Annotated in this window: 52 protein-coding genes and 2 pseudogenes (2 of these 54 only partly in view); 30 read left to right on the forward strand and 24 right to left on the reverse strand. The window is 63.2% G+C overall.

Features of this window, described 5'->3' with window-relative positions; translation table 11 throughout:
• A protein-coding gene (locus PALO_RS10985; protein WP_015583605.1) for a carbohydrate kinase family protein crosses the window boundary here: on the reverse strand, positions 1 to 357 show its start. The gene continues 549 nt to the left of window position 1, outside the view; the window shows 357 of its 906 coding nt (coding positions 1–357); its start codon is at positions 355 to 357; its stop codon lies off the left edge, out of view.
• Between the two features lie 218 nt (positions 358 to 575).
• Between PALO_RS10985 and PALO_RS12955 the strand changes: the two genes are divergently transcribed.
• Genes PALO_RS12955 through PALO_RS11000 form a run of 3 tightly spaced genes read left to right on the forward strand, consistent with a single transcriptional unit; the run spans position 576 to position 2,241 of the window.
• A complete protein-coding gene (locus PALO_RS12955; protein WP_015583606.1) occupies positions 576 to 1,277 on the forward strand; it encodes a L,D-transpeptidase in 702 nt (233 codons plus the stop codon).
• Positions 1,274 to 1,849 carry a hypothetical protein gene (locus tag PALO_RS10995; protein WP_015583607.1) on the forward strand — a complete coding sequence of 192 codons (576 nt, stop codon included), beginning with the start codon at positions 1,274 to 1,276 and terminating at the stop codon, positions 1,847 to 1,849. Before PALO_RS12955 ends, PALO_RS10995 begins: the two co-directional genes overlap by 4 nt.
• Positions 1,846 to 2,241, forward strand: coding sequence for a hypothetical protein (locus PALO_RS11000; RefSeq protein ID WP_015583608.1), 396 nt, complete (start codon positions 1,846 to 1,848; stop codon positions 2,239 to 2,241). The genes PALO_RS10995 and PALO_RS11000 overlap by 4 nt, the downstream gene beginning before the upstream one ends.
• Before the next feature lie 12 nt (positions 2,242 to 2,253).
• On the opposite strand, the gene ybaK is transcribed toward PALO_RS11000, so the two are convergent.
• Both ybaK and PALO_RS11010 read right to left on the reverse strand, forming a co-directional pair.
• The gene (ybaK, locus tag PALO_RS11005) at positions 2,254 to 2,742 is read right to left on the reverse strand and encodes a Cys-tRNA(Pro) deacylase (RefSeq protein WP_004809850.1); all 489 of its coding nucleotides are present in this window, start codon (positions 2,740 to 2,742) and stop codon (positions 2,254 to 2,256) included.
• Positions 2,742 to 3,614, reverse strand: coding sequence for an aminodeoxychorismate lyase (locus PALO_RS11010; RefSeq protein WP_015583609.1), 873 nt, complete (start codon positions 3,612 to 3,614; stop codon positions 2,742 to 2,744). The genes ybaK and PALO_RS11010 overlap by 1 nt, the downstream gene beginning before the upstream one ends.
• Before the next feature lie 138 nt (positions 3,615 to 3,752).
• On the opposite strand from PALO_RS11010, the gene PALO_RS11015 reads away from it, so the two are divergent.
• Positions 3,753 to 4,400, forward strand: coding sequence for a TetR/AcrR family transcriptional regulator (locus tag PALO_RS11015; RefSeq protein WP_004809847.1), 648 nt, complete (start codon positions 3,753 to 3,755; stop codon positions 4,398 to 4,400).
• Positions 4,400 to 5,746, forward strand: coding sequence for an MATE family efflux transporter (locus PALO_RS11020; protein ID WP_004809845.1), 1,347 nt, complete (start codon positions 4,400 to 4,402; stop codon positions 5,744 to 5,746). The genes PALO_RS11015 and PALO_RS11020 overlap by 1 nt, the downstream gene beginning before the upstream one ends.
• A 71-nt stretch (positions 5,747 to 5,817) precedes the next feature.
• Here PALO_RS11020 and PALO_RS11025 read toward each other — a convergent pair whose 3' ends face one another.
• Complete coding sequence (locus PALO_RS11025; RefSeq protein ID WP_015583610.1) at positions 5,818 to 8,427, reverse strand: ATP-binding protein; 2,610 nt, start codon at positions 8,425 to 8,427, stop codon at positions 5,818 to 5,820.
• A complete protein-coding gene (locus PALO_RS11030; protein ID WP_015583611.1) occupies positions 8,424 to 9,596 on the reverse strand; it encodes a metallophosphoesterase family protein in 1,173 nt (390 codons plus the stop codon). The genes PALO_RS11025 and PALO_RS11030 overlap by 4 nt, the downstream gene beginning before the upstream one ends.
• 259 nt (positions 9,597 to 9,855) lie before the next feature.
• On the opposite strand from PALO_RS11030, the gene PALO_RS11035 reads away from it, so the two are divergent.
• Positions 9,856 to 10,347, forward strand: a complete 492-nt coding sequence (locus PALO_RS11035) for a MarR family winged helix-turn-helix transcriptional regulator (protein WP_015583612.1) — start codon at positions 9,856 to 9,858, stop codon at positions 10,345 to 10,347.
• Positions 10,348 to 10,462: 115 nt separating this feature from the next.
• The gene (locus PALO_RS11040; protein ID WP_015583613.1) at positions 10,463 to 11,869 is read left to right on the forward strand and encodes an amino acid permease; all 1,407 of its coding nucleotides are present in this window, start codon (positions 10,463 to 10,465) and stop codon (positions 11,867 to 11,869) included.
• A 29-nt stretch (positions 11,870 to 11,898) separates the two neighbouring features.
• Here PALO_RS11040 and PALO_RS11045 read toward each other — a convergent pair whose 3' ends face one another.
• Positions 11,899 to 13,437, reverse strand: a complete 1,539-nt coding sequence (locus PALO_RS11045) for a chloride channel protein (protein WP_015583614.1) — start codon at positions 13,435 to 13,437, stop codon at positions 11,899 to 11,901.
• The gene (locus PALO_RS11050; protein WP_004809830.1) at positions 13,434 to 13,952 is read right to left on the reverse strand and encodes a MarR family winged helix-turn-helix transcriptional regulator; all 519 of its coding nucleotides are present in this window, start codon (positions 13,950 to 13,952) and stop codon (positions 13,434 to 13,436) included. Before PALO_RS11050 ends, PALO_RS11045 begins: the two co-directional genes overlap by 4 nt.
• Before the next feature lie 75 nt (positions 13,953 to 14,027).
• Between PALO_RS11050 and PALO_RS11055 the strand changes: the two genes are divergently transcribed.
• The 4 genes from PALO_RS11055 to PALO_RS11070 all read left to right on the forward strand — a co-directional run bounded on the left by PALO_RS11055 (position 14,028) and on the right by PALO_RS11070 (position 19,649).
• On the forward strand, positions 14,028 to 14,993 hold the full coding sequence (locus PALO_RS11055) for a 2-hydroxyacid dehydrogenase (RefSeq protein ID WP_041710337.1): 966 nt from the start codon (positions 14,028 to 14,030) through the stop codon (positions 14,991 to 14,993).
• Positions 14,994 to 15,421: 428 nt separating this feature from the next.
• A complete protein-coding gene (gene glpA, locus PALO_RS11060; protein WP_004809824.1) occupies positions 15,422 to 17,056 on the forward strand; it encodes an anaerobic glycerol-3-phosphate dehydrogenase subunit GlpA in 1,635 nt (544 codons plus the stop codon).
• Positions 17,053 to 18,396 (forward strand): glycerol-3-phosphate dehydrogenase subunit GlpB, encoded by a 1,344-nt coding sequence (gene glpB, locus PALO_RS11065; RefSeq protein WP_015583618.1) that lies wholly within the window; start codon positions 17,053 to 17,055, stop codon positions 18,394 to 18,396. Before glpA ends, glpB begins: the two co-directional genes overlap by 4 nt.
• A gap of 2 nt (positions 18,397 to 18,398) precedes the next feature.
• Positions 18,399 to 19,649 (forward strand): anaerobic glycerol-3-phosphate dehydrogenase subunit C, encoded by a 1,251-nt coding sequence (locus tag PALO_RS11070; RefSeq protein WP_015583619.1) that lies wholly within the window; start codon positions 18,399 to 18,401, stop codon positions 19,647 to 19,649.
• A 351-nt stretch (positions 19,650 to 20,000) separates the two neighbouring features.
• On the opposite strand, the gene PALO_RS11075 is transcribed toward PALO_RS11070, so the two are convergent.
• Positions 20,001 to 20,576, reverse strand: coding sequence for a DNA-3-methyladenine glycosylase (locus tag PALO_RS11075; protein ID WP_004809819.1), 576 nt, complete (start codon positions 20,574 to 20,576; stop codon positions 20,001 to 20,003).
• The gene (locus tag PALO_RS11080; protein WP_015583620.1) at positions 20,573 to 20,890 is read right to left on the reverse strand and encodes a hypothetical protein; all 318 of its coding nucleotides are present in this window, start codon (positions 20,888 to 20,890) and stop codon (positions 20,573 to 20,575) included. Before PALO_RS11080 ends, PALO_RS11075 begins: the two co-directional genes overlap by 4 nt.
• 106 nt (positions 20,891 to 20,996) lie before the next feature.
• Here PALO_RS11080 and PALO_RS11085 point away from each other — a divergent pair, with 106 nt between their 5' ends.
• Positions 20,997 to 21,311, forward strand: a complete 315-nt coding sequence (locus PALO_RS11085) for an ArsR/SmtB family transcription factor (protein ID WP_036901520.1) — start codon at positions 20,997 to 20,999, stop codon at positions 21,309 to 21,311.
• A complete protein-coding gene (locus PALO_RS11090; RefSeq protein WP_015583622.1) occupies positions 21,295 to 21,618 on the forward strand; it encodes a hypothetical protein in 324 nt (107 codons plus the stop codon). The genes PALO_RS11085 and PALO_RS11090 overlap by 17 nt, the downstream gene beginning before the upstream one ends.
• Positions 21,619 to 21,721: 103 nt before the next feature.
• Here PALO_RS11090 and PALO_RS11095 read toward each other — a convergent pair whose 3' ends face one another.
• From PALO_RS11095 to PALO_RS12545, 3 genes are all read right to left on the reverse strand, one after another.
• Positions 21,722 to 22,732, reverse strand: coding sequence for a zinc-binding alcohol dehydrogenase family protein (locus PALO_RS11095; protein WP_041710168.1), 1,011 nt, complete (start codon positions 22,730 to 22,732; stop codon positions 21,722 to 21,724).
• 59 nt (positions 22,733 to 22,791) lie between these two features.
• The gene (dnaB, locus tag PALO_RS11100; protein WP_004809813.1) at positions 22,792 to 24,138 is read right to left on the reverse strand and encodes a replicative DNA helicase; all 1,347 of its coding nucleotides are present in this window, start codon (positions 24,136 to 24,138) and stop codon (positions 22,792 to 22,794) included.
• Positions 24,139 to 24,562: 424 nt separating this feature from the next.
• On the reverse strand, positions 24,563 to 24,748 hold the full coding sequence (locus PALO_RS12545; protein ID WP_015583624.1) for a hypothetical protein: 186 nt from the start codon (positions 24,746 to 24,748) through the stop codon (positions 24,563 to 24,565).
• Between the two features lie 321 nt (positions 24,749 to 25,069).
• Here PALO_RS12545 and PALO_RS13195 point away from each other — a divergent pair, with 321 nt between their 5' ends.
• The 4 genes from PALO_RS13195 (at position 25,070) to PALO_RS11125 (ending at position 29,826) form a co-directional block, all read left to right on the forward strand.
• Positions 25,070 to 25,465, forward strand: a complete 396-nt coding sequence (locus PALO_RS13195) for a metal-sensitive transcriptional regulator (RefSeq protein WP_015583625.1) — start codon at positions 25,070 to 25,072, stop codon at positions 25,463 to 25,465.
• Positions 25,466 to 25,487: 22 nt separating this feature from the next.
• Positions 25,488 to 25,880 (forward strand): heavy-metal-associated domain-containing protein, encoded by a 393-nt coding sequence (locus PALO_RS11115; protein ID WP_004809808.1) that lies wholly within the window; start codon positions 25,488 to 25,490, stop codon positions 25,878 to 25,880.
• 204 nt (positions 25,881 to 26,084) lie between these two features.
• Positions 26,085 to 28,343, forward strand: coding sequence for a heavy metal translocating P-type ATPase (locus tag PALO_RS11120; RefSeq protein ID WP_015583626.1), 2,259 nt, complete (start codon positions 26,085 to 26,087; stop codon positions 28,341 to 28,343).
• Positions 28,344 to 28,635: 292 nt separating this feature from the next.
• Complete coding sequence (locus tag PALO_RS11125) at positions 28,636 to 29,826, forward strand: septal ring lytic transglycosylase RlpA family protein (RefSeq protein WP_004809804.1); 1,191 nt, start codon at positions 28,636 to 28,638, stop codon at positions 29,824 to 29,826.
• 91 nt (positions 29,827 to 29,917) lie between these two features.
• Here the strand turns inward: PALO_RS11125 and PALO_RS11130 are convergent, their stop codons facing one another.
• From PALO_RS11130 to PALO_RS11140, 3 genes are read right to left on the reverse strand one after another with little or no spacing between them, the layout of a single operon-like run.
• A complete protein-coding gene (locus PALO_RS11130) occupies positions 29,918 to 30,400 on the reverse strand; it encodes a GyrI-like domain-containing protein (protein ID WP_015583627.1) in 483 nt (160 codons plus the stop codon).
• Positions 30,400 to 31,236 (reverse strand): lysophospholipid acyltransferase family protein, encoded by an 837-nt coding sequence (locus tag PALO_RS11135; protein ID WP_004809801.1) that lies wholly within the window; start codon positions 31,234 to 31,236, stop codon positions 30,400 to 30,402. The genes PALO_RS11130 and PALO_RS11135 overlap by 1 nt, the downstream gene beginning before the upstream one ends.
• A 1-nt stretch (position 31,237) precedes the next feature.
• Positions 31,238 to 32,047, reverse strand: coding sequence for an SDR family NAD(P)-dependent oxidoreductase (locus tag PALO_RS11140; RefSeq protein ID WP_004809800.1), 810 nt, complete (start codon positions 32,045 to 32,047; stop codon positions 31,238 to 31,240).
• Positions 32,048 to 32,168: 121 nt separating this feature from the next.
• Between PALO_RS11140 and PALO_RS11145 the strand changes: the two genes are divergently transcribed.
• From PALO_RS11145 to PALO_RS11175, 6 genes are all read left to right on the forward strand, one after another.
• Positions 32,169 to 32,966, forward strand: a complete 798-nt coding sequence (locus PALO_RS11145) for a deoxyribonuclease IV (protein WP_004809799.1) — start codon at positions 32,169 to 32,171, stop codon at positions 32,964 to 32,966.
• Positions 32,967 to 33,040: 74 nt separating this feature from the next.
• The gene (locus PALO_RS11150) at positions 33,041 to 34,975 is read left to right on the forward strand and encodes an AMP-dependent synthetase/ligase (RefSeq protein ID WP_015583630.1); all 1,935 of its coding nucleotides are present in this window, start codon (positions 33,041 to 33,043) and stop codon (positions 34,973 to 34,975) included.
• A gap of 91 nt (positions 34,976 to 35,066) precedes the next feature.
• The gene (locus tag PALO_RS11155) at positions 35,067 to 36,434 is read left to right on the forward strand and encodes an anaerobic sulfatase maturase (RefSeq protein WP_080634313.1); all 1,368 of its coding nucleotides are present in this window, start codon (positions 35,067 to 35,069) and stop codon (positions 36,432 to 36,434) included.
• Between the two features lie 895 nt (positions 36,435 to 37,329).
• Positions 37,330 to 38,823 carry a PTS fructose transporter subunit IIC gene (locus PALO_RS11165; RefSeq protein WP_004809789.1) on the forward strand — a complete coding sequence of 498 codons (1,494 nt, stop codon included), beginning with the start codon at positions 37,330 to 37,332 and terminating at the stop codon, positions 38,821 to 38,823.
• 36 nt (positions 38,824 to 38,859) lie between these two features.
• On the forward strand, positions 38,860 to 39,321 hold the full coding sequence (locus PALO_RS11170) for a PTS sugar transporter subunit IIA (protein WP_004809787.1): 462 nt from the start codon (positions 38,860 to 38,862) through the stop codon (positions 39,319 to 39,321).
• Between the two features lie 188 nt (positions 39,322 to 39,509).
• A complete protein-coding gene (locus PALO_RS11175; RefSeq protein ID WP_015583633.1) occupies positions 39,510 to 39,893 on the forward strand; it encodes a rhodanese-like domain-containing protein in 384 nt (127 codons plus the stop codon).
• 143 nt (positions 39,894 to 40,036) lie between these two features.
• On the opposite strand, the gene PALO_RS13180 is transcribed toward PALO_RS11175, so the two are convergent.
• Positions 40,037 to 40,246, reverse strand: coding sequence for a hypothetical protein (locus tag PALO_RS13180; RefSeq protein ID WP_373430822.1), 210 nt, complete (start codon positions 40,244 to 40,246; stop codon positions 40,037 to 40,039).
• A gap of 3,072 nt (positions 40,247 to 43,318) precedes the next feature.
• Positions 43,319 to 45,733, reverse strand: a pseudogene (locus PALO_RS13110) (S8 family serine peptidase); the annotation flags it as partial.
• A 200-nt stretch (positions 45,734 to 45,933) separates the two neighbouring features.
• Between PALO_RS13110 and rpsF the strand changes: the two are divergent.
• The 4 genes from rpsF to rplI all read left to right on the forward strand — a co-directional run bounded on the left by rpsF (position 45,934) and on the right by rplI (position 47,778).
• Positions 45,934 to 46,224 (forward strand): 30S ribosomal protein S6, encoded by a 291-nt coding sequence (gene rpsF / locus PALO_RS11185; protein ID WP_004809781.1) that lies wholly within the window; start codon positions 45,934 to 45,936, stop codon positions 46,222 to 46,224.
• A 114-nt stretch (positions 46,225 to 46,338) separates the two neighbouring features.
• A complete protein-coding gene (locus PALO_RS11190) occupies positions 46,339 to 46,929 on the forward strand; it encodes a single-stranded DNA-binding protein (protein ID WP_004809779.1) in 591 nt (196 codons plus the stop codon).
• Between the two features lie 145 nt (positions 46,930 to 47,074).
• Entirely contained in the window at positions 47,075 to 47,314 is a 240-nt protein-coding gene (rpsR, locus tag PALO_RS11195; protein ID WP_004809778.1) for a 30S ribosomal protein S18, read from the forward strand.
• Between the two features lie 14 nt (positions 47,315 to 47,328).
• Positions 47,329 to 47,778: a 50S ribosomal protein L9 gene (gene rplI, locus PALO_RS11200; protein WP_004809776.1), complete on the forward strand. Its 450-nt coding sequence runs from the start codon at positions 47,329 to 47,331 to the stop codon at positions 47,776 to 47,778.
• A 135-nt stretch (positions 47,779 to 47,913) separates the two neighbouring features.
• Here the strand turns inward: rplI and PALO_RS11205 are convergent, their stop codons facing one another.
• Positions 47,914 to 49,281: an MFS transporter gene (locus PALO_RS11205; RefSeq protein ID WP_015583635.1), complete on the reverse strand. Its 1,368-nt coding sequence runs from the start codon at positions 49,279 to 49,281 to the stop codon at positions 47,914 to 47,916.
• Positions 49,282 to 49,378: 97 nt separating this feature from the next.
• Between PALO_RS11205 and PALO_RS11210 the strand changes: the two genes are divergently transcribed.
• From PALO_RS11210 to PALO_RS11220, 3 genes are all read left to right on the forward strand, one after another.
• The gene (locus tag PALO_RS11210; RefSeq protein ID WP_041710171.1) at positions 49,379 to 50,086 is read left to right on the forward strand and encodes a hypothetical protein; all 708 of its coding nucleotides are present in this window, start codon (positions 49,379 to 49,381) and stop codon (positions 50,084 to 50,086) included.
• A 269-nt stretch (positions 50,087 to 50,355) separates the two neighbouring features.
• Positions 50,356 to 50,874, forward strand: a complete 519-nt coding sequence (locus tag PALO_RS11215) for a ferritin (protein WP_015583637.1) — start codon at positions 50,356 to 50,358, stop codon at positions 50,872 to 50,874.
• A 274-nt stretch (positions 50,875 to 51,148) separates the two neighbouring features.
• A complete protein-coding gene (locus PALO_RS11220; RefSeq protein ID WP_015583638.1) occupies positions 51,149 to 52,003 on the forward strand; it encodes an undecaprenyl-diphosphate phosphatase in 855 nt (284 codons plus the stop codon).
• A gap of 87 nt (positions 52,004 to 52,090) precedes the next feature.
• On the opposite strand, the gene PALO_RS12960 is transcribed toward PALO_RS11220, so the two are convergent.
• The 6 genes and pseudogenes from PALO_RS12960 to PALO_RS11245 all read right to left on the reverse strand — a co-directional run.
• On the reverse strand, positions 52,091 to 52,507 hold the full coding sequence (locus tag PALO_RS12960; protein ID WP_231097140.1) for a siderophore-interacting protein: 417 nt from the start codon (positions 52,505 to 52,507) through the stop codon (positions 52,091 to 52,093).
• 66 nt (positions 52,508 to 52,573) lie between these two features.
• Positions 52,574 to 52,780, reverse strand: a pseudogene (locus PALO_RS12965) (siderophore-interacting protein); the annotation flags it as partial.
• A gap of 578 nt (positions 52,781 to 53,358) precedes the next feature.
• Positions 53,359 to 54,309, reverse strand: a complete 951-nt coding sequence (locus tag PALO_RS11230) for a metal ABC transporter permease (protein ID WP_015583639.1) — start codon at positions 54,307 to 54,309, stop codon at positions 53,359 to 53,361.
• 1 nt (position 54,310) lies between these two features.
• Positions 54,311 to 55,252 carry a metal ABC transporter permease gene (locus tag PALO_RS11235; protein ID WP_004809755.1) on the reverse strand — a complete coding sequence of 314 codons (942 nt, stop codon included), beginning with the start codon at positions 55,250 to 55,252 and terminating at the stop codon, positions 54,311 to 54,313.
• The gene (locus PALO_RS11240) at positions 55,249 to 55,998 is read right to left on the reverse strand and encodes a metal ABC transporter ATP-binding protein (RefSeq protein WP_015583640.1); all 750 of its coding nucleotides are present in this window, start codon (positions 55,996 to 55,998) and stop codon (positions 55,249 to 55,251) included. The genes PALO_RS11235 and PALO_RS11240 overlap by 4 nt, the downstream gene beginning before the upstream one ends.
• Positions 55,999 to 56,054: 56 nt before the next feature.
• Positions 56,055 to 56,550 carry the 3' portion of a metal ABC transporter substrate-binding protein gene (locus PALO_RS11245; RefSeq protein WP_015583641.1) on the reverse strand. 455 nt of this gene lie beyond the right edge of the window, so only the last 496 of its 951 coding nucleotides appear in the window; its start codon lies off the right edge, out of view; it ends in the stop codon at positions 56,055 to 56,057.

The raw sequence follows: 56,550 nt of genomic DNA on the forward strand, positions 1-56,550 counted from the left end.
CGCCAAGGATCCGGTATGGACGACCACGCAGTCGTCGGGCATCTGAACCGACGGCAACGCCCACTCGAGGTCGAAGTCGTAGCTCGCCTGGCCTCCCGTCAGGGTGGCGGTGGCCGTCGACGTGCGATCGGCTCCGCGTGAGGACCTGCTGAGACGGACGTTGTCGGCCCCGACGTGGGCTTCGATGCTCTGACCGTGAGAGTCAGGACCGATCCAGGTCGCCAACTCGACCTCGCGTCCCAAGCGCGCCAGCCCAACCGCGACGTTCATGGGCGAGCCCCCGGGGTGTTCACTCACCCGCCCAGCATCATTGACGACGTCGATCAGCGACTCCCCGATGACAAGTGCGGTGGACATGGTCTCTCCTCCCGGTGCTGCGTCCAGTCTCTCGCACCTCCCTTCGCTGTACTTCGCAGGGCCCAACCAGTTTTCTGCTAGCAGCGTTGCATTCGAATAGCCGCAGTGCGGTCTCTAAACTGGCTTCGATGATCACCTCCGGACATACCCCGCACCCAGAACCGCGCGCCGGCTCTGGCCTCTGGCGTAGCGGTGGTTTTCTCGCTGCCCTGGTGGCAATGGTGTGCTTGGTCGCTGGCTGCGGATCATCCACGCCGACAGTGACGACGTGTATCGATTCCGTTCCGGGCGCGGGTGATCTTCGTGCTCGTCATCGCTATCCCGTGACGTGCCCGACCGCTTCTCCCGAGTTGACGGCCAAGGCGTCCCCGAGTGAGGAGGCCCCGGACGGACCGACTGACAAGGACGGTGCCGACGAGCCCGAGGACTCCGCCAGTCCCCAGACCGACGAATCGAGGCCCTCGATTCCCAGCCCAACTCCACGTCCCGCATCCCTGGCGGTGGGTGAGAAATCCTCGGCAGGCGCTGGAACCTATGTGCTGTGGATCAAGGCGGAGAATCACGTCTACCTCGTTGAGGACGGTGTGGTGAAGCGCGCGATGCTCACCACCGCGGAGCCGTGGAAAACCCCGGTCGGGGACTATGAGATCGAGTACAAGGTTCAACATGCCGCATCAACCGAGGATGGCATTCGCTGGTACATCCCCAATTTTCTGGCTTTCTATCAACGCCCGGGAGCGATCGGCCACATTGGCTTCCACCAGATTCCGTGGGACGAGAAGACTAAGAAACCTGCTCAGCCTGTCTACACCCTGGGCATGCCGGGGTACTCGAGTCACGGCTGCGCGAGGTTGGCTCCGAAGGACTCGGAGGCCCTCTACTCCTTCGCTCACGAGGGTACGAAGGTGAAGGTGCGGTGAGCCGTCGGCGCGACGAGGAGAACACCCTCGACCTGAGAGCGCGGCTGGGCCACGACGTCGATCAGGGCGATCCAGACACCCTGGGGTCGACGACCGAATCTGCCCGGGTCGGTAGGTCTGCCGGTGCTTTTGTCGCGGTAATGGCCATCACCGGACTGGTGTGGGGTCTCAGCCTGGCGATATGGGCCGTCACACCTGGGGCCAATGGCACCAGCGGAACGATGCCGGTACGCGGCTGGTTCGGCAGCCTCCTCGTCGGTCTGCTCTACGCGATGGGCGTGGCAGTGATCCTCATCATCCCAGTCGTCCTGCAGGCAGCTTTGCTGGGTGCACGGCTGGAGCAGCGGAGGAGCCAGCGTCTTGCAGGTGGAATCGTCGGGGGAGCGACGGTCCTCCTGGGGGCAGCCGGTCTTTTCGCCTTGATACCGATGCTCTCAGCGGTGGCCGAGGTGACGTGGCCTGCCCTCCTGGTAGCGATCGGGCTGGGGGTCTGGTGGGGGCCGTGGGTCATAGAAGGGCACCGTTCGCGACGAGGCCGTGACGGCAGCGGTGGCCTACAGTGTGAGTCATGACACAGAACACCCCTGTCGTTCCCGCCCCTCCCAAGGCCCTGACGATCTCTGCTTGGATCGCGGTCGCGTCCGTGATCATTCAGGCTGCGTTGGCCTGTTTCATGCTCTCCGGTGTTCACGGGCTCGGCGACGTGCACATGGGATTTGGAATTCTGACCTTGGTGGCCGCCATCGTGGCTGCGGTCCTCGCCGTCATGTGGAAGCGTCGCGGTGGGGCCTCGTCGATCGTTGGTCACGCGGTTGGTATGGCGGTGCTGATCCTTGTCCAGTACGGCCTCGGCGAGATGAGCAGCGGCGGTGCGGTCAAGTGGATCCACGTGATCCTGGGCGTCGTCATCGTCGTCGGGCTGCTCGCTCTGCCCCAGTCGATCGCCAAGTCTTCCCGGAAGTGACGCAGGCTGGCGTCAGCAGGTTATTCTCGCCGTCGAGGCCCCGGTGACAGCCATCAGGTCTGATGGTGACAATTCCACCGACAGCCCGCGACGCCCGCCTGACACCAGCACTCGCGGCTGCTCCATCACCGATTCATCGATGCACGTGGGCAGCCGCTTTTTCTGTCCAAGTGGCGAAATCCCCCCGACGATGTACCCCGTTGAGCGCTCGGCTGCCGCGGGGTCGGCCATGGCGGCTTTTTTCGCACCCATCGCGGATGCGAAGGCTTTGAGGTTGAGCTGGCCACTCACGGGGACGACGGCAACGGCGAGTTTTCCCGAGGGAGTGAGTTCGACGACCAAGGTCTTGAGCATGATGGCCGGGTCGAAGCCGAGCTTTGCTGCTCCCTCCTCGCCGAAGTGGTGGTTCGCAGGGTCGTGGTCATAGCTGTGCAGAACATGAGCCACCTTGGCCTTGACAAGGGCTTTGGTCGCGGGTGAGGCCGAGTCGGAGGCGGGCATCACTCCTCGAATCCGGCCCACACCCGCAACCGGTGGGTCATCTCGTCGTCCTGGGGAGCCGGGTGGCCGTCAATGCTCAGGATGGGGACGACGCCACGAATGGACGACAGCAGCCAGACTCCTTGGGAGCGCAGCACCTCGTCGCGCTTCATGAGACGGGTGGAAGTCTCGACCCCGTCGTCGTCAGCGGCTTCGAAGACGGTATTGACGGTGATGGAGCTGAGGATCCCAGTTGCGCCGGTGGGGGTTGTCCACAGTCCGTCGGCAGCCTCGACGACCAACCCAGAGGTGGCCCCTTCAAGCAGATAGCCCTCGGTCGAGGTGAAGATGACGTCGTCAGCGCCCTGGGACTTGGCATGACGCAGTGCCGCGACGTTGACGGCATAGGACAGGGTCTTGACACCGCCGAGAAGCCACGGTGCATCGGCGAAGGATTCGCTGGTGACCCCACGCGAAAGGCACAGCACGTCGATCCCTTCCCGCTCTTCCTTGTGGGTTTCGGAGAGGGGAACGATGATGAGGAACCCTCGTGGAGGTCCCGGGACCACCTCGCGACCGGTGGTGTAGACGAGTTTGAGGGCGGCCTCTCCGGGGATGCGCCAGCTGCGCGCAGCGTCCTCGATGAGGTGATTCCACGAGTCCATGTCGGGCAAGGGTCCGTCCACGCCGGAAATTGATCGAGCGAAGCGGGAAAGGTGTTCTTCGAGATGATCAATTCGGGACGTTCCATCCTGGGCGGTCACGATACGAGTCGTGTCGAAAACTCCGTCCCCACGCAGCAGTCCGAGATCGTCTCCATGGCACACCATGGTCGAGGGCGGCACGACCCCTTCGCCGAGTATGGCTAGTAGATATGGAACACTTGAACTCATGCGTTCAGCCTAGTTGAGTGGAAGTTGGGTGGTCACAGAGGTTGCCCTTCGCGACCACAGGAATGTCACGTATGGTTGGGCGTCGATATTCAGCCAGTTTGGCTGATGTCATATTACTAACGGACTGGGAGATCATTAATGACGGAGTCGTATCGCTCGTCGCAGACACGTCAGACCTACCATCACGGCCATCTGCGTGAGGCCCTTGTGGAAGAGGGCTTGGAGATGGCTCGCAGTGGTGGCGCCGAGGCGGTCGTGCTCCGTGAAGCGACTCGCCGAGCTGGCGTGTCACCCAACGCGGCGTACCGTCACTTCACGAACCGCGAGGCCCTTCTCGATGAGGTGGGCTTGGCGGCTGCCGACCAGATCGGCCGTAGGATGCGTGAAGCTGTGGCTGAAGCTCAGCCTGAAGACGATGAAGCTGAAGCAGTTGCCCAGCTGGTGGCTGCGTGCCGCGCGTACCTTGATTTCGCCCTGGCAGAGCCGGGATTTTTCGACGTCGCATACCGCATTTCGGATGCCGGCCTCGACATGATCGAAACGGATCGGTCGAAGGCACCGAATTTGCCCGACTCGGTCATCAGAGATGTTCTCGCCGACCCCGACATCAAGCTCTCGGAGCGAGTCGATGTGCGCGACCTCGCCATCCTGCTGTGGTCGTTGCTTCACGGGTTTGCCTCGCTGTCGACCTCCGGTCCGTTGCGTGGTGAGAAGGCCTCCGAGCGAGCCGAGAACGTCCTCAACATCATTCGTGCCTCCCTACGTGGTGCGATTGCTCGAGCCTGATGGCTCGAGCGAGTCGCAATACGGATTTCCAGGCTGAGACCGGGTATCGCCAGATCCTGAATCTGGCGATACCCGCTTTCTTGTCCTTGGTGGCTGAGCCGCTATTTCTCGTCGCGGATTCTGCGGTCGTCGGGCACCTGGGCACTGCCCAGTTGGCCGGCCTCGGTGTTGCGTCGGCAGCCCTGACGACGTTCACGGGTCTTTTCGTTTTCCTCGCCTATGCGACAACGGCCACCTCCTCGCGCCGGATGGGAGCGGGGGACCGCCATGGTGCGGCTCAGACCGGTGTTGACGGACTCTGGCTGTCCCTCATCATCGGAATCCTCGTCGCGATCATGCTGGTGGTCATTCCGACGACGGTTGCCGGGTGGTTCGGTGCCAGCGGCGTGGTCGCTGAACAGGCCGGACGGTATCTGCGCATTACTGGTTTTGGTGTGCCCGCCATGCTCGCAACGATGGCCGTCACCGGGGTACTGCGAGGATTCCAGGACACCCGGACGCCCCTGGTCGTCACCGTCATCACCTTCAGCCTCAACCTGGTGCTCAACCTGTGGTTCGTGCTCGGAATGGGTTGGGGGATCGAGGGATCAGCAATTGGCACCCTGATCTGCCAGATTGCCATGGCGGTGGCCCTGGTGTGGGTGTTGTGGAGACGTACTCACGGTCTCGACCTGAGCCTCGTGCCTCATTGGGGCGGTATCGCCTCGAGCCTGCGCGATGGCATCCCGCTGCTCATTCGTACCCTCGCGCTGCGGGCTGCTCTCTACGTGACGACGTGGGTGGCGGCACGAGCGGGAGCTATCACCATGGCTGCCTACCAGGTGACGATGACGATCTGGAACCTGCTCCTCATGACGATGGACGCCCTCGGTATCGCTGGTCAGGCCCTGACGGGAGCGAGTTTGGGAGCTGGCGACATTCGCCGCACACGGTTGTTGACCGGCACCATGACTCGGTGGGGAGTGTGGGCCGGAGTTGTCATTGGGGCGCTTCTGGCGGCATCCCACCAGTTGGTTCCCGCCATCTACACGAATGATCCGGCAGTTCACCGGGCGGTGGCGGCTGGTCTTCTCGTCGTGGCCGTTGAACAGGTCATCGCCGGGCCGGCTTTCATTCTCGACGGAGTGCTCATCGGAGCAGGTGACGGCCGCTGGTTGTCGAGAGCCCAGGTGGTGATGTTCCTGGTGTATCTGCCGATGGCATGGGCGGTTCATCTTTGGGCGCCAGCTGACCCGGCTGCTGCGGTCGTCTGGTTGTGGATCGCCTTTGGTGGGTTCATGGCCGTGCGCTGCGGGATTCTGGCCTGGCGGGCTCACGGGGATGCCTGGATGCGGACCGGGGCCTGAGCGAGCCTCGATTGGCTCGTTGGTCCGAGGTCGACGGGCTTCGGACCAGCCTCCCCACGCGACGGAACGGCTCAATCGAACCGAACCTGCTGGGCCCCAGGAACCGAGTCGTACCTCTCAGGAGCACTGGTGAGCACCACGATCTGACTCGTTCGAGCCCCTTGGGCAACCTCGGTGAGGATGTGCCTGACCCTCACTGGGTCCGAGTAGACCAAGGCATCGTCAAGGATTACGGGAACTCCGTCATCGGGGTCAATGAGGCGGGCCGCGGCCAGTCGGACCACCAGTCCCAGCTGTTCCCGGGCTCCCGATGACAGCTGATCCCACTCCAGGCGTGCGCCCCTCAGTTGGCGAGCCACCACCGTCAGAGTGGAGTCGATCTCGACGTGGAGGTCTTGACCAAACACGGCCCTGCCGATCCGGTCGATCTCGCTGGTGAACGGGGCCACGTAGGACTGACGCACTTGGTCGAGGTGACGGCTGAGGGTTTCGTACAGCAGCCTCGTCGATCGTGCTCGGCTTTCCAGCCCGGCGACACGTCGGGAGAGCTGGTGTTTCTTGCTGGCCAAGGTGTCGACGTCGGCCTGGCGTTCCTGGCGGCCCAGGCCAAGCAGCTGGCCCTTGAGCTCCAACTGACGGTCGGTGTCCTCCTTGAGACGAGAGGTTGCCTTGCTGAGGGCCAGCTGGCTTCCCTCTGCCTCGGCATGGACCTGGTCGGGGTTGCGTTCGGCAAGGGCAGCTGCGGCGCGTTCGGCGTCGGCCTTTGCGACGCGATCCTCCTCCTCGGCGATCGTGAGAGCCTCGGCCAGGTCGCCGTCCGGGATGGCCTCCCGTGCGGTGGCAAGCTCCTCGACGAGTCGGGCGACGGCCTCGGCCGCGCTGTCGAGGTCGATATTGGCGCGGAATGCCTTCTCATGGGTCTCGCCGCGACGTTTGTCCACCGCTTTGAGGCGGGCCTGGGTCTGGCGTTCAGAGTTGCGCGCTCCGTTGGCCTTGGCGACGGCGTCGTCCTCCAGCTTCTGGGCCTCTGCGGCCGTGAGGGTAACTTCCTCGCTGGCTTGATCGGCGAGCGCCTCGAGCTCCTGGATGGTGTTCTCGCCCTGCTCGCGCTCCAGCTGCTCTTTCCAGGAAGCGAGGTTCGACTGGAGGACCTTGCGCTCGGCCATGCGGGCCTCGGCCTGTTCCAGGCTGGCCACGCCGAGCTCCGCGAAGAGGGACACGACCGCTTGGTGTGCCGTCTCCGCGTCGCGTGCCAGGTTCATGACCTCGGAGGTGGGGGAGATTCTCAGTCGCCACGCATCGCCCATCTCCATGACGAGCTCACCGTCGATGCTGCGCTGGCTCGTCTGGCCGACAGGCAGATCAAGTGTGGCGCCGTCGATCCGTAGGGGATCTCCCTCGTCCCGATGCTCGATGATGAGCTGGGTGCTGGCCAGCGCCGCTGCTTCCTTGGCGATGGCGTCGGTTTTGGCGGCTTCCTTGAGTTTGGTCAGCAGCTGGCTCGTCACCTTCTCGGACTCGAGACGTTGCTGTCCGTCGGAGAGGCGCTCCCTGAGCTCGATGACGCGGTCCAGTTGCTTGCGCGCCTTTGCGGCCTCCTCACCGGCTCGTACAGCGGCGAGGGTACGTCGTGCTCCCTCCTCCGCAGTCTCGGCCTCGGCGACCTTGGACGCGGCGTCGTCGAGGGCGCTCTGGGTCTCCGCGAGTTCAGCGGCTAGCGCTCGGTCCTTCTCGGCATTCTCGACGGCCACCTGCTTGCACTGTTCATGCCTCTCGCGAGCCTCGGTGAGGCTCTCAACGAGTTTGACTCGCACCCCGTGAGCGGATGTGGCCTCGGCGTGATGCTGCGCCGCCTCCTTGGCAACGCGACTGGTGGTCTCAACCTCCTTCTCCAGCTCGGTGAGACTGTCGAGAGCAGCTTTGGTCTGCTGACACTCGGCCATCTTCGATGCCACGACGTCGTGGTCGTGGCTGATCTGCTCATTGATCCGAGTGAGAGCCTCGACGACCTCGTCAACCTCCTTGAGACGTGTCGAAGCCTCGTCGAGTGCATGGCTGACGGCCTCCAGCTGCTCCCGTTCCTGGAAAGCTCCCTTCCGTTCCTTGCCGGTGGTGGGTTGGTAGTACACCTCGTACTCGGCACGCACTCGGTCCATGAGACCGCCGATCGAACCCTCGTCGGGCTTCTGACTGCCTGTCTGCTCGAGCGCTGCTGTCAGAGCCTTGGAGGAGTCCAACCGCAGTGGCGACAGACCGCTGGCCTGCATGAGACGCAGGGCATTCCACAGCGTCATGTCCGCTCCGGCCAGCAGGGTTTCCATCGTTTCGACGGCCTCGTCCCCGGTGACGATCTGTCCGGCCCGCGGGCCTGAGATGAACCTCAACCAGGATTCCTTGTCCCTGAGGAAGCTCTTGCGGTGGGCAAAACGATGCTCACCGATCGTCATCTCGGCCTCGACGACCACCGGAAGTGAGGTTCCGTAGCGCTGGGCCTGTCGAACCTCCTGTGCCCGGGAGGAAGCCTTGTACTTGGTGCCGAGGACGAGGTCCAACGCTTCAACCATTGAGGTCTTTCCGACCTCGTTGGGGCCAGTCGCGACGACGATTCCAGTATCGGGCAGTTCAAGGGTGCGGTTCTCGATGGCCTTGAAGTTCTCGACGTGGATGCGATGCAGCTTCATCGTGTCACCTCCGCAGCGCGTGTCGACGGGTTCTCCGCGTTCACGAGCCGGTGCAGGAGGGTCAGGGCTGAGACGGCGTCCTCATTGGTGGCACACATGGTCGACAATTCCTCAGCAGCATCCCTCACCCAGCTCGGTAGGTCGGCATCGGCCAGGCTGGCGTCGTCTTCGACGACCGTGAGATCGTGGCGGTTCTCACTGGGCTCCAAACTGGCGAAGACCGTCTCGTGGTCGGCGATGATCTCGTCGAGCTCGGCCTTCTGGGAGATGGTGAGCTGGCCGTGCAGGTCATAGCGGATGATGGTGCGGTCCCGGTGATCGAAGGAATTGAACCGGTCCCTCAGAGCTTCCAGATCTGCCTCGCCTGCGACCTCCTGACTGACTCGCGCGTGCAACCAGGTGCCAACCTTGATCGTCTTGCAGGTGAGCGGGTCGTCGAGGTCTACGACGACTGCGGTGCCGACGGTGTCCTCGTTGAAGCTCGTCGTCTCCTGGGTGCCGCTGTAGCGAATTGCAGCGTGGTCATCGCCGACCGGCCATGCGATGTGGCGGTCTCCCAGAGCGACGTAGGTCAATGCGCCACGGGCAGTGGCATCGTCCAGGGGAGCCCGCGAGATGAGAGCCTCCCGGGTGTCACCGGACAATCCCTCCAGCTGGCCGTGGCCAACCAGGATGCGAGGGGTCTGAGTAGGCTCCAGGCTGGTGGCGAGTTCTGCCAGCGGATCCGTCGATGGATGCCGAGTTGTCAGGGGAGCGGCGACGATCTTCGCGATGACGGAGCCATTGGCGTCAGTGACGTCGACTTCTGACCGGTCACGCAGGACGCAGACATTGTCAGGGCAGCGACGGGTGAATTCCGTTCCATCCCACAGACATCCGGGCTCAAGGCTGTCGTGGTTTCCCGGTAGTAGATAAACAGGCAAGCCAATGGAGGCCATCGCCTCACAGCTGCGGGCGATGATTTGAGCAGAAACGTTCTGGGTCTCGAAGACGTCGCCGGCTACGACGACGAAATCGCACTCTTCCTGCCGGGCGACCTCGCCCAGCCTGCGTACCGTCTCGATGCGATCGGCAGTGAATCGTGCCTGCGGGTCATCATCGCCCCGCTTGGACAGGTAGTGCCGAGTCATCCCCAGCTGCCAGTCCGAGGTATGGAGGAATCTCGTCATGGCAACATGATAGGAGACGACCCGGACACTTCTGTGCGACGAATGTTCTGGCTTGTCAGGTGAGGATTTAGTGGAGTTCTGGCAATCAGTTCTGCTTGACAGCGTTGATGTCAGTCATGTGATTCTCCTTGTCCTCCATATGCTCCGGTTGATATGGCAACTCTCATGACACGAGAAAGGTGATACGTCAACACGGGACAGTTTCGGTAGGCCCAAGGGCGCCTACCGGGCTCCTATACTCAGGAATGAAGGAGGCACAGTGACAGAGGATCGCACCGTTTGGCTGGATGACCACCAACAGCGGGTTTGGCGCCTGTGGTTGGAGGTGACGACCGCTCTGCCAGCCGTGCTCAATCGTCAACTGTCGCGCGACTCACAGCTGTCCGTGCAGGACTTTGAGGTCCTCGTCCGGCTGTCGGAGACCGACGACGAGGAGATGAGAGTCGTCGCACTGTCTGAGCACATGGGATGGGAACGGTCGAGGCTGTCCCATCACCTCACTCGTATGGAGAAGCGCGGTCTCATCGAGCGTCGCATCTGCTGCTCCGACGGCCGAGGAGCCATCATCCACCTCACCGATCAGGGGAGGACAGCGCTGCAGCAGGCCGCTCCAGGTCATGCGGCCTTGGTGCGTCGGGTTGTCTTCGGTGGTTTGGATCATGGTCATCTCAACGACCTGGAGACCATTCTCAGCCGCATCTGCGACGGCCTCATCGAGGAGGAGAGGAACCAGCTGGCCGACCCCGAATGACCGCAGCAGATGTGTCGAGTCAGTCGTGCCCCGTCCCACCTACGGAAACAGCAATCTCCAGACAGTCGACCCGGCCTTAACATCAGCCCCACCCACACGTAGGTGAGGAGCGACCATGGCCACACAGATGACGGGCGTCACGCGGACGCCCACGGGCCCCGCAGGAGGCAAGCCCCGGATGAAGGGCCGTCATCTCGTGATGATGAGCCTGGGATCGGCTATCGGGACCGGGCTCTTCGTCGGCTCTGGCAAGGGGGTTGCGGCGGCCGGTCCGGCCACCTTGATGGCGTACGTCGTCGCCGGTCTGCTCGTGATCGCCATCATGTACATGCTCGGCGAGATGGTTGCGGCCCATCCCGATTCCGGTGCCTTCTCGGTCTACACCGCGCGAGCCATGGGCCCGGCCGCCGGATTCGCAATGGGCTGGGTCTGGTGGATCGAGTTGGTCATCGTCGTCGCGGCCGAGGCGATCGCAGCGGCGTCAACCCTCGTCGCGATGTGGCCGGTAGCACCGGTGTGGCTACTCACACTCATCTTCCTGGTCGTCCTGACGGCCGTCAACCTGCTCGGGGTCGACCGATTCGGGGAGTTTGAGTTCTGGTTCGCCCTGTTCAAGGTGGCCGCAGTCCTTGTGTTCCTCGTCGTCGGCGTACTGCTCATCTGTGGTGTATTGGCAGCCCCCGCGGCCGGAGCGTCCAACCTCGTCGGACACGGTGGATTCATGCCCAATGGGTGGTCCGGTGTCGCGGCCGCCCTCCTCATGGTGACCTTCAGCTTCGGTGGCATCGAGATCATGGCCGTGGCCGCCGCGGAGACCGAGGACCCGGCGCGCAATGTTTCCCGCGCGGTGCGGACCATCGTCTGGCGAATCCTGCTCTTCTACATGGGATCGGTGGCCGTCATGGTCATCGCAGTTCCCTGGGACGACCCCAAACTCGGCACCTCCCCCTTCGTCGCCGTGCTTGATCGCGCCGGTATCCCAGCTGCTTCCGAGATCATGACCCTGGTCATCGTGCTCGCCCTGCTCAGCTCCCTCAACGCCAACCTCTACGGCGCAGCCCGAATGCTCGGCTCCCTGGCTGAGCGAGGCATGGCTCCCCGCGCCGCGATGCGAACGAGGGGACGTTCGGTGCCTGCAACGGCCGTACTCGCCAGTGTGCTCTTCGGATTCTGCTGCGTGCTGGCGACCTTCAAGTGGGGTGACACCGTGCTCGACACCCTGCTCAACATCGTCGGCTCAACGATTATCGTCACCTACTTCTTCACCATTTGTTCCCAGTACGTGCTGCGTCGTCGGGTCGAGCGCGAGGGCACTCCGTTGCCGATGCGAATCAAGGGATTCCCAGTGGTGTCCTGGGTCTCGATGATTCTGTTGGCGGGCATCGTCGTGCTGGGGATGTTCGCTCCCGAAGTGCGCGCCCAATTGCTGTCAACGGGGGCTCTCGTCGTCGTGCTGTACCTCGTCGGAATCGCCTGGTCGCGCCATGATGGACGCAGCCCGTTCCGCCCCACGACTGACTGAGATCAGACTGGCGTGCCGAGAACCGGCTTCTACGGCAGGGTGGTCGTCTTTCCGTCGGTTTTCTTGGTCGCCGGCTTCTTGATGGACGGCTTCGGGCTGGCCGCCTCGTCCTCGGACCTGGCTTCGGCCGGCTTCGTGACACGACCCATGGCGTGGACACGACGACCCTCCAGACGGTCCTTGAGCTGGGAGGTGTAGATCGAGGTGTCTCCGACGACCCGTCCAGCCACGGCGACGGCGATCATGCCGGGGGCCAGCATCGACAGGTTTCCGGTCATCTCGCCAACCATGAGAAGCATGCCGAGCGGGGCGTGGGCCACCGATCCGAAGCAGGCAATCATGCCGACGATGACGAAGCTCATCGGGGAGGAGGGAATGCCCGGAAGCCCCTCGAGAAGACGCCACAGCGCAGCTCCGGTAGCGCCGCCGATGACCATGCCGGGGCCGAAGACGCCACCCGAACCGCCTGAGCCGATCGACAGGGTCGTCGAGAGGACCTTGGCGAACGGGATGGCCAGCACCATGAGCAGGGGCATACGCATGAGGTTGTCGGCGAACATCTCCTGTTGTACCGATCCGTAACCGGTTCCCAGAGCAGCCGGAATGACCAGGCCGAGTAGGCCGACGCCGAGGCCACCGATGGCCGGGACGAGCCAGCCGGGAACCTTCTTGAGTCGGTCGAAGAACTTGGTGCCGCCGTAGAAGACGTTGACGTAGAACTTGCCCATGAGACCGGCAGCCAGACCGAGCAGGACGTACCAGATGAGCTGTAGGGGCTGGGAGAACTGCACCCCACTCAGCGATCCGAAGATTGGCTCGAATCCGTAGACCGATCCGAAGACGACGAAGGCGACGATCGAGGACACTAGGGACGGCATGATCGCGTCGGACTCCATGTCGTCGCGATAGAGCAGCTCAGCACCCAGCAGGGCGCCACCCAGAGGAGCGCGGAAGATCGCTCCGATACCCGAAGCGGTTGCTGCCGAGACGGCGATGCGGGCGTCCGGTGTGGCGATCTTGAGCTTCTTGCACAGCGAGGAGATGGCGGTCGCACTGATCTGGGCGGTGGGGCCCTCACGTCCACCAGAGCCTCCGGAACCGATCATGAGCGACGAGGCGATGATCTTGATGACCGCGACCTTGCCCCTGAGCGCCGTCGGGTCGTGATGGACAGCGTGAATGGCGTTGTCAGTGCCGTGGCCCTTGGCAGTGGGAGCGACGAAGTACACCAGGATGCTCGAGACCAGCGCGCCACCGGTGACGACCAGTGGGATGGCCCAGGGCCGGGTGAGGCCGGTTCCCGGATTACCGTCTCCCTCACCGAGGGTGCCCGGCGGGGTGTATCCGCCCAAGGTCTCCAGCAAGTAGTGGGTGCCGGTTTCCAGGCAGAAGAAGAAGATGATGGCGCCGATGCCCGAGACGATGCCGATGACCGTGCCCATGAGCAGCCATCGGTTGAGGGAGTCTCGGAAGGCCTTGGGCCGGTGCGGGACGAGGGCACGGCGCAGACGTCTCAGACGCTTGGCCAACGCGGCCCGTGCCTCGGGATGGACGGCGGTCTCGGTCATTGCTGGCTGGAGTCCTCTGCACAGGAGCGGTTGGAAGTGGGAGTGCCGTGGCCACTGGCCTCGGCGGCGCGGGTGAACAGGGTGAACCCGGTGACGACGGTCTCGATCTCTCCCGGCTCCAGCTGGCTGAGCAGGTCAATGAGCTGACGTCGACGATGTTCGTTGACGTCTTGCACCAGCTTCGAGCCACGTGGGGTGAGGGAGAGCACGTTGGCGCGACGGTCATCAGGGTCGGGGGAGCGGTCGATGAGGTTCTTGGCGACGAGGCGTTCGACCATCCGCGCGATGGTCGAGGAGTGGACCTCCAGGTCGCGAGCCAGGTCGACCCCGCGTGTCACCCCTGCGTCGATGAGAACGAGAAGTCGGTACTGGGGGGCACTGACATCCTCGGCAAGCTCGGCGAGGGACCGGGCCGCGACGTCGACGAGGGCCCATGACGCCTGCAGTGCCTTCTCGACATCGGCATGGTTGGGGTTCAGCCCCTCCGATTTCGTTGCACCCTGCGACATCTGCACAGCGGAATTGTTGCACACTGCATCAATTTGTGCGACGCCCTGTTTCGATGGGTCGTGTTCACCTACAGTGATGCCATGGCTCGCATCATCGTCACCGCACCGCAGCTCATGTCCGTTGTCAACGAGGAACTCCCCGGTCACGAGATCGTGGGCGGCGACCATTTCATGGATCGCCAGGAAATCGCCGACCAGATCGTCACCGCCGACGCACTCCTGACCAGCTTGTCCGACCCCCTCGACGCCGAGATGATCGGGAAGGGTGAGAAACTCAGGGTCATCGGACAGTGCGCCGCAGGGTTCAACAACATTGACCTTGACGCCGCCAGGCAAGCCGGAGTGGTCGTGACCTCGACCCCAGGTGTCCTCCATGAGGCCACTGCTGATCTTGCGTTCACCCTGCTGCTCGAGGTCACCCGCCGCACCGGCGAGGCGGAGCGTTGGGTGCGTGCCGGCAAGGCCTGGCGTTACGACCACACCTTCATGTTGGGTGCTGGTCTGCAGGGAGCCACCCTCGGCATCATCGGCCTGGGACAGATCGGCGAGGCGATGGCCCGACGCGCTGCTGCATTTGGCATGAACGTCATCTACAACGCCCGTCACGAGAAGGATGTCGCAGCGATCGACGCCGTCAATCCGAACACCCAGCCGACTCGTCGTGTCGAGCTCGACGAGCTCCTCGCCGCCTCTGACGCCGTCTCCCTGCACTGCCCGCTCACCGACCAGACCCGCCATGTCATCAATGCTGACGCCCTGGCCACCATGAAGGAGACCGCCTACCTCGTCAACACCGCACGTGGTGCCTGTGTCGACGAAGCTGCTCTCGTCCAGGCTCTCAAAGCTGGGTCGATCGCCGGTGCCGGCCTGGACGTGTTCGAGGACGAGCCGACGATCACTGGGGATCTGATGACGATGGAGAACGTTGTGTTGTTGCCGCACATCGGATCAGCTGCCCTGCCGACCCGTGAGGTCATGAGCCGGCTGGCTGCGCGCAACATCGCAAAGGTGCTGTCGGGGGAGTCGGCCGAGACTCCGGTGGAGTGACCCGTTCGCTCACAGCGTTGCGGCAGCAAGTCCGATTTTCGGCGGCAGGACCCTGCTGTCGGGAGACCTGGCCCAACTCTGTCCTGTGACAGCGAGGAGACCACGTGATGACGCGGTAGGAATTGTCCCAAGGTGAGGATGGGTGGTTATTCACACAATTGTCCTTCTTGTCTTTCTGCTATTTAAACAAGTTATTTTTTGCCTAAATTGCGACGCTGGAGGCGAGGTGTAATCGGGTGAAAACCGCGCCATGAAGCCGTTTGCACGTCCGTTCCCAAGAGTCTGCGTGAACATGCACAAAAGCCGGTTCTGGTGGTTGTGGCCCATTGTTTTCCCTAACCTTGAGAAGTACCTGGCAACGGTGGCGGGGCACCGAGAACCCCTTGCGCCACACCCCACATGCCGGATGGTTTCGAAGGGAGCATTCAATGAGGACCATGGACGCAGACGTCGTCGTCATCGGTGGCGGTGCCACCGGTGCGGGCGTCGTGCGGGACGTCGCGATGCGTGGATACCGCGCCGTTCTGTTGGACAAGGCCGACCTCGGCCAAGGGACGACCGGTCGGTACCACGGCCTGCTCCACTCCGGTGGCCGTTACGTCGTGTCTGATCCCGGGTCGGCGACGGAGTGCGCCGAGGAGAACGCAATTGTCACTCGCATCCACGCCGACGCCGTGGAGAAGACCGGTGGACTCTTCGTGGTCACCCCGGAGGACGACCTGGAGTTCTCCGATCAGTGGATCGAGGGTGCCAGGAAGTCGAAGGTTCCCTTCGAGGAGATCTCCACTGCTGAGGCGCTGCGCCGCGAGCCCCGCGTGAACCCCGGCATCAAGCGTGCCTTCGCCGTTCAGGACGGTTCGGTCGACGGCTGGCAGATGGTCTGGGGAGCTGCTCACTCTGCCATCGAGTACGGCGCCAAGGTGATGACCTACACCGCCGTCACCGAGATCATCCGTGAGGGAGACCAGATCACCGCGGTCGTCGCACACGACCTCAAGCACGACGAGCAGATCCGCATCGACTGCAAATTCGTCATCAACACCGCCGGCCCGTGGGCCGGACGTATTGCCGAGCTCGTCGGCTGTCACGACGTCGATGTCGTCCCCGGCCGCGGCATCATGATCGCCATGAATCACCGTCTGGTGAACACGGTTGTCAACCGCTGCATCTACCCGACTGACGGCGACATCCTCGTACCGGTGCACACCGTGTCGATCATCGGCACCACTGACGTCAAGGCTGACGATCCAGAGCGTCTGTCCATCCCGCGCAACGAGGTGCAGCAGATGCTCGACTCCGGCGAGGCTCTGGTCCCCGGATTCCGCGAGGCCCGTGCCGTGCACGCCTGGGCCGGTGCCCGCCCGCTGTTCAAGGACAAGCGAGTTGCCGCTACCGATACCCGTCACATGTCCCGCGGTATGAGCATCCTCGACCACGGTTCCCGCGACGGTGTCAATGGCATCGTGTCGATCATTGGTGGCAAGCTCACCACCTACCGTCTGATGGCCCAGAACGTCGTCGACGTCATGTGTGAGCAGCTTGGTGACGACCGCCCCTGCCGTACCGCCGAGGAGGCCGTACCCGGTTCGACCGTCGGCAAGAACTACCTCATCACCCATCGTCTGGGTGAGAACGAGGAGCGTCGCGCCAGCACTGGCCTGGTTCGCGGTGGCGACCCCGAAGCCGTCCCGATGTCCGAGAAGCTCGACGACCAGATCATCTGTGAGTGTGAGCTGATGAGCCGCAAGATGTTCACCGACTTGCTGGCCGAGCAGCCCGACGCCACCTTCGACGACCTGCGTCGTCAGCTGCGTCTGGGCATGGGCCCCTGCCAGGGCGGCTTCTGCTCGATGCGCGCCACCGGCGTTGCCGTCGAGGAGGGTAACATCGACGCCGAGCGCGCCACCGGCCTGCTGCGTCTGTTCCTCAAGAACCGTTGGATTGGCCTGTGGCCGATCCTCTACGGCGAGCAGGTTCGTCAGACTGTCCTCGACGACTGGATCTTCCAGGGCACCTTCGACGTCGAGCACCTTCCCACCCCGCAGCAGGAGGTCGAGCTGTGAGCACCGCAACCGTTACCACCTCATCGCCGACCTCCGACCGCTTCAAGGCGCCGCACGTCGTCGTTGTCGGATCGGGCCTGGCCGGCCTGATCACCGCCCTGCGTCTTCGCCGTGGTGGCGCCCGTGTGACCCTCGTCACCAAGGGTGTCGGCGGCCTGCAGCTGGGCCAGGGCACCATTGACGTCCTCGGTTACACCCCTGAGCGCGTCGAGAAGCCTTACGAGGCCGTCAAGAAGTACGCCTCCGAGCACCCCGAGCACCCCTACGCCAAGATCGGCGTGGAGGCTGTCAAGGAGGGCATCGACTTCCTGCGGGAGGTCGTCGGTGAGTCCTTCCTGGTCGGCGACGCCGAGTCGACGATCAATTTGCCGACCGCTGTTGGCGCGATCCGTCCCACCGCCCTGGTCCCGCCGTCGATGATCAACGGCAACCTCAAGGACGGCGACAAGGTCGTCGTCATCGGTCTGGCCCAGTACAAGGACTTCCACGCAGGCCTCATCGCCCAGAACATCGATCGCACCGAGCTGCCCGGCGGTGGCCACGCCTCCGCCCGCGCCGTCGTCGTCGACTTCGAGCCCCGCAAGGGTGAGTATGACGCCACCGGCCTGAACATGGCGCGCTCCCTCGACAACGCTCGTGCCCGTCGGATGCTGGCCGAGGGCCTCAAGGGATTCGTCAACCCCGGTGAGATCGTCGCCCTGCCGGCTGTCCTCGGCATCGACAACCACGCCGAGGTTCTTGCTGATTTCAGCAAGATCCTCGGAGCCAAGGTGTTCGAGATCGCGTCCCTGCCGCCCTGCGTGCCAGGCATGCGTCTCAACAACAAGCTCGTCGTGACCGCCAAGAACGAGCGCGTCGATTACGTGCTCGGCTCCAAGGTCACCGGTTGCAAGGTCGTCGACGGCAAGGTCGTTTCCGTGCATGTCGGCACTGCCGGCGCCGGCAAGGACATCAAGGCGGACGCCGTCGTCCTCGCTGGTGGTGGCTTCGAGTCCGGAGCCCTCAAGCTCGACTCCCACGGCAAGCTGCACGAGACCATCCTCGACCTCCCGGTCACCATGCCGGAGGGCGTCGAGGAGGAGGGCCTGGTCCACGGCGACTACTGGGGTTCCCCGCAGCCGCTCTTCTTGTGTGGCGTCGAGGTGGACGAGAACATGCTCGTCACCTACCAGGGCAAGCCCGTCCATTCCAATGTCTACGCTTCCGGTGGCGTGATCGCCGGCGCCACCAGGTGGCAGGAGAAGTCGGGTGAGGGCATCGCCCTCGGCTCGGCCATCAAGGCCGCCGATGCCATCCTGTCGTCGGTCGGGGCAGCTGCTGCGACCAAGGAAAGGAACTGATCATGGGTGTTATCGAGGAGACATTCGCCGGACACGAGGTCTCGCGCCAGTCGCTCGACGCCTGCGTCAAGTGCACGATCTGCGAGACGATGTGCCCGGTCGCCAAGGCCACCCCGCTCTACACCGGTCCGAAGTACAACGGCCCGCAGGGTGAGCGTTACCGTGACGGAGCGTCCGTTGACCACTCCCTGGAGTGGTGCAACTTCTGCGGCATCTGCACCCTGCACTGTCCGCAGGGCGTGAAGATCGCGGAGCTCAACGAGCAGGCCGCCATGAAGATGAAGCACCAGAATGGTGTTCCGCTGCGTGACCGCCTCATCCCGCTGACCACCCTTGAGGGACGCGTGCTGTCCCCGATCGCTCCGCTGGCCAACTGGGGCCTTAAGCAGAAGCCGATCCGTATCGCTGTCGAGAAGATCATCAAGGTCCATCGCGACGCCCCGATGCCGATCGCTCAGACCGAGACCCTCAGCAAGTGGATGCGCCACCACAAGCCGGCCAAGCCGGCCACCAAGGGTCCGATCGTCTTCTTCCAGGGCTGTGCCGGTGGCTACTTCGAGACCGAGACCTCCAAGAAGTCCATCGAGGTGCTCGAGCACCTGGGCTACGAGGTCCTCGTCCCGAAGCAGGGCTGCTGTGGTCTGGCGAAGCAGTCGAACGGCCTGTTCGAGGGTGCCACCAAGGACATCCTCAACCTGTGCGACAAGATCATCAGCCTCGGCAAGGGACTGACGATCGTGTCCTCGTCGGGTTCCTGCGTCGGCATGATGAAGCACGAGGCCCACGAGATCATGGGTGTTGACGATCCTCGTCTGCACGACGTGTCGGTGCGCTCCCGGGACTTCTCGGAGTTCCTCATGGACGAGTACCGCAATGGTGAGCTCGATGCCTCGCAGTTCCGTCCGATCGACATCACGGTTCCTTACCACCAGCCCTGCCAGGTCAAGAGCCAGGGCATGGGATTCCCGGCCGTGCAGCTCATGGAGCTCATCCCGGGTGTCAAGGTGCTGGAGTCCAACGAGCCGTGCTGTGGCATCGCCGGTACTTACGGTCTGAAGGCCGAGCGCTACGAGGTTGCTCAGAAGATCGGGGCAGGTGTGTTCAAGCACATGCAGGATCACAACGAGGGCATCGGCGTCTGCGACACCGAGACCTGCCGTTGGCAGATCTCGAAGTCCTCGGGAGTCAAGATCGTCCATCCGGTGTGGCTGCTTCACCATTCCCTCGGACTGTCGGACGACCTGCTCGACTGATCGAGACCTACTGAGTCGGACCGCTCTTCGATGGCGTGGGGCTCAGTTTCGCCGGACCTCCTGTGATCCGGAGTCGGCCGGGACCTGCTGTGGGGGCGGGTCCCGGCCTTTTACGTGCTCGTGGTGGTGACCTTGGTGTTTGGGATCGTGACTGGCGCGCTTCGTGCCCCTGGTGGGGCCGGTGTCCTTGACCCGCGTTTATACCCTGTGTCGAAAATTCCCGGCTCACGAAGGGTTCCATCACTCCAGTGATGAGGCCCCCGGTGGGTCGGGATTTTTGTCATCGTGACCGAGGACCGTGGGCTCGGGGTGGCCGACGGGCCCCGATCGCGGTAAGCCGCAGGCGGATTCCTACTTCCGAGGCCCAGAAACAGTGGGGTCCTCGGGGATCCACCACCGCCAGGGGGCGTCGACATTTCTGCTGATCCCCACCCGGGGGCCTTGACGAAATTCGACGGGGTGGTCCGCGGGTTGGAGCCGCCAGCCGGACGTCGATGTGGCGTCGGGGTCGATGAGTTCCACCGGATCCCCCGACTCCTCGAGGGTTGCTCCCAGGGCCGAGCCCATATTTCCCGGTCCGCAGGCGAGACGGTTCTCGGGGACCCCTCCGCGGCGAAGGCGAGCATCTTCCTCGCCGGCGATCACTCGTCCGCCGCGCAGCAGGACCGCCGAGGCCACACCGTCGGGGGAGCAGACGAGGTTCACGCAGCGATGCATGCCATAGGACAGGTACACGTAGACGTGTGAAGGCGGTCCAAACATCACGCGGGCGCGTGGAGTCGGTCCACGGAAGGCATGGGACGCGGGATCGTCGAGCCCCGTGTACGCCTCGACCTCAGTGAGACGAACTGCCACCGGTCCGTGCCAGATCGTCGCCCCGAGGAGCAGCGGGGCAACGTCGGTGGCTGGGGCCGAGAGGTCGATCACTCCTTGGTGTCGCACAGGAAGTGGCAGGCGGTGCACGTGGCAGCAGTCACAGTGATGACGGCGGGCCATGCGCCGATCTTCTTCGCCAACCCGTGGGAGGCGCCAAAGGCACCCAGATAGGTCGCCCCCAGAACGCCGGCGATCGTCGGACCGCTCTTGGCGAGCCAGGTGCGTCCGGCCCAGCTACCGGCAGTTGCGAGCACCACTCCGCCGAGTCCTCGGACGCCGGTGGCGCGGGCGGTAAGCCAGCCTCCGACCAGTCCCATGCCGGCGACCTCGGCGGTGTTGACGTCTTCAGCCTTGTTTAACTTCATAACCCGAGTCTAGGTACCGAACCGGGCGGTGCCACCCAGATGAAGATGAGAATGATATCCATCAAAATAGTTGTATATACAAATCTCCTGATATACAGTCGTGGACATGAGCAAGGACGTGGAATCGGGGGAATTCGACCCCGTCGTTCGGCTGTTCTCCGCCTTGGCGAATCCGATTCGGGCACGGATCGTCAATCGCCTCACTGATGGTGAGGCATCGGTTGGAGAACTGTCGGAGATCGTCGGCGTCAAGCAGCCGCTGGTCTCCCACCACCTCAAGGTGTTGCGAAGCGCGCATCTCGTATCTGCGCGTAAGGACGGGCAGAAAGCCATGTACTCGCTCATTGACGACCATGTGGCGTCCATCTTTCTGGACGCCTTCAACCACATGAAGGAGCACGACCATGACTGTCACCACTGAGCATCGTCCCGCTGAGACCCACCACCACACCCACGGCCCGAACTGCGGCCACGAGGCTGTCATCCACCACGATCACGTGGACTACATTCATGGCGGCCATGCTCACCATGAGCACGACGGCCACTACGACGAGTGCACCACCTGTCAGTGTGGTCACTGCGACGATTCCTGTGCCAACTGCACTTGTGAGGATTGCACCTGCCCGACCTGCGATCACAAGACGTGCGAGTGTGGCCATTGCAGCGATTCCTGCGCCAACTGCACCTGCGAGGATTGCACCTGCCCGACCTGTCAGCACGCTGCCTGAGTTCTTTTTCTCCAGTTACGCAAGTCAACTGAACCCCCGGTGAGCCGGGGGTTCAGTTGTGTTCTGAGCCATATGCAACGGTGCGAGTGACTCTCGCGGAGCGTCAGAGGGTGATGACGACCTTGCCGATCATGCCGCCGGACTCGACGATCTCGGTGGCCTCGCGGACGTGCTGAGCCGTCAGTCCCTCGATGTGGCGGGTCATCGTCGGGCGGATCTGGCCGTTCTCCACCAGCTGTGCGATACGAGCGAGAGCCTGGCCCTGCTTGGCGACGTCCGCGGTGCCGAACTGCGGACGGGTGAACATCGACTCGCTGGCCACCGACAGCGATTTCGGCTTGAAGGCCATGAGGTCGAAGGAATCGGTGCCGTCAATCATGACGAGGTGGCCGAAGGGGGCCATGATCTCGGCCAGGGCCGATGCCGGCGGCGTGTAGGCCGACAGGACGCCGTCGAAACCGTCGATCCCGAGGTCCTTGACCTGCGGGGCCAGAGGCTCGCGGTGGTCGATGATCCCAGTGGCGCCCATGTCCTGACACCACTCGGCGGTTTCAGGACGCGAGGAGGTCGCGACGACCGGTCCGCTGGTGATGGCGCGGGCCAGCTGGATGGCCACGGACCCGACCCCGCCGGCCCCACCGATCATGAGAAAAGCCTTGTCGCTGCGCTGGTCAAGGGTCCCCAGGCCAATGTGATCGACGAGGGCTTCCCAGGACGTCAAGGAGGTCAGCGGCAGGGAGGCAGCCTCGGCGATCGTCAGGGACGACGGGCGCTTCGCGACGATCCGCGAATCCACCAGGGTAAACTGGGAGTAGGTGCCTGGAAGGTCTCGGTTCCCCGAGTGCCACACCTCGTCACCGACGGCGAAGTCGTGGACCTCGGAACCGACGGCACGCACGACGGAAGCGGCGTCGAAACCGAGCACCAGGGGCGTCGACGGGGTGCCAGCCCCCTTGCGCAGCTTGACGTCAATGGGGTTGACGGAGATCGCCTGCACCTCGACGAGGAGGTCGTGCGGGCCCGGTTCGGGCACCGGCAAGTCAATGTCAACGAAACACTCGGGATCGGTGACGGGGAGGGAGCGTGTGACGGCAACGGCATGCATGCTTTCCATGCCCCCACGGTAATGCCGAGCGGGTTGGCTGAGTACTGGGTTTCAACCGAGTCACGGTCTCAGCGCTGCATGTCGACGAAACGCGAGTAATGACCCTGGAAGACGACCGGAACCGTTCGCGTCGGTCCATTACGGTGCTTGGCGACGATGATGTCGGCCTCACCGGCGCGCGGGGACTCCTTGTCGTAGACGTCCTCGCGGTGCAGAAGGATGACGACGTCAGCGTCCTGCTCCAGCGAACCCGACTCACGCAGGTCGCTCATCATCGGCTTCTTGTCATTGCGCTGCTCAGGTCCACGGTTGAGCTGGGAGAGGGCGACGACCGGGATCTCCAACTCCTTGGCCAGTAGTTTGATCTGGCGTGAGAACTCGGAGACCTCGAGCTGACGAGACTCCACCTTCTTGCCGGAGGTCATGAGCTGCATGTAGTCGATGACGACGAGTTTGAGGTCGAACTTCTGCTTCATCCTACGGGCCTTGGCACGGATCTCCATCATCGTCAGGTTGGGCGAATCGTCGATGAAGAGCGGGGCCGACGAGATCTGCGTGGTCTTGTCGACCATGCGCTGCCAGTCCTCCTCGGAGAGACGTCCGGAGCGCATGCGCTGCAGCTCGATCCCGGCCTCGGCGGACAACAGCCTCATGACGATCTCGTTGCGCCCCATCTCGAGGCTGAAGATGGCTGCTGCCAGGTGGTTCCTGATCGCGGCGGCGCGGGCGAAGTCGAGGGCGAGGGTGGACTTACCCATGGCAGGACGGGCGGCGACGATGATCATCTGGCCGGGCATGAATCCATTGGTGAGCTCATCGAGGTCGGTGAATCCGGTGGGGATGCCGGCCATGGCGTCGCCACGGGCCTCGATGGCCTCCAGCTCGTCGAAGGTGTTCTCGAAGAGCTCCGAGAGCGGGTGATAGTCCTCGCTGGTCTTGCGGGTGGAGACGTCGTAGAGGGTCTGCTGGGCGGCGTCGACGATGTCAGCGACTTCTCCCTGGCCCTGGTAGCCCATCTGGGCGATTCGGATCGACGCCTCGACGAGGCGACGCAGCACGGCCTTGTCGGCGACGATCTTGGCGTAATAGGCGGCGTTGGCGGTGACGGTGACGTTGCTCAGCAGCTCGGCGAGGTACAGACGTCCGCCAGCGCGTTCGAGTTCCCCGCGCCGATCGAGCTCGTCGGCGGTGGTGACGGTGTCCGCCGGGTCGCCGCGACCGTAGAGGTCGGTGATGGTGTTGAAGATGAGCTCGTGTCCGGGCCGGTAGAAATCGACACCCTTGAGCTCCTCGACGACGTCGGCGATGGCGTCCTTGGAGGAGAGCATGGCCCCGAGGACGGACTTCTCGGCGTCGATGTCCTGGGGAGGGTTGCGGTCCAGGGATGGTCCGGGTTCGGCGGGTGCGCTGGACATGGTTGCTCCTTCAGGGTGACACGGTGTGACGGATGTGTCGACGTTCGCCGTCGGGATGGGGGCAACGGTCCCACTAAGGTCCGACACTTCCCCGAGCGGGAGTGTGCCACGATTCGAGATCGCCTGCAGAAGAGTTTTCCACAGCCCTTGTGGGTAAGGAGTGGATGTGTGGGGACTGCCTGGGGAGAACATGTGGATAACTCGGTGGATCTGGGGATACGGAGTGGAATATTCACCCAGAAACTGTGTTTGGCTAGGGGTTATGGGTGTGTTGTGAGGAATTGGACGAAAATTTTCGGCGTGTCGGGTTGGGGGATGGGTCACGTTACGGTTGTGAGTGACGGTGGTGTCACCCGTTCGGAAGTCCCCTCGAAGGTGAGTTATCCACAACGTCTGTGTGAATCGCCCCGGTGGGTCCGGGGACTCAGTGGTGTGACAGTTCCAGCTCCTTCTGGGGCTGGGTGTGGCCAGCGTAGTAATTCTGTTCCAGTTCGGCGACCCTGACCATCGGGGGCCAATCTCTGTCATAGTTCGGGCGGGTTTCGTGATACATCCGCACCGCCCGGGTCCTCAACTCGGCGGGGTAGCGCTTGTTTGTGTTGCCTGGCATGACTCCGCCCTTTCCCAAGTACGGAGTCTCCAGACATCCCGGGGCGATTCAGTGGATGGTGGACAGCGGTTTGTGGGGCCGGTCAGGGCGGCATTTGGGGCCACGGGGTAGTGGGCGTTGCCGTGTTGCGAAAACCCCTGATCCGGGAAATCGTGAGTCACGAGGGTGCCCCGGGGAAAGGGAGCCGACAAAAATGATCAGCTGGTGTTGAAGTGTCGTGGAGGCGGTCGACATCGTGTTACCCCTGGGGTCCTGAAATGGGAGGCTACCCTCTTGCCCCATATACCCCCAGAGGGTATATTTTCATGTGGAGGAGGACCTATGAACCACTCGGATGACTGCTGCCACACCTCTGAGGCGCCCCCCGCTCATCCTGATGCCGAGAAGTCGGTGTCCAGCGAGGCGCGTGGAGCCTGCGGTTGCAATGACCATCCTCAACACGGGTATCTCGGTCACAAAGAGATGCACCTACGACGCCTCAAGCGGATCGAGGGGCAGGTGCGAGGCCTGGAGAGAATGGTCAATGAGGAAAAGTACTGCATCGACATCCTGACCCAGGTCTCGGCAGTCACCTCGGCCCTGAAGTCCGTCTCCCTGGAGCTGCTGGCCGAGCACATGAGTCACTGTGTGGTTCGTGCCGCACAGGCCGGCGGGCAGGAGGCCGAGGACAAGATCAGCGAGGCAAACCAGGCCATCGCCCGTCTCGTCAAGGCCTGATCCCAAGCACACTGGAGGAACAATGCACAAGACGTACACCATCAACGGAATGACCTGCGAGCACTGCGTCAAGGCCATCACCGAGGAGGTCTCGGTCATCGACGGTGTCGACAAGGTCACCGTCTCCCTGGAGTCCGGCTCCATGACGATTGACTCGGCCGAGGAGATCCCCTTCGGTCAAGTTGCCGACGCCGTTGACGAGGCCGGCGAGTACACCGTCGCCGAGGCTGCCTCCCTCGACACCGCCGGGCACCCCGGTGGTCAGTGCGGATGCGGTGGTCATGGACATGGCGCTCAGAAGGCCGAGGAGTCCGGTTGCGGCTGTGGAGGCCACAAGCACTCCGACGAGGCCGTCGCCAAGCATGCCCAGCACGCCGAGAAGGGCGGCTGCGGCTGCGGCGGACACCGGGCCTGAGATTGCTCGGCTCGTCGTCCCATTTGGGACGACATCCACTCGACCTCGGGCCCCGGGGTCTGATCGCACATCGCCGTCAGGTCCCGACCCCCGAGGCTGACCTCCCCCCACAGCCCGTCGGCCTCCGAAGCCACTCGAGCGGTCGGATGATCCCGCCTGTCCCCGACGCCCAGGACTCCGACGGGTGGTCCACGAAGGAAGAACATGTCCACCCTCACCCACTCGGGAACCACGCCTGAACCGGACGAGGAGACGGAGCCCACCTCCGTCGACCTCGACATCACCGGGATGAGTTGCGCTTCCTGCGCCGCCCGGATCACGAAGAAGCTCAACAAGGTTGACGGGGTTCAGGCCACCGTCAACTACGCCACCAGCAAGGCCCACGTCCTGACGACCGGGCCGGTCAGCGTCCACGACCTCATCGAGGTGGTCGAGGCAGCTGGATACGGCGCTGCCATGCCTGAGCCGGCAGCACCTCCCGAGGATCACGCGGCGAAAATCCGCAACAAATTGATCGTTGCCGTCATCCTCGCGGTGCCGGTGATGCTGCTGTCGATGATTCCCGCCCTGCAGTTCGACGGCTGGCAGTGGCTCGCGCTCGCGCTCACCCTTCCGGTCGTGTTCTGGTGCGGTGCCGGCTTCCATCGAGCGGCATGGAAGAATCTGCGACACGGTGCCACCACGATGGACACTCTCATCAGCCTGGGGTCGTTGGCCTCTCTGGGATGGTCGGTGTGGGCCCTGGTGTGGGGCAACGCCGGCGCGATCGGCATGCGACATCACATGACGTGGGCACTGCAACGCCCCGATCCCTCGTCGGCCATCTACTTGGAGGCGTCAGTCGGCGTCATCACCTTCATCCTCGTGGGTCGTTGGATCGAGGCTCGGAATCGTGCCGAGGCCGGATCTGCCCTGCAGGCCCTGTTGCAGATGGGCGCGAAGTCGGTGCGTGTCGTCCGTGACGGCCAGGAGGTCACGGTTCCCATCGAGGCCCTCAAGGTCGGTGACCATTTCGTGGTGCGGCCGGGGGAGAAGGTGGCCACCGACGGCCGGGTGGTCGAGGGGAGCTCGGCCATCGACGCATCCCTGGTCACCGGCGAATCCCTGCCGGTGGAGGTGGCGCCTGAGGACGACGTCGTCGGTGCCACCGTCAACACGTCAGGGCGTCTTGTCGTGGAGGCCACTGCGGTTGGCACTGACACCGAGTTGTGCCGCATCGCTTCCCTGGTCGAGGCTGCTCAAACCAGCCGTTCCGAGACCCAGGACCTCGCCGATCAGGTCTCCTCGATCTTCGTGCCGACGGTTCTCGCCATCGCCGTGTTGACGATGATCGTGTGGGGTCTGTTGGGGCAGGGGGTCACTGCTGCATTCACCGCGGGTGTCGCAGTGCTCATCATCGCCTGCCCCTGTGCGCTGGGCCTGGCAACCCCGATGGCTCTGCTCGCCGGTACCGGTCGAGGAGCAAAGTTGGGCATCGTCATCAAGGGGGCCCGATCCCTGGAGAGGGCTCGCGACATTGACGCCGTTGCGATGGACAAGACCGGAACCCTCACCACCGGGCAGATGGCCGTCACCCAGGTGTGGGACGAGTCCGGAAGCGCGGTGAGCATTTCCGACAACCCGCCCGTCCTCGGTGTCGCGGCTGCGCTGGAGGCTGGGTCGGAGCACCCGATTTCGCGGGCTGTCGTCGAGGCATGTCCCGGAATCGCCCCCGCAAAGGACTTCCGGGCCCTGCCAGGACTCGGTGTCAGCGGTGTTGTTGACGGGTTGCCGGCGAGAGCCGGCCGGGTGTCACTTTTCGACGCCATCCCCGACGAGCTGTCGAAAAATGTCGAGCAGGCCCAGGCGGAGGGTCGCACGGTGCTCGTCGTGGGCCGAGGTGACGACATTCTCGGCGCCATCGCGGTGAGCGACGAGATCAAGCCGGAGGCCGTCATCGCCGTCAAACGCCTCCTTGGTGCCGGTGTACGTCCGGTGCTGGTGACCGGTGACAATTCCGGCGCTGCCGCACGCGTGGCCTCAGAACTGGGTATCGACGAGGTCATCAGCGAGGTCATGCCCGAGGACAAGGTTGACGTCGTCAAGAGGCTGCAGGCTGACGAAACTCGCGTCGCGATGATGGGCGATGGCGTCAATGACGCCGCTGCCCTTCAGGCGGCAGATCTGGGGGTCGCCATGGGAACCGGGACCGACGTTGCCATCGCCGCCAGTGACATCATCTGCACCCGAGGAGACCCGAGGCTCGCCGTCGATGCCCTGTCCTTGGCACACGCCACGGACCGCACCATTCGGCAGAACTTGTTCTGGGCCTTCGCCTACAACGTGGTGGCCATCCCGGTTGCCGCCGTGGGCCTGTTGAGTCCCGTCATCGCTGCCGCGGCGATGGCCTTCAGCTCGATTTTTGTGGTGACGAACTCGATGAGGCTGGTGCGCTGGCACCCGGAAGTGAGCGATTCAAACTGAGAAGCTGAGACGAGTTGGCTGGGTGCGCTCGCAGTGAGGCGGGGGTTACAAAACCGCTACATGACGCGGTTTTTCATGGGTCTGCTTCGGCTCGTCGCCCCGCTTGGACCTTGCGAGACGCACGTGAGGAACGAGCGAATCTTAAGTTTCTCAGTAAATCTTTGGATTCTCCGGGGGAACTGTTCTAGGGTAAACCCCGTGCCTCCCACCGGTGGCACATTGGCGCATGTCAGATTTGGCTGACGCTGATCCCCGTACCGGGCCCTCGAGCCCCCGATACTGAAGTGGTCGAATGTCGAAAGTTGTAGCCTCCGCGATTGCCGGAGCCCTCAGCCTTACCTCGGCTGGCGGTCTCACGATGGTCCAGGCACTTGATCGAGACACCGTGACCTTCTCCGTGGACGGAGTCTCCGAGCAGGGCAAGGTCAAGCCGGGCACGGTCAAGCAGGCCCTCGCCCAGCATGGGATCACTGTTGGCCCCCATGACGATGTCCAACCCTCGCTGGACTCCGAGATCCACGACGGTCAGGTCATCACCGTCAACTACGGACGCCGTGTCGTCGTCACCATCGACGGCAAGAAGGTGGTCCGGTGGACCACCGCCAAGAACGTTTCCGAGGTGCTGGATCAGCTGAACCAGTCCGATCCGGACAACCTCGTCTCGGTGTCGCGCTCCTTGGACATTTCCCGCGCCGGTCTGTCCTTCTCCATGCAGACTGCCAAGGACGTCACCGTCACCGCTGGTGGCAAGACCCAGAAGGTCAGCGCGGTCGGGACTGTCGCCGATGCCCTCAAGGCGGCCAAGATTTCCGTCGACTCCAGTGACGTCAGCAAGCCGGGTCTCGGCACCCCGCTGGCCGATGGCATGAAGATCACCCTGACCATGGTTGATCAGAAGTCCCAGAAGCGCCGCGTGGCGGTTCCCTTCTCCACCAAGAGGGTTGAGACCCCCTCGATGGCCAAGGGTGCGACCGAGATCGCCACCAAGGGCGTCAAGGGCACCAACGAGGAGACCTGGATCGTCGTCTACAAGGACGGCAAGAAGGTTTCCGAGAAGAAGGTTTCCACCAAGGTCGTCAAGGCCCCGGTGACCCAGGTCGTCAAGGTTGGTACGAAGAAGGCTGAGTCCTCGTCCGCCTCTTCCCGTTCGAACGCTGGATCTCGTTCGAACTCCGGATCCACCTCGAATCCGGTGACCAGCGGTAGCACCTGTGTGGCCTCCACCTACGGCGAGGGAGACGGCACCGCCGGTGGCCCCACCGCTTCCGGTGAGACCTTCGATCCGTCGGCCCTGACCGCCGCTTCACGGACCCTCCCGCTGGGATCCACGATCCGCGTCACCAACGTCAACAACGGCCGTACCGTGACCGTGCGTATCAATGACCGCGGTCCCTACGTCGGTGGACGTTGCCTCGATCTCTCGACCGCTGCGATGAATGCCATCGCTCCCGGACAGGGTCTGGTGACCGTCCGCTACAGCTGATCCAAGGCTTCGTGCGAAAGGCCCCGTCATCTGACGGGGCCTTTCGCATTGGTTTTGGGCTCGGACGAGGATGCCCGTATCCGGGTGAGCCTCAGACGATGGGGAAGCAGACGTCGCAGACCGGATCTTCCATGCCGGTGGTGTCCCAATTAGCCCAGTAGACCTCGCGAGGGGCGTCAGTACGCACCATTCCGGCTTCCTCCAGCCAGGCGTCGAGGTCGTCGTAGATCTCGTCGATGTCGGGGTACTCGAGTTCGGCCTTGGTGACCGTCACCCAGGCCTCCCGATGGGTGTCCACGGTGCGTACGGTGACGTTCCCCGGCAGCACAGAGTCATCAATGGAGCCCTGAATCGGCTGGCACACCTCGACGGTGCCGTTTTTCTCGGCGGTGAGGCCGTCGTGGTAGATGACGAAGGGGGAGGCCTTGTCGAGAGTGGGATCGCCGGGGGCGAGACGTTCTAGAGCCTTGAAGGCCTCATCCATGAACGGATCGAGTTCGTCGATGGACACCACCCGGGTCATCGAGATGACCCGGCAGGCCTCGACCTCCCTGATCTTGACCGGTCGATCCATCATTGACCTTCATTCGGCTGAGATGACTCAGCCGTCGAGTCCTTGGTCTGGGACGTCGCGTGACCGCTCTCAGATGTTTGGCTCAAGGCGCGGTGGCGTCCGTACTCGTCGAGGGTGGGCATGCCGTAGGCGCGGGCGGTCTGGTCGTGCAGCTCAATGACCTGACGACGAATCCGCTCGGAGAACTCGTGAGCGATCTCCCCGGGGACGGGGTCCATCGGGTGTCCGATCGCGACGTGGACCGGGGGACGACCCTTGGGGAGGCCCGCCTGTTCGGAAGGCATGGCAGCCCAGGCGCCTACCAGGGCAATCGGGATGACGGGAACCCCGCGCGAAATCGCCAGCGCGGCAGCGCCCGGCTTGAAGGTACCCATCGCTCCGGTGCGCGACCTCGTCCCTTCCGGGAAGATCAGCAGTGGGACGCCGTCAGTCAGCAGGGAACCTGCCATGCCGCGATGGGAGCGTGGGTTGCGAGCCCCTTGTTTGGTCTTCCCCTTGCCTCGGTCGACCGGGAATGCGTTGAAGAAGAGCACTGGCGCGACGGCCTTCCACCATGCGGTGAAGAAGTAGTCGGCTGCGGCTCCGGTTGCCAGATACTTGGAGAGTCGCTTCGGCAGCGCCCCGAAGACCAGCGGGGCATCGAGGTGGGAGGAGTGGTTCGCGACGGCCACGTAGGCACCGTCGAGCCCGTCGAGATTGTCCGCACCGTGCACGGACACCTTGACCAATTTCCACACCAGTGGCCGCAGCAGGAGCATGTTCGCTGCCTGCCGCGTTACAGCGGAAAGATCGTTGGTGTACCGGCCTCGGTCCTTGGTGGGCTTGACGCTGGCCATCTCAGGCCTCGCCTCCCGACGTGTGCTGTGGGTGTTCGTCCTTGTCCCGCGATGAGGACAGGGTTCGTGACAGGAATCTCATGGCGGATCGTGGGGTGTGAGTGGCGACTGCGATGAAGAACTTCCAGAGTGGGGTGGGGATGGACACCACCTTGCCATGATCGAGGTCATTGAGGGCTTCGCGCACCAGGGTCTCGGCGTCGATCCAGAAGAAGTCCGGCAGGTGGTTGGCGGTGACGTTGGCGCGGGAGTGGAACTCGGTGTGGACCCACCCTGGGCACAGGGCCATGGCCTTGACGCCGGTGCCGGCAAGTTCATTGGCGAGGCCCTCGGTGAAGGTGAGCACCCACGCCTTGACGGCCGAGTAATTGCCGGTGTTGATCCAGGCGCTCGAGGAGGAGACGTTGAGGATGGCTCCGTGGCCGCGGGACTTCATGGCTCGCCCGGCTGCGGCCGAGAGCACCAGAACCGCCCGAATCATGACCTCGAAGGCTCGGTCCTGCAGTTCGAGGGCGTCAGGATCGAGGATCTTGGCGTGTACCGCGAAGCCGGCGTTGTTGACGAGCAGATCGACGTGGTGGGCGGGATTCTCGAGACGTGCGGCTATCCGATCGACGTCCTCGCGCTGCGAGAGGTCCGCCTCGATCGTCTCGACGGACACCCCGTAACGGGCTTCGACGTCCGCCTTGATGGTGGCCATCCGCTCGGTGTCGCGGGCGACGATCACGATGTCGTCGCCACGGGCAGCCAGTTGGGTGACGAACTCGCGGCCAATACCTGATGTTCCACCCGTGACCATGCTCGTTGCCATACCTTCCAATCTACGGCACTCGGGGGACGGTCACCATCTTCAGATGGACTTTCGTTGGCGTTCCGCTGAAGCGAACAGCGTCAGTCACGGAACGGTCGGTTCCTCGTGGCACAGTGTTGGCATGACCAAGTGGATCATTGGCGGTCATGTCGACACCGCCGACGCCGTGGCACAGGCGGCAGCACGCGGAGCCGACATCGCCCAGATCAGCCTGGGGGACCCGCAGTCCTGGAAGAAGCCGGTCTGCGGCTTTCCCGGAGGTGCCCAAGCCCTCAAGGAGGCTGCTGAGGAAGCCGGGTTGAAGCTCGTGGTGCACTCGGCCTTCGTCATCAACGTTGCTTCCCTCAACAACCGCATCCGCATTCCCAGCCGCAAGCTGTTGCAGCAGACCCTTGACGCCGCCGCCGAGGTGGGGGCGACAGGCGTCGTCGTCCATGGTGGTCACGTACGCGCCGGGGAGCCGATCGAGAAGGGGCAGGACAACTGGCGCAAGGCCATCGACGGCTTCGAGTTCCCGGTGCCGCTCCTCGTCGAGAACACCGCTGGCGGGGACAACGCGATGGCTCGCTTCCTGGAGAGACTGTCAGGGACCTGGGAGGCCATCGGTGCCGCGTCAGGTCATGAGAATGTCGGGTTCTGTCTGGACACCTGTCACGCTTTCGCGGCTGGTCTCGACATGACGACGTTGGTTGATGACGTCCGTGGAATCACGGGTCGGATCGACCTCGTGCATGCCAATGACTCGCAAGGACCGGCTGGTTCCGGACGGGATCGCCACGCCAACCTGAGTGAGGGGGAGTGCGGGGCCGACGCCCTCGTCGACGTCATCCGTGCTGCGGACGCTCCGGTCGTCGTCGAGACACCGGGGGATGCCGAGGGTCAGGCGCGCGATATCGACTGGCTGCGGGAGCGCTTGTGAGGGCTACCCGCGTCGGACGATCAGAGAACATTACGATGGGGGTGTCAGGTCTACACCGGCGAGGGGGAACGGTCATGACATCGAGCACACATCAGTTCCACAAGGCTGAACGCGACCCAGCCGGGGAACTTCTCGGCCAGCCGACACCGGGCGAGAGTCTCGTCGAGAATCACCTTGCCCACATGTTCCGTGGCACGGTAGCGAACCATGGTTTTCGTCCCGCGACTCGGGTTCGTCAGGATGGCCAGTGGATCATTCGCACCTACGCTGAGACGGGTCGACGCGTTGCTGGTTTGGCGCGAGCATTCGTCACCCCCGGGGTGCTGACCGAGGATGGCTTGCAGCGGGGGGATCGTATTTCCCTGTTTGCCGGCAACTGCCCGGAGTGGATCGAGGCTGATCTTGCGGGCATGACGATCGGCGTCGTCCCGGTGCCGATCTACCCGACGTCAACTCCCGACCAGATCGTCCACATCGTCACTGATGCTGGAATTCGGGTCATCGTCACCGCTGGACCCAAGGAGCTTGATCGCATTCTCGAAGCACGGGACCAGATGCCCTGCCTGGAGACTGTCGTGCTGATCGACCCAGCTGATCGCGTTGGTGATCACGATGGGCTGACGGTGCTCTCCTTGGAACAGGTCCGCCAGGCTGGGGTCTCTGAGGAGATGCAGCCCGTCGTCGAGGAGCGCATGAGGCAATCATGCGCCGACGACGTCGCCGCCCTCATCTACACCTCGGGGACCACCGGGGAGCCCAAGGGAGTCATGATCAGCCATCGTGCAGCTCTGGCTGAGTTGCAGGCTCTTGACGCCTTCTTCGACTTCACCCCGGCCGACCACTCGCTGAGTTTCCTTCCCCTGTCGCACGCCCTGGAGTGGGGCTGGTCGATGGTGGTCATCCGACACGGCTGCCTCAACACCTTCGTGCCGAATCCCAAGACGATCTCGGAGATGCTGGCAGAGGTTCGTCCGACCCTCTTCGTCTCGGTGCCGAAACTCTATGAGCAGGTTATGAAGGTGGCGCGGGAGAAGGTCGCCGATTCGCCCGCCAAGCTCAAGATCTTCGAGTGGTCGCTCGAGGTCGGGCGCGAGTGGTGGCAGACCAAGCAGGACGGACGTCGTCCCAGCGTCTCGCTGGAAGCACGACACAAGGTGGCCGATCGTCTCGTCCTGAAGGCCATTCGTGACGCCGTCGGAGGGCCCAAGACCGTGCTGGCGGCCGGTGGTGCGCCATTACGCAAGGAGGTCGAGGAATTCTTCGCCGCGTGCGGTCTGCTGGTGTGCCAGGGTTATGGCCTGACTGAGGCATCCCCACTGGTGAGCTTCAATTCCCCTGGTGGGTGCAAGTTCGGCACTGCCGGTAGGCCGCTGGTGGGCAGCCGGATGTCGACGACTGACGACGGGGAGATCCTCTACCGCGGACCGAACATCATGAAGGGGTACTGGAAGGCCCCGGAGGAGACGGCTGCGGCGATCGAGGACGGTTGGCTGCACACCGGCGACATCGGGTACATCGACGACGACGGCTTCCTCGTCATCACCGATCGGCTCAAGGACATCATCGTCACCCTCAATGGCAAGAACATCTCTCCGCAGCCGATCGAGAACTCCCTCATGAAGGATCCGCTCTTCGAGCATGCGGTGCTGCTGGGCGACAATCGTCCGTGCCTGACCCTGCTCGTCAAGCCGTCTCTGCCTCAGGTGGAGGAGATCGCCGAGAGGCTGCACATCTCGTCGATGACCGGGCCGGAGATGCTGCGATCCGAGGAGCTGGCCGAGGAGATTCGGCGTCGTGTGGCCGAGATCACGGAGAAGCTGCCTCACCAGGAACAGATCCGTGACCTACGGGTGCTGTGGGACGAGTTCACGATGGACAATGGCCTGCTCACACCGACCCTCAAGGTGCGACGTCGTGAGGTGGAGAAGAGATTCACCGAGATCGTCGAGGAGATGTACAGCAGGATCGCGGTGCGTCGGAAGGCCGGTAAGGAGAACCCCAAGGACTGAGTTCTCCACAGCTCGCGTGGTAAATCGGTGTGACGAGCGGGCATGCTGTCCTGCCGGTGTTGGCGCGTGTGAAAAGACAGCGGAGGGAATAATGGCACCCCACGCATCGGCCAAGGGGAGCTCCAGGCCCCTCGTACGTCAGTGTCTGCCCCTGTCAGTGGTTGCAAAGCCGACAAGTGTAGCATGCAATCTGGACTGTGAGTATTGCTTCTTCCTGTCGAAGGAGTTGCTGTACGGCGCGCCGCGTCAGCAGATGGACGACGACACCTTGCGCGATTACATCGTGGAGTTCCTGGCTGCCAGCAACGACGGTGAGGTCATGATGTTGTGGCAGGGCGGCGAGCCGACGTTGAGGGGGCTGCCGTTCTTCCGCCGGGTTGTTGAACTTGCTGACGAGTACAGGCGACCGCGTCAGAAGGTGACTCATGCCATTCAGACGAATGCCACCCTCATTGATGAAGAATGGGCGGCTTTCCTGGCTGAGCAAGATTTCTTGGTCGGTGTGTCCATCGATGGCCCGGCCCATCTCCATGATGCGTACCGCAAGAACCGTGGTGGACGTGGCACTTATGACATGGTTGCGCGCGGATACCGTCTTCTGCAGAGAGCGGGAGTTCTGACCAACATCTTGTGCACCGTCAATGCCGCCAATCAGCATTCAGCGGTCGAGATTTATCGGCATTTCCGTGATGATTTAGGGGCTCAGTACCTGCAGTTCATCCCCATCGTCGAGAGGGTGAACGACAAGGATCTTCCAGTTGCTGAGGCGGGATGGCGGACGGCGTCCGGCGAGCGGCTGCTCTATCGCCAGGAGGGCGCTGCCGTGACGTCCCGCAGCGTTGATCCGATGGCCTATGGTCAGTTCCTCACCGAGATCTTCGAGGAATGGGTTCAGCATGACGTCGGGGCGGTGTTCATTCAGGATCTTGACGCTGCGCTGTCGGCCATGTTCGGCATTCACCCGGTGTGCGTTCATGCCCCGCAATGCGGCAACAACGTAGCCATGGAATTCAATGGAGACGTCTATGCATGCGATCACTGGGTTGAGCCTGATTGGCGTCTTGGGTCCATTCGAGAGAAGTCCTTCGCGGAGCTGGTCTCAACGGACACGATGCGAGAATTCTCCAAGAAGGAGAATCTTCAGCTGAACCAGCAATGTCGCAGGTGTCCGCACTTGAGAATGTGTCAGGGTGGGTGTCCCAAGGATCGTTTCATGACCTCGATTGATGGCGAAGAGGGGCAGAATTATCTTTGCCCTGGATACTTCCATTTCTACTCTTCAATTCGTCCTGACCTCGTTGTCATGGCGCGGCTGGTGCGCGCCAATCGAGCCCCCGCTGAGATTCTTGATCCGCAGGTGAGGAACAGGTTGCGCCCGTCGGCTCGGTGCCCCTTTCATCGGGGCATATGTCACGATCATATTTCTGTGGGCCATTCGATTGCCGATTTTATTGCGTGATAATTTAGCTCGCGACGCGCAGCGCTGCGTATCTCTAGACGTGCGTATCTCGAGACGAAGGAATCCATCCGCCACGAACCACAACTCGACCGGCGCGATCTATGTGGGTGAAGATCGCGCGAGATTCATCAAGAAGTGGTCGTCCCCTCTCATTGCATTCAGAGAGTTCATTGATGGCTATAACCTCTCCATTTTCAACGTGGCCATGGTGTTCCTCTCCGACACCTTTGCCCTTACCCCCGATGACAAGACCTCTCGTTGCCATCTCCTTCATCGGCGTCGCAATCGGCATGGGCCTGTCAACCTCGTCGGTATTCCTGGCCCAGGACGCCCCAAGGCGCGCCGAGGATGTCTCGCGGGGTCCCTTCCCCACATCACCTTCATCCTTGGAGTGATTTTCTCCATCGTCCTGATGGTGAGAAAGGAGCTGCCAGAGTCGACGCGACATATGTCCAGAGGCCCGTGACCTCCGATCGCACCCGAAAGGGCTGAAGGTTACCAGCGGATCGGCAAGCCGTGATGGAGCCTGACCTATCCGTTGGTTCTCCTTGGCGTTTTTCGTCAGTACGGGCACGGACCAGGCACTCCAGTGCGTAGGTGCCTGGTGGGGCGGAGATTTTTGTCACCGGGAGGCTCTCACCGCGTGCTGGTGGGGTCCCGGGGGAACTCGGCTCGAGGACAGCTCAAGGTCGATGGGGATCGTGCAGGGGGCGGCAGGTAGCATGACCGAACGTGCCTGGTCTGGCGAGGAGATTCGTGGGGATCCGCTCGTTGTGGTGTGGAGAGCCCCAGTCGCCTGACGGATCTGATCACGTCGGACATTTGTGCCGACGACGATGTGTCATCCCAGTGCCCGACAAAGACGGGCGAGCGCACCCCCACATCAAGGAGAACAATGAAGAAATACATCGGAATCACAGCATGTCCTACCGGTATTGCCCACACATACATGGCAGCCGAGAAATTGGAGGAGACGGCCAAGGAAGCCGGTGACCAGATCAAGGTCGAGACCCAGGGGTCGATCGGCGTCGAGAACGAGCTGACCGCCGAGGACATCCGTGAGGCCGATGCTGTCATCATCGCGGCTGACACCGAGGTCGACCTGTCCCGCTTCGACGGCAAGCGCGTCCTCGTCACCGGTGTTCAGGACGGCATCGCTCGTCCGGCCGAGCTCATGGAGAAGGCCCTGTCCGCCCCCGTTCGTGGCGGGGCCAAGGAGGACCTCGAAACCGAGCCCGCCGAGGTCTCCGCTGGAGTCACCCCTGCCAAGCCCGGCAAGGACGACAAGGGTTCCGTCGGGCATACCCTCTACGCCGCTTTGATGGCCGGGGTCTCCCACATGATCCCCTTCGTGGTCTGTGGCGGCATCATGATCGCCCTGGCCCTGGGCATCGGCGGCAAACCCACTGCTGGCGGCGTCGCCGTCCCCGAGGGCAGCTTCTGGCAGACCATCCTGCAGATTGGAACTCTGGCCTTTTCCCTCATGATTCCGGTGCTCGCCGGTTTCATCGCTCAGGCCATCGCTGACCGTCCCGGCCTCGTCGTCGGCATGGTGTCCGGTTTCATCGCCAACAGCGGCGACCAGTTCCCCTACCTGACGACGACTGCCCCTGACGGCGCCAAGACCGGCCTCAATACTGGTTTCATCGGCGCCATCATCATCGGCATCATCGCCGGTTACGTCGCCAAGTGGATGCGAAAGATCCCGTGGCATGAGTACGTCAAGCCAATCGTGCCGATTCTCATCATCCCGATCTTCGGCACCGCGGTCGTCTCGCTGCTCTACGTCTACGTGCTCGGCCGCCCGCTGGCGGCCCTGTTCAACGGCCTGACGAACTTCCTGGCCAGTATGACGACCTCCTCGATCGTCATCCTCGCCATCATCATCGGCCTCATGGTCAGCTTCGACATGGGCGGGCCGGTCAACAAGGTGGCCTTCCTCTTCGCCGGCGGCATGATCGCCGTCGACCAGGGCAAGGTCATGGGTCTGGCCGCAGCCGCCATCCCGGTCGCCCCGCTCGGCATGGGCCTGGCCACCCTCATTGATCGTCATCTATTCACCAAGCAGGAGCGTGACGCCGGTATTGCCGCTCTCTTCATGGGTCTGTTCGGCATCACCGAGGGTGCCATCCCGTTCGCCGCAGCTGACCCGGCCCGTGTCATCCCGTCGAACATGGTGGGTGGAGCCGTCGCCGCTGTGCTGGCCGGCATGTTCGGGGTGCACGACGTCGTCATGCACGGCGGACCGATCGTCGGCGTACTCGGCGCGTGCAGCCCCATCCTCGGCTTCTTCGCCGCGATCATCATCGGTGCCCTGGTGACGGCATTCATGTCCTTGGCCCTCAAGAAAGCAGCAGCTCGGAAGAAGGAACGTGCCGTCGCGGCGTGACCTTGACCCCACAACGACATCGTTAGGAGAAACAACATGGCAACGATTGCAGATCTGCTCGCCGAAGGATCGATTGATCTGTCTCTGAGTGCAGGGAACAAGAATGACACCATCGAGAGGATGGTTGACCTCATCGGTGCCAGCGGTGCGCTGGTCCACCGCGATGTGCTCCTCAAGGCCGTCCGCGCCCGTGAGGATGTCGGAACCACCGGTCTGGGTGACGGCATCGCGATTCCGCACGGCAAGTGTGATGGCGTCGATCGTCCGGCCCTGGCCTTTGCTCGCAGCGACGAGGGAGTGGACTGGGGAGCCCCGGACGGTTCCCTGGCCAACCTCGTCTTTCTCATCGCTGTTCCCGCGGCCGCAGCTGGTAACGAGCACCTGCGTATCCTGGCCTCCCTGGCACGGAATCTCGTCAAGGCTGATTTCCGCAACCGTCTGATGTCGGCTTCGACTCCGCAGGAGGTTCGCGCGGTACTGGAGGGCATCAACGCCTGAGCCACAGCCCGCTCGTCGACAGACAGCGTCGAGCAGAGAGTGACCATTTTCGTCAGCAGGCCCGGGGAACGCGCATTGACGCTTCCCGGGCCCTGCCATGCCGGGATTTTTCGCCATCGGGTGAGTCGCCACCCAGTACGAGACGGTGTGAATCACCGTTCGGTCACTTTTCCCTAGACTGTGCAGACATGGGACTGCGCGACCTGCTGATGAATCATGGAATGGCCGAGGGAGGCCTTGAGCTTCCCGACGTCCTCAACATCCTCGCCAAGGGAGGAGTTCTCGTCGACGTCAGGACTCCTCGCGAATATGAGGCCGGCCACGCCCCAGGGGCGCGGCTCGTCAATCCCAAGGATCTGATCGCCGACCCGTTCACCGCAGTCTATGGCGATGACCCGTTGGCTGAACCCGATCCGCAATTCGTCCTGGTGTGCGACACCGGGTTCCGATCCGGTCACCTGGTGGACCGGGTACGGGAGAAGGGCTACACCTGCGACTTCCTCGCATCCGGCCTGCGCGCATGGCGGGCCGGCGGGGAAATCCTCATTCCTGGGCCGCCACGCGGCCGCTGACACCTCGCCACCGCGACGCATCGTCGTCAGGCCCCTGACGGAGACAGCCCCCACAGCAGGCCTCGATCTCAGTCCCTGCCAGAACCCCCACAACGAACATCGCCCCCTCACCAACAGGTGAAGGGGCGATGCGTTGCCAGGCGTCAGCGACGCGACTTGCGAATGGCTGCAACTGCCATGCTAGCCAGCGCTCCCATCCCGACGAGTCCGGCGAGACCGGTCAGGCCAGTGGCGGGGTCACCACCGGTGGAGGGCAGCTGGTAATGGCGGTGTGGGGTCTTGGAACCGTTGTTACCCGGCCTGGTGCCATGACCCAGCTTGGTGTCGTGTCCCGGCTTCGTCCTGCCCGGGATGGTCGGCTGGGTGTCACCCGGGTCGGCCTTCGTGGCGACGAAGTTGAGAGTGATCTTCGACGGGGAGTTGAGGACGACCTTGCCGTCAACGATCTGACCCTTCGCGGTGCCGATGACCCTGCCATTCTCGAGAACGAGGATCTTGCGATCGGTCGGCACGTTCAGGGTGAGGGTTCCGGCGACGGCCGGTCCGGCGTTCTTCACGGTGACGATGACGTCTCCATTGTCGTCGGCGCGGCAGGTGATCGAGATCGAGTCACCCTTGGCGAAGCGGCCCCTCATCGTCCCGCACTCACCGGCCAGGGTCCGCTCCGGACGCTGCATGGTGATCTGCACGGTCTTGGTGACGACGTGGCCAGCCGAGTCGACCGCGGTGAGGACAACCGGGACGGCCTTGTTCATGACGAGTCCGCTCAGGTCGGCGTCGACGACGAGGTTCTCGTCGACATCGTCAACCACCTTGTAGGCGGAGCGGATCTGGCTGAGGATGTCCTCGTCGGGGTCGACGACCAGGGAAGCCGGCCCCTCGATCCGCGGAGCAGCGTCCACCGCGAAGGGCACGGCGACGTCGGTGCGACGGTCGGCGCGGTCGGTGGCGGTGACGGCCAGCTGGTGCGCGCCAGCAGACAGGTCCTTGGTCGATAGCTCGACCGTCAGCTGGGTGTAGCCCTCACCGGTCTTGGGCGGCTTGGCGTCACCCTTGGCGGCTTCCTCGTCGACAGTCTCCTGAGCAGCAGCGGCCTTGGCAGCGACCTTCTCAGCCTGAACAGCCGAGCCAGTGGTCGGAGCGCTGGCGGACGGAGCGGCGGAGGCCTCAGTCGACGGAGAGATCGACGGCGCGGTGGCACCGGTGTCGTCCGGCTCTCCCTCGAAGGCAACCTCGGCACCCTCGGCGGGAACCACCTTCGTGGCCTTGAAGGCGGCCTGCTTGCCGTCCAGAGTCACCTTCATGTTGTCAAGGTGAGCATCAGAAGCCTTGACGGTGATCGTCGTCGGCTCGGACACCACGTCACCAGCTTTGACGCCAGCAACCTCGACGTCAGGGGCGTCGGCATCGCTGATCACCGGGATGATCTGCTCCAGGCCGTTGCCCATGAGGTCGTAGAGACCCAACAGGATGCGGTCGCCATCAGAGGCGGTGACATCCTCGGAGAATCCGCGCTTGTTGATGGTGGCGCCCGGATCCCAGATGTTGGTGAAGTTGCTGACGATGTTGCCGTTGATGGCCAGGTTGTAACCGAAGGCGTTGTCCCACACTCGGCCGGCGAAGGTGACGTCCTGCGACGGCTTGGTGATGTAGATGGCGCCGTCCTCGGCGATACGCGGACGATCAAGCTGGATACTGGGGATCCGGCTGTCGTAGAACACGCGCCATGCACTCTCGAGGGTCTTGGCTCCCCTGGTGGTGTCGGTGACGGTGTAGCCGATCTTGGTCAGACCCTGGTTGATCGGAACCTTGACGGAGAAGTGCAGTTTGGAATCGAGCTGGACTTCCTTGCCCTCGATGGTGAAGGACTTCGGAGCACGGTTGAAGGTGCCCGAGAGCGTGTAGGTACGAGGGCTCGTCTTGGTGCCAATGTTGGGGTCCTTGCCGTCCAGGAAGACGTTCTGCTGGCCGAACGGGGAGTTCGGATCAGCCATGGCCGGGTCGTCGAAGGTGATGTGCAAGGCGTTGTCCTCGGTGACCGGGCGGTCGAGAGGCAGGGCGACCGTGGTGACGTTCACCCCGTCATTGGCCGTCACGACGATCTGGGTGGCCGACTTGCCCGGTGTGACGGTCGCCTTGAAGGTGCCGTCGGCATTCGCCTGGACCTTCTTGCCGTCGATCATGACCGTCAGCGGGCGACGTTGGTCGCCAATCTTGGTCTGGTCGTCGGAGACGGCGCCGGAGACGTCGACGGTGTCGTCGTCCTTGACGGTGACGAGGCTCTGAGAATTGCGAGCGGCGTCAGCGGTCAGCTGCGGGCCCTTGAGGTCGACGTCGATCCACGACGTCGTGGAGCGGTCAAGGACCTTGCCGGCGGCGTCGTAGGCGACGATCTCGTAGGTGTTGTGACCCTCGGCCCATCCGACCATCGCGGTGAAGTGATGGTTGGCGTCGATCGTGGCGTCAATCCCGTTGACGGTCACCTTGGCGACCTCGGCCGAGACGACACCACGGACCGGCAGGGTCTTGTCCTTGCGCAGGAAGGGCTGGTTCTCGATCTGGAACAAGCTCGAGGAGTCGGGGGTCTCAGCGTTGACGACGGCTCCGTTGAGGATGGGGTCGGGGGTCGCCAGGGCCGTCTTGTCGAGCATGACGACGGAAGTCGTGGTGTTGGCGGCGCGGTCGGCGCCAGTGATCTGCACGTACTTGGCCTCAGCCGGGTTCGAGACGGTGAAGACGGTCGCGCCGGGTACCGACGTGGTGTCGGCGGTCAGCATCGTGCCCGAGCCATCGCGAGCGGCGACCGGGCCGGCGCCGGAACCGGCGTCAGTGACCTTGACGATGACCGAGGCGGTGCCGTCAGTGTTGCTGCGGACCGAGGTGGCCAGCTTCGGGGCAGTCACGTCGAGGACGAAGGGCATCTCGACTGTCTGCCAGCTGAAGTTCGGCGACAGACGGGCCTGCACCGTGAAGGTGTACTTACCCTCGGGGGCAGTGACGAAGGCACCCTTCTTGGCGTCCCACACCTTGCCGTCCCAACCCCGGTCGGGATCGCTGTCGGCGGCGTTGGTCGAGATGAGAGCGAGCTTGTTCAGCAGCATGTGCTGCAGGTCGCGGTCGGAACCAAGCTCGCGGACCGTCTTGCCGTTGGCATCGACGACGGAGAACTTGAGCTCCTGGGCGGAACGCAGTAGCAGGGTCTGGGCGAAAATGGTGTCGAGCATCCCATCGCCGTTGGGGGAGAAGAAGTTGTGCCCCACACCGCGCTCGACGGTCATCGAGCCGAGGGCCTTGCTGGCCAGCACGGTCTTGTGCGGGTTCTTCTCACCAAAGACCTGCGACATCACCGACGGGGTCTTGGAGTAGATCGGGGTGTCGATGATGTCCTCGGCGTTCCAATTGCCGACGAAGCCCATGTACGGCAGGGCCAGGTCAGGCTGCGACGGGTCGGTGGACGAGAACTTGAACCAGCCTTCGATCCAGTGGGCGTCCCCGCTCTTCGGCGTGACCGTCCAGGACACCTTGGCGGTCCCGTGGGCAGGAACCGTCACGGTGCTGGTCTCGGCGGAGGCCTTCTCCCCGGTCGAGCACGAAGTCAGCGGGTTGTCGCCGCTGTGGTCTTCGTTGATGACGCAGGTCTGGCTGGTGGTGAAGGTCTGCGGCTTGTCACCGAGGTTGGTGAGTGCGATGTTGACCTTGCGGGCTGAGTTGACCTCCTTGAGAGCAGCGTTGGGTTTGCCGTCGACGGTCGCCAGCACATGGGTCTTGGTGGCGCGGTCAACCTGGGCGAGCCCAGCACCGATCTGACGCGGAGCCAGCGGTACACCGCTGGAGTACTTGAGGATCTCAGCGGTGTTCGACATCGCGGTGCGCAGGGTGGAATCCGCTGCGACGCGAGACAGGCCGGGGTTGGTCTTCCTGAGGGACTGCAGCATGAGGGCCGACAGTCCGGCGACGTTAGGGGTGGCCATCGAGGTACCCGACATGACGCCGTACTTGTTGTCGTTGAGGGTCGAGTAGACGGACCCGCCGACACCGGCGATCTCAGGCTTGAAGTTGAGGTCCGGGGTGGCTCCCCACGAGGTGAAGCTCGAGGCGAGCAGAGGGTCGGGGTTGTCGACCAGCTTGTTGGACGTGGTGAGCTGGATCGACACCTCCTTGCCGGATTGCATCACGTCGGCGAGCTTCTGTCCGTCGTCGTGGCCCATGCCGGAGACCGGAACCTTGGAGCCGTCGATGCCTGCCATGCCGGGGATGTCGTTCCCGCCATCGGCATTGTTGAAGATGATGACACCGGTCGCGCCCTTGGCGGTGGCGTTCTTCACCTTGTCGGCGAAGGAGATCTCACCGCGCTCGATGAGGGCCCAGTTGCCTTTGACCTCAGCCGGGACTTGGGCGGGCTTGCCGATGCCGGCAGGCCACAGCTTGTGGACCTCGAGGTCGGCGGGGCCAGCCTGCTGCTGATATCCGACCTCGGCCGAACCGCCCTCCCAGGTGGCTTTCGCAGCAGTGACGATCTTGTGGGCGTTGTTGATCGAGGCGACCGACCAGGCGGCCGGGGCAGCGGCGGAGCTGCCGAGGGCACCATTGTCGAGGAGCCCGAGGGCGTCGACCTCGTCACCCCGGGTGGAGGTCGACAGTCCGTCGTTACCAGCGGCCGCGATGACCTGAACCCCGGCATGCTGAGCGTTGGCAATGGCGAGGGCCTCACCCTGGTCGGCGGAGTCCACGCCGTCAGGAGAGCCGAGAGACATGTTGATGACGTCAGCCCCGCGTCGCACCGATTCCTCGATGGCAGCGACGATGTCATCGGTGTACGCCGATTCGGACTTGGCGGGATCGTTGGAGAACACCTTCATGGCGAGCAGCTGGGCCTCGGGGGCGGCTCCGTTGACGCGTCCATTGGTGACGGCGTCGGCGTCAGCCCCACCGTTGGCAGCCACGATGCCGGCAACGTGCATGCCGTGCTGGGAGGCAGTGGTGTCCTTGGCGTTGTTGTTGCGGTCGGCGAAATTGTAGCCATAGGGCACCTTGTCGGTGAATCCGTCAGCAGCCTTGAGCTTGGCGGCGGCCTTGCCCTCGGCGTCGAGACGCATGTCCTGGTGCTTGATGTCGATACCGGTGTCGACGATGGAGACGACAGTGCCTCGTCCGTCGAGTCCGGTCTTGCGAGCTGCGGTGGCCCCGGTCTCCAGGTTGGCGTCGTCATCGACCGGCTTGTAAGCGCGCACCGGCTTGACGGAGGTGACGCCTGGCTGGGCCTCCAGAGTGGGGATGTCAGAGGTCTCCACCCAGGCCGAGAATCCCTTGAGGAGCATGCCGAATCGGCGGTCAACCTTGATCGGGGCCTTGGACTGAATGGCACTGATGGTGCGGCTCAGCTCGGCGAGATTGGTCTTCTCAACTCCGCGTCCGGAGGGCTGCCCCTTCAACAGCACCATGACCTTGACCTTCTCGGACTGTTTCTGAGCCGCGGGAGGGGAAGAGAGGGGCGGTGGTGTTGGACTCGGGGCGGCCATCGCGGCCGGAGTAGCTGCTAGCGCCAGCGCAACAATGCCTGCGAGCAGTCCTCCTCCTCGAGATGTACGCATGTGTGTGACCGTCTTTCCTTGACACTGCGGCCGGACCTCCCGGGCTCGCATACGTGGCAGACAGATTGTCCAAAGATCTGGCACAACAGACATGGTGCCCGTATGTCGGACCCTCGGGTGTAGTTCCGGCCGCTTTGGGGAGAACTCTGTCGGATCGCCCCGGTGGGCGCGAGACCTCGAAGAAGAAATTGATGAAATCGTTACCAACTGCTTAGGGCAACCTAAGTGGCCTCGCGCTGCGCGGATCATGGATTTTGGGCGCCATGGGGGGTAAGGCGGTCGGCGATGAGTCCCGAGGATTCGGAGAACGACGACCCAGCCGGTATGCTGTTTAATTGGCTGTCCACAGTGGCGGCTGGCCGGTCGGGCAGACCCCGACCGGTGGCATTCGCCCTCCTGCCACGGGATGTACTCGTGGCCGCTGAGACCAGAGGAGGTGGAGTCAGCGTATGCGTAAGTACGAGGTCATGATCATCATTGATCCGACCGTCGAGGAGCGTCAGGTCGATTCCCTCATGGAGAAGTACCTGAAGGTCATCACTGACGAGAAGGGCACCGTCGACAACGTCGACGTGTGGGGCAAGCGCCGCCTGGCCTACGACATTCAGAAGAAGTCGGAAGGCGTCTACGTCGTCATCAACGCGACCTGTGAGCCCGCGACCATCCAGGAGATGGATCGTCTTCTCGCCATCGACGAGAAGGTCATGCGCACCAAGGTCATGCGTCCCGAGATCCACTGAGGATCGAGGACCCGCGCTGTTCGCCTCAGTTCTTCGGGAGATTCCGAAGACTGTCCTAGGTGAGCGGCACACTGGAACCATTGATTCGCAAAACCCCGAACCGCGGAGAGTGACATGGCTGGCGAAACACCCATCACGGTGATTGGCAACTTGACTGCTGATCCTGAGCTGCGCTTCACCCCTAATGGGGTGCCTGTCGCGAATTTCACGGTGGCATCGACCCCGCGAACCTTTGACCGACAGACCAACGAGTGGCGCGACGGTGAGGCAATGTTCCTCAACTGTTCCGTGTGGCGCCAGTTCGCCGAGAATGTCGCCGAGTCCCTCTCCAAGGGCATGCGTGTCATCGTCAACGGCAACCTCAAGGCTCGCTCCTACGAGGACCGCGACGGCAACCGTCGCACCTCCTATGAGATCGACGTCAACGAGGTGGGCCCGTCGCTGAGGTTCGCCTCGGCCAAGGTGGCTCGCAACCAGTCCTCCGGCGGAGGCAACTGGGGTGGCAATGCTGGTGGCGGCCAGGGCGGCACCTGGGGCGGGAACCCCGGTGGCGGCCAGGGCAGCTGGTCCGGCGGCAATGGCGGCCAGAGTGGTAATTGGGGCGGAAACTCCGGTAACCAGGGGTCCTACAACAACGGTGATGCCAACCGCGGCGGCGGAGTCGATCCCTGGGCCTCGGCCCAGACCGATGAGCCCCCGTTCTGATCGGTAGGTCTCTGATCGGGAGATCCGATCCGCCGATCACCGGCATCATCGATACAAGAAACATCAGGTTCGGTGCCCCGCATGGGGCCACGGACAAGGCACATTCCGGCGAGAGCCGGGCTTTCACACGAAGGAGAGCACCACAATGGCCGGTCCACAGCGCAAGTCTGTGAACAAGAAGAAGGTCGTCCCCGTCAAGACCGTGCACATCGGCGCGGTTGACTACAAGGACACTGCCCTGCTGCGCAAGTTCATCTCTGAGCGAGGCAAGATCCGCGCTCGTCGCGTCACCGGGCTGTCGGTCCAGGATCAGCGCAAGGTCGCCATCGCGATCAAGAACGCCCGCGAGCTCGCACTGCTCCCGTACGCCTCGACGGCTCGCTGAGAAGGGAGAAAGACATGAAGCTCATTCTCACTGCTCCGGTGGCCAAGCTCGGTGTCCCCGGTGACATCGTTGAGGTCAAGGACGGTTACGGCCGTAACTTTCTGCTGCCGCAGAACTACGCCATCAAGTGGACACGCGGTGCTGAGGCCCAGATCAAGGACATCACCCGCGCCCGCGAGGCCAAGGAGATCAACTCCAAGGAGGAGGCCGAGCAGGTCCGCTCTCAGCTGGAGCACCTGGTCGTCCAGGTGACCGTCCAGGCCGGCGAGAGTGGTCGTCTGTTCGGTGCCGTCACCCCTGCCGACATCGCCCTGGCCGTCAAGAAGGCTGGTGGCCCCGCCCTCGACAAGCGGACCATCGAGATCAGCAAGCCGATCAAGACCATCGGCAAGCACACCGTCGGCGTCAAGCTGCATGACGCCATCAAGGGTCACGTCACGGTGGAGACCGTTCCTGCCGCGTGATCTGACGCACACGCAGACATGAGGGAGGGCACCCTGTGGGTGCCCTCCCTCATGTTGTGTCACCACCGGCGAAAGTCATGACGAAGCCTGACTCCATTGTGCGCCGCGCGGGGGTCACCGCATGGCCACTGGGGGTCAGCGGGCTGCCGGTGGGGGCGTTTCATCGTTGTGTGTCCAGGCGTGCCCCTGCTCGTGATCGAGATGGGTGGCCGTCTTGTTCTTGAGCCCGAAGACGTAGATCAAGGTCGAGATGAAGGTCAGGGTCGTCACGTAGACGATGAACCACGTCACGTTGCCATGTTCCTTGAAGGCCTCGTAGATGAGCGGGGCAGTGCCACCGAAGCAGGAGTTGGCGAGGCCATAGCCGAGGCCGACACCGAGGGCGCGAATCTTGGCCGGGAAGAGCTCGGACTTCACCAGGGCGTTGATCGAGGTGTAGCTGGTCAGGATGATGTAGCCGACGAACAGCAGGCCGAAGGCGCCGAAGGGATTGGTGGCCTTGGGGAGGAAGGTGATGAGTACCCACGTGTAGCAGATGGCGCCCACGCCGAAGAAGACCAACAGCGGTTTGCGGCCGATCTTGTCGGAGATGAGGCCGCCGACCGGCTGCAGGCACATGAGGAAGATCAGCGCGATGAGGTTGACGGTGGTCGCCGTCATTGCCTGCTCCTTGAAGGTGGACTTCACGATGGCGGGGGCATTCACCGAGTAGGTGTAGAAGCAGACGGTGCCGCCCATGGTGATGAGGAAGACCAGCAGCAGCGGCTGCCAGTGATCGACCAGCAGGGTGCGCATCGTGCCGGAATCGCGGTCCAGGCCGGTGCGGATGTTCTCCAGATGCTCCTCGGTGAGGGATTCGTCCATGGTGCGTCGCATCCAGAGCACGACGACGGCCGCGAGGCCACCGATACCGAAGGCGATACGCCAACCCCAGGTGGCGATCTGGTCGTGGGTCAATGTCGCGGTCTCGATGAGCAGGACGGCCTGGGCGATGACCTGGCCACCAACGAGGGTGACGTACTGGAAGGATGACAGGAAGCCGCGACGATTAGGAACAGCCGCTTCCGACATGTACGTCGCCGAGGTGCCGTACTCGCCACCGGTGGCGAATCCCTGGACAATGCGGCAGATGATGAGGAGCGCTGCGGCCCACATACCAATCTGGTCGCGAGAAGGAAGGATCGCCACAACCAATGAGGCGAAGGCCATCACCAGAACCGAGAAGGTGAGGGCGTAGCGACGTCCGTGCCGGTCGGCCCATCGTCCGAAGAACCAGGAACCCAGCGGACGCATGAGGAAGGTGATGGCGAACACGGCATAGACGTAGATGCGCGAGTTCTTGTCCTCAGGGCTGAAGAACTGGTTCTGGAAATATGTTGCGAAGACCGTGTAGGTGTAGACGTCGTACCACTCGACGAGGTTTCCCAGGCACCCTTTGAGGGTGTTGAGTGCAGCCCGTCCGAGACTGTGTTCTTCACGGACCAGTTGTGTTTCACTTGCCACCGTTGGCGCCTCCTTTGGCATCGTGATTGGAACTATGCCGTAAATGGATGAAAAGTGTGACATTAGTAACATATTTGTAACAAGATCGGGGTGAGGTGTGACAGAAGACAGCGACTGGCAGCCCGGCGTTGTGTTCACTCACACGTTGTCCCTCATCCTCGATGACGAGGCCCAGGAGGTTCTTCGTGATGTTCGGAACCGGCTCATGGCAGCGGGGATTCCGGTGCTGCACGAGCCTGCCCACGTCACGGTGGCGGCGGTCTCGACCATGAACGGTGTCGATTCTGATCTCGTCGACGTCGGGTGGCCGGAGCGAGTGACGCTGACGACCTCGTGCCAATTACCGAATTCTGACGGTGTGGTGGCGCTGTGCCCTCACCACCCAACTCGCCCCGACGTCACCCGCCCTGAGGTCGCCTGGTCGGACACCAACGCCCCCGTCCCCGCCGCTGTCTCCGGCCCCCTCACCCCCACGACGATTTCTGACACCTCGCCGGGGGAAGGTGCCGAATCGTGCTCCTCTCCGGCGGCGGCTGACGTTTTTCGCGCCTCGCGGGTTCCGGAGGCGCTCCGGAGACCCCATGAGGCTCTGCATCGTCGGCTGGCCGAGGTGGGCGTCACCGCTTTCAACTATTACGGGCCACGGTGGTGGAATCCCCACGTCACGATGGGGTACCAGGTTCCGCCTGAGCTACGGGGCAGAGCAGTCGAGCTCCTGGCCGATGTCGTGCCTCTCGAGGTCGGGGTGATGGGGATTTCCGTCTGGTGCGTCGGGAATGGTCAGACGTACGCCCTGTGGTCTTGATCTGGCGGTGAAAATCGTCGAGGAGTGTCAGTCGTCGCCTTGGACGCCTTATCAGATGACATACCGGGGCAGGCCTCTCCCTGAGGGCTCTCACCGCCGAGAGCGGCAAGGGGGCCGGTCCAAGAGGCCGATTCATCCAGTCCGCGTGACCCGTGAGCACGAAAATTGTCGCGTCGGGTGGGGGAGATTCACAGCAGTGATGTCCCTTCATCTGGGGTGCCATTCTTCGTCACCCCGGAGTTTTTGGGTGCCCCTCGTAGGCTCGAGACATGAACATGTCCGATGACATCGTCAAGGCCTTCAACGATCAGATCACCCTCGAACTCACCGCTGACATGACTTACCGTCAGCTGGCCATCGAGGCCGACGCCCAGGACCTCTCCGGCGTGGCCACGTGGCTACGCCACCAAGCGGACGAAGAGATCGTTCACGCCAACAAGTTCATCGACCACGTCCTCGATCGCGGAAACCACCCGCGCATAGGCACCATCGAAGTTCCCGAGGTCGAGCCCGGTCTGTCCCCGCTCGAGATCTTCCAGACGGCCCTTGCCCATGAGGAGAAGGTCTCCGAGGCCATCCGTGAGCTCTACCGTTCCTGCACCTCAGCCGGCGACATCGACGCCATTCCGCTGCTCCACTGGTTCATTGACGAGCAGATCGAGGAGGAGTCGACCGTCGGCGAGATCGTCGGTCGGATCGAGCTCATCGGGGACGACGGCCCAGGCCTGCTTCGGCTGGACGCCGAGCTCGGCTCTCGCAATGTGGATTCCACCGAGAACGCTGAATGACGTCATGTCATACGGGGTTCGCCCGCATGACATGACGATGCGCGTGGGCTCATGCTGTTGCAGCTCATGGCCGCCACTGTGAGGGAGCTGTGCGCATGAGGACCGTGGTCGTAGTTGGGATGTCTCAGCCCCGACCACGGTCATTGATGTCAGGCGACTGGGTACTTGTACCGCAGAATTGTCGGTATCTCCGTCTATGGTGTGAGCCCGGATGCAGTGACGTGGATTAGCGCCTGCCGCATCCGCACGACCCCCAATCGAGAGGTTTTCATCCGTGAACTGGCTGCACGCCGTCATCCTTGGCATTGTCGAGGGCATCACCGAGTTCTTGCCTGTCTCCAGCACCGGCCATCTCCGTATCGTCGAGAAGCTGTTGGGGTACGACATTCAGGGCGCCGGGATCACTGCCTTCACCGCGATCATCCAGGTCGGCGCGATCATCGCCGCCATCATTTACTTCTGGTCTGACATCGTGCGCATCGTCGTCGCGTGGTGCAAAGGTCTGGCCCACAAGGAGGACCGCAGCGATCCGGATTACACTCTCGGTTGGGGCATCATCCTGGGTTCGATTCCGGTGGGCATCGTTGGCCTGTTGTTCAAGGACGCCATCGAGAACACCCTGAGTTCCCTGTGGGTGGTCGCCATTGCCCTCATCGTCTGGAGTGGCGTGATGTGGCTGGGTGACCGTCAGTCGGACCTCGACCGTGGCATGAAGGAAGTCGGCATCGTCGATGCCATCGTCATTGGCTGCTTCCAGGCACTGGCTCCGCTGTTCCCCGGTATCTCCCGATCGGGCGCGACGATTTCTGCCGGTCTGTTCCGCAAGTTCGATCGCGCGACCGCAACTCGCCTGTCGTTCTTCATGGGGATCCCGGTGCTCGTGGCTGCCGGCATCTACGAGACCATCTCGGCTGCCAGTGACATTTCCGCCGCTAGCGGAGGCGGCAATGCGATTGGTTGGGGGCCGACGATTCTGGCGACGGTGGTCTCCCTCATCGTGGCTTACGTCTCCATCGCATGGCTGCTGAAGTTCGTCTCCTCGAACAAGTTCACCGGCTTCATCTGGTATCGCATCGTCGTGGGTCTCGTCATGATTGGCCTCATTCTGACCAACGTGGTCACCGCCTGATCATCATCTGACGCATCGAGGGCCGGTCTGCTTCAAGCAGGCCGGCCCTCGACGCTGTGTGCGTAGATCACCCAGGTTGAACCTCCCTCAGTCTCCCGACTCAGCTTCCATCGAGCGGTTGAAGTCCTGCTTCATGGCGCGCCATCCGTCGGCGTCGTGCCCGGCGAACCAGTAGGCCGACAGCTGCACCCTCTCCCTGGGCAGTCCACGCTCGAGGCGCAGATGACGGCGCATGGGACGGACCATCGCGGCCTCTCCATGAACGAAGGTGTGGGCGTCGTCGGGTAGGGCAAGGCCTCGGACGGTGGCGACAATTCCCACGGGATCGCGGGGAGTCGGCACGATCGTGATGTGGTCGTTCTCGGGGAGGGGGTAATGGTGATGCCCGTCGACGAGGACGACGGTGGCGCGGGCCGATTCCGGCAGGGCAGCGAGGGTATTCGCCACTGCTGGGAGAGCGACCGCGTCGGCGACGGCGAGCAAGTGGGTGAGGTCCGAAGGCATCTGCCAGTGGCCTCCCGGTCCCCTCACTGCAACCTCGTCACCGGGCTCGACGATTTTCGACCACTGGGATCCGGGGCCGTCATGGGCGTCCGCCTTGGTCTCGGGCCCGAACTGCAGGACATCTATGCCCCACGACCCGTCATCGGACCAGCGGCGGCGGGTATACGTGCGCAGCAGAGGATGGGAGTCGTTGCTGACAGGCGTGCGGAGGTCGGATCCATCGGACGGCAGGGCGATCTTGACGTGATCGTCGACCGAGGTGATGGGCGGCATGTCGCACGGCTCGAAGTCGATCGAGATGACGTTGGGAATGTCGTGGCGAACCTCGCGGACCCGCGCCAGACGCTGGACTTTGACCATGCGGCCAGGCTACATCAATTATGAAAATATGACGTTGCCAAATATGTGTGAGTCCGGTGTCACGGAGTGAGAGGCCGTCATCGGGGGGTCCGACACCGGCATCCCCCGGGAGTTATCCACAGGTTTATCCACCAACTGGGGACAACTCACACGGGTGTAATTCGGCCAGTGTGGTTCGTCGTGGGCCTTGCCGAAGGTACGAAGACTGTCCTCCCGGACAAGGATCACAGCCCCGAGGCATCCCTGCTTCCCAAAGCAGGCCCTTCGTTGCCAAGTGCGAAAAATGTCAGCCGAGATAGGGGAGGGAACACCGGAGTGCTTGGCCTGGACCTCGGCTGACAAAAATTACCGCGCAGTCAACGAGTGCAGGCAGTGGGCGTGACCACCTTGGGCAATTGACGCGCACGACGGGCTCGGGCAACCGACCCGTGTGACCAGCTCGTGCGAACAAACGGGCAACCGACAAGGATCGTCAGTCGCCCGGCGTGACGTCAGGACAGTACAGCGTCGGGGACCGTCTTGGTCGACACTGCCCGACTGTCGCGAGGATGAACCTCGGTCGGGGCTGGTTTCTTGGCCAGGGAACGCTGTCGAATGCGCGTCGCGATGTTCGTACCGGCCAGCACAACCAGGAACACCACACCGGAGACCGCCGACATCATGGACGAGGTCGCCAGGTCCCAGATCTTTGCCAGCTCGAATCCGACAACGGCCGAAACCACCGCCACGACGATGGTCCACCCCACCATCCGACGCAGGGTCCTCGCCATCAAGAGTGCGGTGGCCGGCGGAGCAATCATGAGTGCGACGACGAGGATCGACCCCACCGCGTCGAAGCACACCACCACCGTGAGGGCGATGAGACACATGAGGATTCCGTTGGTCAGCCGGACCGGCAGGCCCATGGTGCGAGCCAGCTGCGGGTCGAAGGTCGCCACCGCGAGCACCCTCCGCATCGCGAAGAGGACGATCGTGGTGATGGCGCACACCACGATCTCCTTCCACATCGTGATGGGGCCGATGTCGATCGTCCCGAACACGATGTGATTCACCGATAGTGCCTGCAGGTTGATGTTGCCAGCGAGAATCGTCGACTCGTCGATGTGAACCTCTGCCAGCACCGTCGACAGCAGGATCACACCGATGGAGAACAGTACGGGGAAGATCAGCCCTTGGTTGGCATCGCCAGTGACCAGTCCGGTGCGGGCCAGGCACTCGGCACCAATGACGACCACCAACCCCATGAGGGTGGCGATGACAACCAGCAGAGGGGAGTTCAATGACCCTGAAAGCAGCGCCCCGATGGCGATACCCGGCAGCACCGCGTGGGACATCGCGTCGACGAGCATCGACTGGTGGCGCAGCACGAGAAAGATCCCGGGCACCGAGCAGGTGACAGCCGTGACGATGGCCAACAGTAGGATGGACGTGATGAGTGGCATGTCAGTTCCCCTCTGCCTGTGCTGCTAGTGCGCGGCGCCGCGACACCCGGATCTGGGTCAGCGACCGATGCGGAGAAAAGAGCATCGAGAAGGCGAACACGACGAACAGCACGACGACGATCACCGGTCCGGTCGGCACCCGGCCCATGCACACCGCCAGGTATGAGCCGGCAGCTCCGCAGACCGCTCCCAGGATCGCAGCGAGGACGATCATGGTGTGCATGTGTCGCACCCACAACCGAGCTGCGGCCGCCGGCATGATGGCGAAGGCGATCATGAGTACGAGTCCCACGGTCTTGACCCCGATGACGATGGATGTCGTCGTCACGAGGAACAGAATCGTCGAGACGGTCCGCCCGGAGTATCCGGACATCGTCGCGAAGACTGGATCGAAGATGAAAAGTGTCAGCCCACGCCAGGTGAATGCTGCCACTCCGACCGCGATGAGCCCGAAGACGAGGATGACGATGTTGTCCTCAGTCGTCAGAGTGGCTGCGTTGCCGAAGAGGTAGGTGTTGATCCCTTGGCGGTTGGGCAGAGTGGACTGGGCGATGATGCGCAGCCCGACCATGCCACCGCCGTAAAAAAGTGCCAGGCAGATTGCCATCGCCGCGTCGATACTCACCCGGGAGTGGGCGCTGATGACGTTGGCCAGCAGGGCTGCCAGGGCTGAGGAGATGACGGCGCCGATGGTCAAGGTGGCCATGGAGCGGCCGTTGACGTTGAACACCGCTGTCGACACGATGAAGGCTCCGACGACCCCGGCGATCGCGGAGTGGCCAATGACGTCGGCCAACAGGGACTGCTTGCGCTGGTAGAGCAGGCACCCCAGCCCGCCAGAGAACAATCCGATGAGGACCGTGCCGATGAGCATCGTCCGGTAGGTGTAGCTGCCGAAGAACTCCGAGGCAGGCACGATCTCGGCAAGAACGAGGGCGCTCATCGTGCCCCCGTGAAGATGTCGTCGCTGATGCCGTAGGCGGTGTGCACCGTCTCGGTGGTGAAGGCCTCGGCGAGGGGGCCGACCGAGACCACCTTCCCCTCGGCCAGCAGGCACGCCCAGGTACAGATGTCGGCCACACTGGCGAGATTGTGATGGACGATGACGAGTGTTTTCCCTTCCGAGACGAGCATGTCAAGAACTGACATCAGGGTGCGTTCGCTGGCGGCGTCGACCCCGGCGAAGGGCTCGTCCATGAACAAGAAGTCGGGACGCTGGGCCAGGATGCGTGCCATGAAGGTCCGCTGTTTCTGTCCACCGGAGAGTTCGGTGATGTGCCGGTCGGCATATTTCGCAATGCCGACGGTCTCCAGCGACTCCCGGACGATCTGCTTCTCTGCAGTTCCGGGACGTTTGAACCACCCGAGCCTCCCGAAGGTTCCTTGAGCCACGACGTCTCCCACCGTCGCCGGGTAATCCCAGTCGACGTCAGCGGCCTGCGGCATGTACCCGATGTGGCGACGCATCTGGTTGAGGGGCTTCCCAAAGATCTGGACGGATCCGGTGAGGGTGGGGATGAGTCCGAGAATGGCCTTCATGAGGGTGGACTTACCAGCCCCATTGGGGCCAAGGAGGGCCAAGGCCTCACCTGTGGGCAAGCTGAGGCTGGTGTGGGACAGAGCGATGTTGTCCTGGTATGCGACGGTGAGGTCGTCAACCTCGAGGGCTGCTGATTTGGGTGAGGACATTGGCTTCTCCTTGTGGACAGGTGCCGCCCACGTGCTCATGGGCGGCACCGTTGCGCTCACTTGAGGGCGTTGGTGATGGTTTCGGCGTTGTACTGGAAGACGCCCAGGTAGGTGTCGACTGGGGCCTTCTCGCCGAGGGAGTCGGCGTACAGCGGCTTGTCGGAAACGGTCACGGATCCACCCTTGGCGGCAACGGCCTCCTTGAGGTGTTTGATGGCCTCAGGGTTCTTGAGGTTGTCCTGGAAGATTGTCTTGATCTTCTTGTCGGCGATGAGCTTGGCGAGGTTGTCCATCTGAGCAGCGCTCATCTCGGACTCCGAGGAGACGAAGTCGGTGGCGTGAATCTCGATGCCGTAGGTCTTGCCGAGGTAGTTGAAGGCGTCGTGACCGGTGACAAGGATGCGGCGATCCTTGGGGATCTGGTTGAAGAGTTCGCCGGCCTTCTTCTTCCCCTCATCGATCTTCTTGTTGTAGGCCTCGCCGTTCTTCTTGTAGGTGTCAGCGTTGGTCTTGTCGATCTCGCCCAGTTTCTTGGCGGTGGCGGTCACGACG

Origin of the sequence: Cutibacterium avidum 44067, from assembly GCF_000367205.1 — a bacterium.
Classification (GTDB): Bacteria; Actinomycetota; Actinomycetes; order Propionibacteriales; family Propionibacteriaceae; genus Cutibacterium; species Cutibacterium avidum.

What these genes read in the sequence shown, in the direction of transcription:
- dnaB (WP_004809813.1), bottom strand. Translation starts at nt 24,138, where the DNA reads ATGTCCAGCGCACCCGCCGAACCCGGACCATCCCTGGACCGCAACCCT.
- PALO_RS11155 (WP_080634313.1), top strand. Translation starts at nt 35,067, where the DNA reads ATGGCACCCCACGCATCGGCCAAGGGGAGCTCCAGGCCCCTCGTACGT.
- PALO_RS13195 (WP_015583625.1), top strand. Translation starts at nt 25,070, where the DNA reads ATGAACCACTCGGATGACTGCTGCCACACCTCTGAGGCGCCCCCCGCT.
- glpA (WP_004809824.1), top strand. Translation starts at nt 15,422, where the DNA reads ATGAGGACCATGGACGCAGACGTCGTCGTCATCGGTGGCGGTGCCACC.
- PALO_RS11030 (WP_015583611.1), bottom strand. Translation starts at nt 9,596, where the DNA reads ATGACGAGATTCCTCCATACCTCGGACTGGCAGCTGGGGATGACTCGG.
- PALO_RS11130 (WP_015583627.1), bottom strand. Translation starts at nt 30,400, where the DNA reads ATGGATCGACCGGTCAAGATCAGGGAGGTCGAGGCCTGCCGGGTCATC.
- rplI (WP_004809776.1), top strand. Translation starts at nt 47,329, where the DNA reads ATGAAGCTCATTCTCACTGCTCCGGTGGCCAAGCTCGGTGTCCCCGGT.
- ybaK (WP_004809850.1), bottom strand. Translation starts at nt 2,742, where the DNA reads ATGCCCGCCTCCGACTCGGCCTCACCCGCGACCAAAGCCCTTGTCAAG.
- rpsF (WP_004809781.1), top strand. Translation starts at nt 45,934, where the DNA reads ATGCGTAAGTACGAGGTCATGATCATCATTGATCCGACCGTCGAGGAG.
- PALO_RS11085 (WP_036901520.1), top strand. Translation starts at nt 20,997, where the DNA reads ATGAGCAAGGACGTGGAATCGGGGGAATTCGACCCCGTCGTTCGGCTG.
- PALO_RS11135 (WP_004809801.1), bottom strand. Translation starts at nt 31,236, where the DNA reads ATGGCCAGCGTCAAGCCCACCAAGGACCGAGGCCGGTACACCAACGAT.
- PALO_RS11170 (WP_004809787.1), top strand. Translation starts at nt 38,860, where the DNA reads ATGGCAACGATTGCAGATCTGCTCGCCGAAGGATCGATTGATCTGTCT.
- PALO_RS11120 (WP_015583626.1), top strand. Translation starts at nt 26,085, where the DNA reads ATGTCCACCCTCACCCACTCGGGAACCACGCCTGAACCGGACGAGGAG.
- PALO_RS11165 (WP_004809789.1), top strand. Translation starts at nt 37,330, where the DNA reads ATGAAGAAATACATCGGAATCACAGCATGTCCTACCGGTATTGCCCAC.
- PALO_RS11150 (WP_015583630.1), top strand. Translation starts at nt 33,041, where the DNA reads ATGACATCGAGCACACATCAGTTCCACAAGGCTGAACGCGACCCAGCC.
- PALO_RS11080 (WP_015583620.1), bottom strand. Translation starts at nt 20,890, where the DNA reads ATGAAGTTAAACAAGGCTGAAGACGTCAACACCGCCGAGGTCGCCGGC.
- PALO_RS11055 (WP_041710337.1), top strand. Translation starts at nt 14,028, where the DNA reads ATGGCTCGCATCATCGTCACCGCACCGCAGCTCATGTCCGTTGTCAAC.
- PALO_RS11140 (WP_004809800.1), bottom strand. Translation starts at nt 32,047, where the DNA reads ATGGCAACGAGCATGGTCACGGGTGGAACATCAGGTATTGGCCGCGAG.
- PALO_RS11025 (WP_015583610.1), bottom strand. Translation starts at nt 8,427, where the DNA reads ATGAAGCTGCATCGCATCCACGTCGAGAACTTCAAGGCCATCGAGAAC.
- PALO_RS11115 (WP_004809808.1), top strand. Translation starts at nt 25,488, where the DNA reads ATGCACAAGACGTACACCATCAACGGAATGACCTGCGAGCACTGCGTC.
- PALO_RS11020 (WP_004809845.1), top strand. Translation starts at nt 4,400, where the DNA reads ATGGCTCGAGCGAGTCGCAATACGGATTTCCAGGCTGAGACCGGGTAT.
- PALO_RS11095 (WP_041710168.1), bottom strand. Translation starts at nt 22,732, where the DNA reads ATGGAAAGCATGCATGCCGTTGCCGTCACACGCTCCCTCCCCGTCACC.
- PALO_RS12960 (WP_231097140.1), bottom strand. Translation starts at nt 52,507, where the DNA reads ATGCCTTCGGACCTCACCCACTTGCTCGCCGTCGCCGACGCGGTCGCT.
- PALO_RS12545 (WP_015583624.1), bottom strand. Translation starts at nt 24,748, where the DNA reads ATGCCAGGCAACACAAACAAGCGCTACCCCGCCGAGTTGAGGACCCGG.
- PALO_RS11015 (WP_004809847.1), top strand. Translation starts at nt 3,753, where the DNA reads ATGACGGAGTCGTATCGCTCGTCGCAGACACGTCAGACCTACCATCAC.
- PALO_RS11190 (WP_004809779.1), top strand. Translation starts at nt 46,339, where the DNA reads ATGGCTGGCGAAACACCCATCACGGTGATTGGCAACTTGACTGCTGAT.
- PALO_RS11215 (WP_015583637.1), top strand. Translation starts at nt 50,356, where the DNA reads ATGAACATGTCCGATGACATCGTCAAGGCCTTCAACGATCAGATCACC.
- PALO_RS11125 (WP_004809804.1), top strand. Translation starts at nt 28,636, where the DNA reads ATGTCGAAAGTTGTAGCCTCCGCGATTGCCGGAGCCCTCAGCCTTACC.
- PALO_RS11070 (WP_015583619.1), top strand. Translation starts at nt 18,399, where the DNA reads ATGGGTGTTATCGAGGAGACATTCGCCGGACACGAGGTCTCGCGCCAG.
- PALO_RS11045 (WP_015583614.1), bottom strand. Translation starts at nt 13,437, where the DNA reads ATGACCGAGACCGCCGTCCATCCCGAGGCACGGGCCGCGTTGGCCAAG.
- PALO_RS11240 (WP_015583640.1), bottom strand. Translation starts at nt 55,998, where the DNA reads ATGTCCTCACCCAAATCAGCAGCCCTCGAGGTTGACGACCTCACCGTC.
- PALO_RS12955 (WP_015583606.1), top strand. Translation starts at nt 576, where the DNA reads ATGGTGTGCTTGGTCGCTGGCTGCGGATCATCCACGCCGACAGTGACG.
- PALO_RS11175 (WP_015583633.1), top strand. Translation starts at nt 39,510, where the DNA reads ATGGGACTGCGCGACCTGCTGATGAATCATGGAATGGCCGAGGGAGGC.
- PALO_RS11235 (WP_004809755.1), bottom strand. Translation starts at nt 55,252, where the DNA reads ATGAGCGCCCTCGTTCTTGCCGAGATCGTGCCTGCCTCGGAGTTCTTC.
- PALO_RS11000 (WP_015583608.1), top strand. Translation starts at nt 1,846, where the DNA reads ATGACACAGAACACCCCTGTCGTTCCCGCCCCTCCCAAGGCCCTGACG.
- PALO_RS11090 (WP_015583622.1), top strand. Translation starts at nt 21,295, where the DNA reads ATGACTGTCACCACTGAGCATCGTCCCGCTGAGACCCACCACCACACC.
- PALO_RS11145 (WP_004809799.1), top strand. Translation starts at nt 32,169, where the DNA reads ATGACCAAGTGGATCATTGGCGGTCATGTCGACACCGCCGACGCCGTG.
- PALO_RS11010 (WP_015583609.1), bottom strand. Translation starts at nt 3,614, where the DNA reads ATGAGTTCAAGTGTTCCATATCTACTAGCCATACTCGGCGAAGGGGTC.
- PALO_RS11040 (WP_015583613.1), top strand. Translation starts at nt 10,463, where the DNA reads ATGGCCACACAGATGACGGGCGTCACGCGGACGCCCACGGGCCCCGCA.
- rpsR (WP_004809778.1), top strand. Translation starts at nt 47,075, where the DNA reads ATGGCCGGTCCACAGCGCAAGTCTGTGAACAAGAAGAAGGTCGTCCCC.
- PALO_RS11230 (WP_015583639.1), bottom strand. Translation starts at nt 54,309, where the DNA reads ATGCCACTCATCACGTCCATCCTACTGTTGGCCATCGTCACGGCTGTC.